The organism is Streptomyces sp. NPDC057271 (assembly GCF_042668715.1).
In the GTDB taxonomy this organism is placed as follows: domain Bacteria; phylum Actinomycetota; class Actinomycetes; order Streptomycetales; family Streptomycetaceae; genus Streptomyces.
The window spans coordinates 1-45,232 of record NZ_JBHUYJ010000030.1 but is presented as its reverse complement, the minus strand read 5'-3'; the positions used below and the strand labels follow the sequence as shown (position 1 = coordinate 45,232).

Sequence of the window (45,232 nt, the reverse complement as noted above, 5' to 3'; positions counted from 1 at the left end):
CCTGTTGCACGTGGAGCTCCTCAAACGTCTGATTTGTTTGGGAGTCAACCCTCATCGGAGAGAAGCACTGGCCCAACCTCCCCCCCCCCCCCCCCCTCCCCGGGGGGGCCCCGGGCCTCCCCTTCACCCGTACCACGACCTCTTGGACCCAGCGTGAAGAAGATCGTCAAGTCCGCCCTCCTGGCGCTCCTGGGCGGGGCCGGCCTGAGCCTGGCGGCTCTGGTGCTGTCCATGATGTACGCGATGTCCCGGGACGGTTCGGTCAGCGTGCCGGGCCTCATCGACTACGTGCAGACCGACGCCCAACTGAGCATGCAGCCCTCCGGGTACTTCCCGCTCGTCATCGTCGCGCTGGGTGTCGCCTGCTTCCCGGTGGCGTACGGCGCGCTGTCCAGGAAGCGGGGTGACGGCCATGCCGCCCGCTGACTCCGCCGTCGTCGAGAGCGTCTCCGCGCCCGCCCGCGCCGAGGACCCTCCGTACGAGATCCCGCTGGCTCTGGAGGGCCTGAGCAAGCGGTTCGGGGGTCGCCACGCCCTGCGCGACGTCACCGTGACCATGCCCGCCGGCGCCGTGTGCGGACTGGTGGGAGCCAACGGAGCCGGCAAGTCCACCCTGTTGCGCTGTGTCATCGGGCTGACCGAACCGAGCGGCGGAACCGGCCGGGTCTTCGGGGAGCAGCTCGGCACCGACTCGGCGAAGCGCCTGGTGTCGTACGCGCCCGACGAACTGCCCATGCCCGACATGCTCACCGGACACGAGTACCTGGGTCTGATCGCCGGTCTGGAGGACCGCCCGCGGGACCTGATGCGCAACGCCGAGCGGCTGGCCGAGATCTTCGGCATCGACGGCGCCCTCACCAAGCTCGTCGGGTCGTACAGCCACGGCATGAAGCGGCGGCTGCAGTTCGCCGGAGCCTTCAGCAGCGACGCCCCGCTGCTCATCCTCGACGAGCCCTTCTCGGGCCTCGACGTCGAGGGCTCCGTGCTCCTGCGGCTCGCGCTGCGCACCTGGACGCGATCCGGACGCTCCGCGCTGGTGACCATCCACGACCTGCACACGGCCGAACGCGAATGCGACTTCATCGTGGTGCTGTCCGACGGCCGGCTCGTCGCGCAGGGCGCTCCCCGATCCATCAGCGAGGCGGCCGGGACGTCCACGCTCGAAGCCGCGGTGCTGTGCCTGAGCGGTCTCGAGAACGTCTCCGAGACCGCGGACGACATCTTCGCCGAGCTCATGGGCCCGGGCTCATGACGGCCGCCCCCGTACCCGCCGGCGCGCGCGGGCCCCACCTCGCGTCCCCGCGGCCCTCGAACCGGCGCTCCCTGCGGCCCTCCCTCGCCATCGCCGGGGCGACCGCGCGGTCCCAGCGCAACACCGTGCGCCAGATGCTGCACCGTTCCCCGGTCATCACCTCGGCCGTCCTGCTGGCCCTGGTCGTGTTCGGGCTCGCCATGGTCGCCTTCCAGGTCCAGGCCCTGGCCCCGCTGGTCCACGAGCAGACCCTCACCGCCCTCCAGGACCGCCAGCTGAAGGAGGTCAACCGGGCGGCGCTCGCCGGCATGGCGGCCGCGGCGTCGGGGGCCACGCTGATCCTGGACATCCTCGGTCTCCAGCCCGCGGGCGTCCGCGTCCTCGCCGTCTCCAAGGGGGTCGGCCGCTGGAACCGGGCCCTGGGCGAGCTGATCCCCCCGTACGTCCTGGCGATGACCGTGGCCTCCTTCCTGGTCGGCCCCGTCACGGTGCTGTCCCTCACACGCGTACAGGCCACCGGCGGCACCGGCTTCTGGCTCGCGCTCGCCGTCGCCCTGCTGTTCACCGCACTCACCGCGCTGGTCGCCACCGTCACCACGCTCGCCGTCCAGGCCCTCACCGCGCTGGTCATGCGGTCCTCGAACGACGCGCTCGGAGTGAAGTCCGTCAGCGCCTCCCTCTGCGGCGTCCTCCTCATCACCGGGATCGGTCTCGTCCTCGCCGGCCGCACCTGGGGCCTGTACGTCCTGTGTCCGCCGCTGGCCGTGACCGGAGGCGTCCCCGAGACCCTCGCCGGCGTGCTCCTCGCGGTGATCGCGGGACTTCTCTGGGGCGTGCTCTGCGCGTACGTCCTCTCCTTCGCCGGCACGACCGCGCGCAACAACGAGAGCGGCGCCCCGTGGCGGCTGGGCTTCGTCCGGCTGCCGGGACGCGGCGCCCGGACGGAGGCGCGCCAGCTGCTGCGCGACCCGCTGTACATCTCCGCCACGTCCGTCTCCCTGGCCGCCGCGGCGGCCATCGCGGTCCTGTACCACCTCGGCTATCTCCAGGACGCCACGGCCTCGTTGCTCCTGCTCGCCGTCTGCGGAATCTCCTCCCTCATCACCGGTCTCGCCCCGTTCCGGCTCGCCGGGAACGCCTGGATCTACGCCATCCACCCCCGCGGCTTCTCCCGCTGGGGCCGGCAGAACGCCTTCGGGGCGATCGCCGCCGGCCTGGCCACCGTCGTCGCCGTACGCGTCGTCAGCCTGGTCCCCTTCGAGGCGGGCCGGGATCTGGTCATCCTCACCATGGCGCTCGCCGGGAGCGCGCTGAGCGTGCTGTACGGACTCGCCACGGTGACCGCCGACTTCGCGGAGAAGCGGGTGACCCTGCTGGTCAGCGGGTTGTCGAGCGGAGCGACCCTGGGGGCGCTGTTCTGGCTCGCCTCCTCGGTCGACGCGCTCTCGACGGCCGCGGCGACCGCCGCCCACTGGCTGCTCGTCAGTGCGGCCGCCCTCTGCGCGGTCCAGCAGGTGATGCGGGTCAAGGACCGTGACTTCGCCCGGACGGCGGAGCGGTGATCCTGCTGCGCCTGGTGCTGGTCGCCCTCGTCCACGGCCGCAGGCCGATGGCCTGGCTGGCGCTCGCGACCGGGCTGATGCTGGTGTGCGTCTGGCCGGCGGGCTGGACGTTCCGGCTCTTCGTGCTGGCCGGGTTCGTCGCCGTCCCCCTCAGCGTCGTCGTGCACGAGTACGGCCACGCCCGGACGGCGCTCTTCCTCGGGGCCCGTGAACTGCGGGCCGAGTGGCGGGGCGGCTCGATGGCGGTGTCGCACGACAGCCTCGGGGCGGCGCGGAACCTGGCGGTGGCGCTGGGCGGACCCGCGAGCTCGGGAGCCGTCGGCGGAGCCTTCGTGACCGTCGGTCTGCTGTACGGGTGGCAGCCCCTCGTCCTGCTCGGCGCGATCGTCGCCTTCCCCGCCAGCACCCTGATCCCGCCCGGTCACGACGGACGAACGTGCCGCCACCAGGCCCGCGAGTGGCTGGCCGCCCGGGTGCCGACCGAGCGCGAACCCGCGGCCTGAGCGGCCCCCGCGACCGGGGCGCGGCGGAGTACGCGGGTCCCACGGCGGAGTACGCGGGTCCGCACGGCGGAGTGCGCGGGTCCGCACGGCGGAGTGCGCGGAACCGCGCGGCGGAGTACGAGGGCCGCACGGCCGAGTACACGGGTCCGCTTCGGCCGACGGGCGCGGAGCCGTTTCGGCCGCGGGCGCGGTCCGGCGCCAGCACAGAGGGCCCGTACGTGTCATCCGGCACGTACGGGCCCTCGTCGGCGTTTCGAGCGCCGTGACGACAGGACTACTCGACGACGAGCTCGACCTGGATGTTGCCGCGCGTGGCCTTGGAGTAGGGGCAGAACGCGTGGGTCTTCTCCAGCAGCTCGCGGCCCGGCTCGCCCTGGAGGTGGTCCGGGAACTCGGCGCGCATCACGACCGCGAGGCCGAAGCCGCCGTCCGTCTCGTCCTTGCCGATGGAGACCTCGGCGGTGATCGAGGCGTCCGCGATGTCGATCTTCTCCTGGCGCGCCACGAGACCCATCGCGCTGGCGAAGCAGGCGGCGTAACCGGCGGCGAAGAGCTGCTCCGGGTTGGTGCCCTGGCCGTTGCCGCCGAGGGCCTGCGGGTGGGCGAGGGGGAGGTCGATGTGGCCGTCGGAGCTGACGGCGCGGCCCTCGCGGCCGTTGGCGGTGGCGACGGCGGTGTAGATCGCGTTCATGGGTCCTCGTTTCCCTGTGCGGTCGGGGTCTGGGAGAGACAGTAGCGTGCAATTCAGTTGTGCACAACTGAATCGTCCCCCATGAGGTGTCCCGTACCCTGGGAGCCATGGAGACGCTCGACACGAACCGGGACGAGGACTTCCTCCGCCTCGACCAGCAGATCTGCTTCTCGCTGCACGCCGCGACCCGCGCCTTCAACGGCGTCTACCGCGCCGCGCTCAAGGACCTCGGGCTCACCTACCCCCAGTACCTGGTCATGCTGGTGCTCTGGGAGCACGGCGAGCTGCCGGTCAAGCGGATCGGCGAGCACCTGCGCCTGGACTCCGGGACGCTGTCCCCTCTGCTCAAGCGCCTGGAGGCGGCCGGATACGTCGAGCGGCGCCGCTCCGCGGAGGACGAGCGCTCCGTGACCGCCCGCCCCACCGAGGCCGGCACCGCCCTGCGGGAGAAGGCCCTCGCCGTGCCCCGGCGGATCGCCGCCGCGACCGGAATGGAGCTGGAGGAGATGCGCGCCATGCGGGCCCGGCTCAACGAGCTGGCCCTGCGGCTCGACAACGTCGACCCGGACGACCTCGCCCCCTGCGAGTAGGGCCCTCTTCGCGCGGCACCCGCCAGTGACGTGATCCGAGGCTGTGGCGGCCGCAGGCGGTGGTGGCCGAGGGCGGTGGCGGCGGTGAGCGGTGGCGGTCGGGGACGTGGCGGCCGCAGGCGGTGGCGGCCGTGGGCGTGGCGGCCGTGGCGGGGGAGAATGTAAGGATCCGCATCCAGCCTGACTCCTATACTCCGACCATGCCCTCCCTCGCCATCCGTCGCGCCACCGCCGACGACTCACGTCGGCTCAGCCGGCTCGTCCGGAAGTCCGCCGCCTATCGCGGCGACTACGCCTCGATGGTCGACGGCTATGTCGTCGGAGGGAGCTACATCGAGCACCACCCCGTCTTCGTCGCCGTCGACGAGCACGACCGCGTCCTCGGGTTCTACGCCCTCCTCCTCGACGAGACCGAGCTCGACCTCGCCTTCGTCGCCGACGAGGCGCAGGGGCGGGGCATAGGGCGGCTCCTGATGGAGCACATGACCGCACAGGCCCGTGCCGCCGGGCTCACCTCCGTACGGGTCGTCGCGCATCCGCCCGCCGAGGACTTCTACCTGCGGACCGGAGCCCGCCGCACCGGGACCGTCGAGCCCGCGGGCCGGATCCACTGGGCCAGGCCCGAGCTCCGGTTCGACGTCGCGTGAGCACCACCGGAAAGGCCGAACAGACCGACCGCCGCCGCGTCTTCGCCGACCTCACCCCGCTCCGTACCTCCGCGCACTACCGCCGTCTCTGGTTCGGCAACACCGTCTCCTGGGTCGGCCAGGGCATGACCGCGCTCGCGGTCTCGCTCCAGGTGTACGAGATCACCCGCTCGCCGTTCTCCGTCGGGCTCGTCGGGCTGTTCTCCCTGGTCCCGCTGGTCGTCTTCGGCCTCTACGGCGGCGCCGTCGCCGACACCGTCGACCGCCGCAGGCTCGGACTCGCCAGCGCCACCGGCTCCGCCGTGCTGTCCGCCGCCCTCGCCACGGCCGCGTTCGCCGGCTTCCACCAGGTCTGGTTCCTGTACGCGATCGTGGCCCTGCAATCCGTCTGCGCCGCGCTCAACTCGCCCGCCCGGACCTCGATGATCCCGCGCCTGCTGCCGGCCGAGCAGCTGCGCGCCGCCAACGCGCTCAACTCGATGACGATGACGTTCGGCACGCTCGTCGGCCCGAGCCTCGGCGGCCTCCTCGTCGGCGTCGGCGGCTTCCAGACCGCGTACCTCATCGACGCCGTCGCCTTCTCCGCCGCCCTGTACGCGATGTGGCGGCTGCCCGCCATGCTCCCCGAACGGACCGGCACCAAGAGGGCGTCGGTCCTCGACGGCCTCCGCTTCCTCGCCACCCGGCCCAATCTGCGCATGACCTTCTTCTCCGACTTCTGCGCGATGATCCTCGCCCACCCTCGTGCACTGTTCCCCGTCGTCGCCGTCCTCTGGTACGACGGCGACGCCACCACCACCGGACTCCTCGCCGCCGCCCCGGCCGCCGGAGCGCTCCTCGGCGGCGTCCTCAGCGGCTGGCAGGGGCGCATCCACCATCACGGACAGGCGATCCTGCTCGCCGTCGCCTGCTGGGGCACCGCGATCGCCGTCTTCGGCCTCACCCGCAACCTCTGGCTCGGGCTCCTCCTGCTCGCCCTCGCCGGCTACTCCGACACCGTCTCCATGATCTTCCGCAACACGATGATGCAGGTCGCGGCACCGGACGAGATGCGGGGCCGGCTCCAGGGCGTCTTCATCGTGGTCGTCGCCGGCGGACCTCGGCTCGGAGACTTCCTCGCCGGCTCGGTCGCCGACCTGACCTCGCCCGCCGTCGCCGTCACCGGAGGCGGCATCGCCTGTGTGCTCGCCATCGGTCTACTCGCCCTGTACGGGAGGGAATTCCGCCGGTACGACGCACGTCGTCCCACGGCCTGAGCTGGCGGTTGGCCGCCACGGCACATAGCCGCCAGGCCGTACGGTATTCAACGGCCTCCGTCCGGACCAGACTCCTCGCGGCGCCCGGAACCACCCCTTCCCCCGGGTGCCGAGGAGTGCGTCGATGATCAGACCTTCCGTAGGAGGAAGGGCCGGGCTGCTCGCCGCCGGCATCTCCCTGATGCTGCTCACGGCAGGGCAGACCGCCGCTGCCGGGGGAACCTCCGCCCCCGCCGTACCCGACACCTTCACGGGCGCGGCCGGCGCGAGCGCGACCGTCACGCTCATCACGGGCGACCGCGTCACCGTGACCGAACTGGGCGGCGGCCGGAAGACCGTCACCGTCGACCGGGCGAAGGGTGCCACCGGAGCCGTACGCAGCGAGATCTCCGACGGCCGGATCTCCGTCGTCCCCGACGAGGCCCGCCCCTACCTGGACTCGGGCGTCCTCGACCGCCGGCTCTTCGACGTCAGCGGCCTCATCGAGCAGGGCGTCACCGACGAACTTCCGCTGATCGTCACCCACGGCAGGGGGGCGCGGGCCGCCGCGCCGCGCGGCACCGAGACCGTCCGCGACCTGCCCAGCATCGGCGGCTCCGCGGTGGAGGCGACCGACCCGGCCGCGTTCTGGCGGTCGTTCACCTCGCCCGCCACCCGCTCCGCGGGCGGCAAGGTCTGGCTGGACGGCAGGGTCGAGGCGGCGATGGCCGAGTCCAACGCCCAGATAGGCACCCCGAAGGCGTGGGAGGCGGGGCTCACCGGCAAGGGCGTGAAGGTCGCCGTCCTCGACACCGGCGCCGACCTCGGCCACCCCGACCTGGCCGGCCGGGTCGCCGAGTCCAAGTCCTTCATCGAGGGCCAGGAGGTCGCCGACCGCGACGGCCACGGCACCCACGTCGCCTCCACCGTCGGTGGCAGCGGCGCCGGTTCGGACGGCCTTGAGAAGGGTGTCGCGCCGGGCGCGACCCTCGCCGTCGGCAAGGTCCTCAGCGACGAGGGCTCCGGCACCGAGTCGCAGATCATCGCCGGCATGGAGTGGGCCGCCAAGGACATCGACGCGAAGATCGTCTCGATGAGCCTCGGTTCGCGTGAGGGCAGCGACGGCACCGACCCGATGGCCCAGGCCGTGAACACCCTGAGTGCCGAGACCGGCGCCCTCTTCGTCATCGCCGCAGGCAACAGCGGCGCCCCCGGCACCATCGGCTCGCCCGGCGCCGCCGACTCCGCGCTCACCGTCGGCGCCGTCGACGAGGCCGACCAGGCCGCCTACTTCACCAGCCAGGGACCGCGCTTCGGCGACCAGGCGCTCAAGCCCGACCTCTCCGCGCCCGGCGTGGACATCCTGGCCGCCCGCTCCCAACTGGCGTCCGGCACGGGCCTGTACACCTCCATGAGCGGCACGTCGATGGCGACCCCGCACGTCGCCGGCGTCGCCGCGCTGCTCGCCGAGAAGCACCCCGACTGGACCGGCGCGCAGCTCAAGAACGCCCTGATGTCCTCGTCGAAGACGCTCACCGACTCCGCCTACGCCCTCGGCGCCGGCCGGGTCGACGTGGCCGCCGCCGTCGCCGCGAACGTCACCGCCACCGGCTCCGCCGACCTCGGCTTCCTCTCCTGGCCGTACGAGGAGAACAAGCCGGTCACGAAGACCGTGACATACACCAACCACTCGGGCTCCGCTGTGGAGTTGAACCTCGCCGTCGAGGGGATGCCCGCGGGAGTCGCGACCCTCGCCGACACCACCCTCACCGTCCCGGCCCACGGCACCGCTGAGACCACGGTCACCGGCGACGGCACCAAGGCCCCCGTCGGCAACGCCTCCGGTCGGATCGTCGCCTCGGCCGGCGGTACGCCCGTCGCACACACCGCGCTCGGCCTGGTGAAGGAGGAGGAGCGCTACAACCTCACGATCCACGTCAAGGACCGTGACGGCGCCCCCGCCCCCGCCACCGTGATCGTCAAGCAGCTCGCCGAGGGCCGGTACGACCCGTTCCCGGTGGCCGTCGGCGACTCGGGCACCGTGGAGCTGCGGCTGAAGCCCGACACGTACACCGTCGACACCTTCCTCGACGTGCGTGGCTCCAGGGGCAGGGACTCCCTCGGCCTCGGCTTCCTCACCGACCCGGAGATCGTCCTCGACCGCGACCGCGAGATCACCCTCGACGGAAGGCAGTTGAGAGAGATCCGGGCCGAGGTCGAGCAGCGGACGGAGACCCGCCAGCTGCTCATGGAGTTCGACCGTGACGCCCACGGTGCCTCCTACGGCGGCGCGGTCCAGGTGCCGATGACATACGACTCGATCTTCGCCGCCCCCACCCGCGAGCCCGCCCACGGCACCTTCGAGTACCGCACGGTCTGGCGGCTCGGCAAGCCGCTCCTGGAGGCGAGCGCCGACGGCGACCGGCTGTCCGAGGCCACCGTGCAGGCCGGCTCCAACATGCTCGAAGGCCGCCACCGGCTCGGCGTCGTCGACGCGGGCACGGGCACGGCCGCCGAGTACGCGGGCAGGAACGTCAAGGGCAAGGCCGTCCTCGTCCGGGCCGGCGCGGTCCCGAACACGGAGCTGGCCCAGAACGCCCAGGACGCAGGCGCCAGGGCGCTGTTCGTCACCGACGACCGGCCCGGACGGCTGATGTCCTGGTTCGGCACCGCCGAGTTCGAGGACCGGCAGATCGCCGTCGCGACCGTCGACGCCGCCGACGCGACACGGCTCTCCCGGGCGGCGAAGCGCGGCAAGCGGATCGACCTGACCGGCACCCGGTTCACCCCGTACACCTACGACCTCTCCGAGGGGCACCCGGGCGCGATCGGCAAGGACCTCGTCTTCCGGCCCGACCGGGACGAACTGGCCACCATTCGCTCCGCGTTCCACATGCCCACGGGCCAGAAGGAGCTGGGCGGCGAGTTCCGCTACTCGATCACCGACACCTTCCCCATCGGTTTCGGCTTCAAGGAGCACATCGCCTTTCCGGCCGAGCGCACCGAGTACGTCTCCACCGGCACCGGCCAGGGCTGGCACGAGTCGGTCGACCTCGCCGACTCCCTGGAGCAGCGCGGAGGCGTCAACTCCTACCGGGGTGGCGGCACCCGGTCGCTCGACTGGTTCGAGCCGGTCTGGCACCCCTGGCTCGGTACCGGACTCGGCTGGGGCCAGCAGCGGGTCGGGAACGACCTGAGGTTCAACACCCCCGGCTGGGGCGACTCCGGCCCCGACCACACCGGCTTCGGCAACGTGTGGGGCGACGACTCGATGACCCAGTTCACCGAGGTGTACGCCAACGGGACCCGGGTCGACCGCAGGATGAGCTCCGGCGCCTACGCCTGGGACGCCCCGGCGGAGGAGGCGACCTACAAGGTCGTCACCGACACCACCCTCGACCCGGCGCGCTGGCGGCTGTCGACCAAGGGCCACGCGGAGTGGACGTTCCGCTCCGAGGAGACCCCTTCCGACCGATCGACCTTCCTCCCCCTGATCAACCTCGGCTTCGATGTCGACACCGACCTCAAGGGCGACGTACGCGGCGGGAGCCGGGTGTCCGTAGGGATCTCCGCCGAGTACGTGAAGGGCGCGATCGACACCGGCAGGCTCGGTGGCGGCACGCTGGACGTCTCGTACGACGACGGCACGACCTGGCAGAAGGTGGCGCTGAAGAAGTCGTGGGGCGGCGCGTCCTGGACGGGTGAGCTGCGGGTGCCGGACGACGCGCAGTACCTCTCGTTCCGGGCGGGTGCGTCCGACGACCGCGGTGGCTCGGTCGAGCAGGAGATCATCCGGGCGGTCGGGGTGAAGTAGCCCCGGAACCACCGGACAGGGGGAGTCCCGGCACGGCGCGGAGCCGTGCCGGGACTCCCGTCCCCCGGCGCTCACCCGCCGCGCGTCACGATCCCGCGCACGATTCCCAGCTCCACCAGGTCCTGGGGCCGCAGCCGGAGCTGGTCGGCGGTGGCCGGGGCCTGGTCCTCCGGCCTCTTGAGGATGGCCGAGGCCAGCTCGGGGGCGATGACGGAGAAGTAACTGTCGGGCGTGGCCCAGGTGTTGCCCGGCGCGGCCAGCGCGAGCGCCCCTCCCGAGCCGCCCTCGCCGACCAGGAGCGAGGTCACCGGGACCCGTGCCTCGGCGACCGCGGTGAAGGCGTCCGCGATGGCCGGTCCCGCTCCGGCCCGTTCGGCCCCGGCGTCGTTGGCGGCGCCCGGGGTGTCGATCAGGGTCAGCACGGGGATCCCGAGCCGGTCCGCGAGCCGGATCAGCCGTGCGACGGTCCGGAAGCCCGCCGGGCGCGTCGCCGACCCGTCCTGCGCGGCGTACGCGACCGGCCGCCCCTCATGGAGGCCGAAGCCGCACTCCACCCCGGGGTCCACGCCGCCCGCCCGGTCCCCGCGCAGGGCGGCCCGCGCCGTGAAGTAGGCGTCCAGATAGGCCCCGGCGCGAGGACGGTCGGCGGACCGGGCCCGTACGACGGCCTCCCAGCCGCTCCCGGGCGGCGCGGCCTCGGTGAGCGCCCGGGGCGGAGGGGCGGGTGTCGAGGCCGACCGGTGCGTGCCGTCGGGCAGGCCGACGGCCGGGGCACCGACGGTACCGCCGGCCGGTGCCCCGAGCGGCGTCCCGGACCGGTCGCCGGGCTCGGGCCCGGACGGTTCGCCGGGCTCGGCCCCGGACTCGTCGCGGGGCTCGCCGGCCGTCAGCAGACCCAGCCAGAGCGAGAGCGTCGTCCGCAGCTCCTCCGGCGCGACGAGCGCGTCCACATGCCCGTGCTCCCACTGGCTCTCGGCCGTGTACGCCGCCGGGTCCGCGTCCCTCGGACGGACCCGGGAGCCGGCGAACGCCACCTGCGCGGCGGGCAGGGCGAGGACCACGTCCGCGCCCGCGCCGACGGTCGCCCAGCCACCGCCCGTGGACGGGTCCCGCAACACCGTGACGTGGGGCACGCCGCCCTCCCGTAGCCGTACCGTCGCCTCGGCCACACGCTGGAGCTGGGCGAGGGCGATCATGCCCTCCTGCATCCGGCTGCCGCCCGTCGCCACGAGCGACACCAGCGGGGTCCGGTCGGCGAGCGCGGTCCGGTACGCGGCGACGAGCCGGTCTCCGGCCGCCTGCCCGAGCGAGCCGCCGAGGAAGCCGAACTCGAAGGCGACCAGGACCACCGGGCGACCGCCGATCGTCGCCCTGCCGTACAGGACGGACTCCTCCTCGCCGGTCCTCGCGGCCGCACGCGCGCGTGCGGCGTCGTAGCCGGCCCAGCCGATCGGTCCCTCGGGCGGCGGCGGCGCCGGGGAGGCGGGGTGCGGCAGCGGTGTGAAGTCACCGGAGACCAGCGCGACGACCTCGCGGGACGTGAGGCGCTCAGCCATGGAGGGCCTCCGGGAGGGCCTTCTTGAGCAGCTTGCCCATGTCGTTGCGGGGCAGCGCCCGCAGGAAGTGGACCGTTCGCGGGCGCTTGTGCGGGGCGAGGAGCCCGGCGACATGGTCCGCCAGCTCCCCGGCAGTCGGCGGCCTCTCCACGTCGGCCGGCACCACCCAGGCCACGATCCGCTCCCCGAGATCGGGGTCCGGCGCACCGGTCACCGCGGCCTCCAGGACCGCCGGATGGTCCAGGAGCGCGTTCTCGATCTCCCCGGCGCCGATCTTGTATCCGCCGCTCTTGATCAGGTCCGTGGCCTTGCGGCCCACGATCCGTACGTACCCGTCGGGTTCGCGGACCGCCATGTCGCCGGTGCGGAACCAGTCCCCGTCGAAGGCGGCGGCGGTCGCGTCCGGCCGGTTCAGGTACGCGGTGAACAGGTTCGGGCCCTTGACCTGGATCTCGCCGACGCTCTCCCCGTCGTACGCCCGCAGCTCCGTGCCGTCCTCCTCCACGAGCCGCAGCTCCACGCCCCTGAGGGGGAGCCCGACGGAGCCGGGGCGCGGGCGGGAACCCACGGGGACGCCGGTGTTCATCAGGGTCTCGGTCATGCCGTACCGCTCGATCACCGTCCGGCACGTCGCCGCCGTGATCCGCTCGTGGTCGTGGACCGGCAGAGCCGCCGAGCCCGAGACCAGCAGCCGCGCCCCGGCCAGCGCCCGTACCAGCTCCGGATCCTCACCGAGAGCGTCCGCGATCCGGTGGTACATCGTCGGTACGCCGAACAGCATGGTGCCGCCGCCCGCGCCCAGCTCCCGCGCCACGCCCTCGACGGAGAACGCGCCGAGGTGCCGCACCGATCCGCCGCGCCGCAGCGGCCCGAGGATCCCCAGGATCAGCCCGTGGACATGGAAGAGCGGCAGCGCGTGCACGAGCACGTCGTCCTCGGTCCACGCCCAGGCCTCCTCCAGCGCGTCGAGGGAGGAGGCGATCGCCCGGTGGGAGAGGACGACGCCCTTGGGCGGTCCGGTGGTGCCGGAGGTGTAGACGATGAGGGCGGCGGTCTCGGGGTCGTCGGGCTCCGCGCCGGAGAAGGCGAAGGCCGCGGAGATCGGGGTGTGGTGGGACACCGCCGTCTCGACGTCGATCCGGGGCAGTTCGGCCAGTCCCGCCGGGAGCACGTCGTCGGCGCCCGCGAGCACGGCACCCGGGGTGCTGTCGCCGAGGATGTGCGCCAACTCCCTCTCACCCGTACGCGGGTTGACCGGGATCGCCGGAACGCCGGCCAGCAGCGCGGCCACCACGCCGACAGCCGTCCCGGCGGTCGGCGTGGCCCACACGGCGACCCGCCCCGCGCCCAGGATCCGCGTCGCCAGGGCGCCGGCCGCCTTGCCCAGTTCCTCGTATGTGAGCGTCTCGGCGCCGAAGCGCAGTGCGGGCAGGCCCTCACGGGTCTTCAGGGCCGGGAACAGCGCGTTCAAGGGTCGTCCTCCTCGCGTAGCGGGATGCGAGAGGCATTCTTCCCCCGCCTCAGGGGCAGCGCGCCGAGACCTTGCTCACCTCCGGACTGCCGCCGCCGTCCCCGGTCGGCCGGAGCGTCCGCATCCGCCCGTACGCGTACACGCGGCCCGCGAGCGCCAGGCCCCTCTTCGCGGGCGGGAACCAGGAGTTGACCAGCGGGATCCCGATGGCGAAGGTCGTGCCGCCGAGACCGAGGAGGAAACCGGCGGCGAGCATCGCGGCGTACGAGTTCCGCGCCGGGATCAGCAGCAGCACGGGCACGATCGTCAGCGCCGACACCAGGGGGAACATCACCTTGGCGCCGTAGCGGTCGGTGAGCGTGCCTGCCGGGATCCGGCCGAGGGAACCCACCAGGACCGGGATGGCGACGAGCAGTGACTGCTGGAACGAGCTGAGGTTCAGCCGGGCCCCGTAGTCGGCGGCCAGCGGCGCGATCAGGTTCCACGCCCAGAAGGTGAGCGCGAACCCGATCGTCGCCATGACCAGATTCCGGTAGGCGGCGCCGGAGGGCTTCTCGAGGGTGTCCACGTGATCAGTCAAGTCCGCGGGGAAGGGCGGGGCGCGCCTGATTGGGCCGTACGGGGGCAGGGCCGGGGCCGCGGACGGATCCGCTACGGCCAGGCGACCGTCGTCGGCGGCCGGCCGTCGTCCGCCACCACCAGATGCGGCCCCTCCCGGGTCGCCGCCACCTCGACCGTGATCGCCGTGACGCCCGGCCGGCGGTGGGCCGCCGCGAGCGCGCCGCGCAGGGTGGAGAGGAGCCGGTCGGCATCGGCGGGCTCGACGAGGGTGTCGACCGCGCCGGAGAAGTGCACCGAGGGCTGGAAGCCGAGCAGCGCCGCCGCGCCGCCCGTCTCGCGCAGGACCCGCCCCCGGAACGTCGCCGGCGCGTCGGCGGGCGGCTGCTGGAGGGCGAAGATGGCCGTCCGTACCTCCTGGATGGTGGAGTCGAGCTCGTCCACGGCCCGTGCGAGCAGGGCGCCCTCCTCGTCCGGCACGGCCGGGTCGTCCGCTTCACGGGGGCCGGTGTCCGCCGCCCGCCGCCGGGTCGACTCCAGCATCATCTCGGTCGCGAAGAGCCGCTGGACCACGAGATCGTGCAGGTCACGGGCGATCCGGTCACGGTCCTCGTAGACCGCGAGCCGCTCCCGGTCGTGCTGTGCGTCCGCCAGGACCAGCGCGAGCGCCGCCTGGGAGGCGAACTGCGAGGCGAGCAGCCGTTCCACCGCCGTGTACGGGCGCCCGCCGCGCCGCCGGGGGAGGGCGAGGGTCCCGATGAGCCGGCCGCCGCTCTGCAGCGGCAGCATCATCGACGGCCCGAACCGCGACCGTACGTGCGTCGTCATCCGCGGATCGGTCGCCGAGTCGTCGACGAAGACCGGCTCCCCGGCCAGCAGTTGCTCCAGGACCGGCGAACCCGGCGCGATCGTCGTACCGACCAGGTCGCCCGGGTCGTCCATCGTCGACGCCGCCACGATCTCCATCCCGCCCTCCTCGGTGGGCTGGAGGACGACCCCCGCCGAGGCGTCGGCGAGCAGCCGCGCCCGCTCGGCGACCGTCATCAGCGCGTCCGCCGCCGGCTCCCCGGTGAGCAGCGCCGTCGTCACCGCCGCCGCGCCCTCGATCCAGCGCTCGCGCTGGCGCACCGTCTCGTACAGCCGGGCGTTGCCGATGGCGATCCCGGCCTGCGAGGCGAGGACGCGCAGCATGGCCAGGTCCTCGTCGGTGAACGGGCCGCCGTGCTTCTCGGTGAGGTAGAGGTTGCCGAAGACCTCGGCGTGGACGCGGATGGGGACGCCGAGGAGGGAACGCATCTCGGGATGCCCCTCCGGCACTCCTCCGGAGCGCGGATCGGTCGTCAGATCGTCGAGCCGCATCGGCCGGGGGTCCTGGACGAGCGCGCCGATGAGCCCGCTGTGCCCGTCGGGCAGCCGCGGGATCCGCTGCCGCTCGGCCTCCGTCATCCCGGCGGTGAAGAGTTCGGTGAGCCGGCCGCGCTCGGGGTCGACGACGCCGAGCGCTCCGTAGCGCGCTCCGATGAGTTCGATCGCCGAGTCCACGATGTGCTGGAGCGTGGCCCGCAGTTCGAGGTCGGTGCCGACACTCAGGACGGCCTGGAGGAGGAACGGCAGGCGGGAGGCCGGTTCGTCGTCCTTGTCCATGCGTGACATGGGATCACTGTCCTGCGGACCGGCGGATCACGACGGTCAGTGGGCCTCGGCCAGCGGGTCGAGGATCATCGGCTGGATCTTGCCCTCCAGCATCGCCCCGAGCCCGAGGATCGCGCACACGTCGGGGCGTTCGGCGATGTGCACGGGCATGCCGGTCGCCTCGCGCAGCATCTGGTCGAGGCCGGGGAGCAGCGCGCTGCCGCCCACCATCATCACGCCGCGCTCGGCCAGGTCGGCGACGAGGTCGGGCGGGCAGTCGCGCAGGATCTTGCCGATGCCGTCGAGGACGGCGGTCAGCGGGGTGTGGATCGCCTGCCGCACGGCGGCGGTGTCGACGGTCACCGAGCGGGCGAGGCCGGTGGCCACGTCGCGGCCGTGGATCTCGGTGTAGCTCGGGCCCTGGAGCGTCAGGCCGTTGCCTCTGAGGGCGAGTTGCAGGGGCCGGACCGACTGGCTGGGCAGCATCAGCTCGTGCTGGTGGCGCAGGTGCTGGATGATGGCGTGGTCGATGGCGTCACCGCCCACCGGGATCCGTTCGGCGGTCACGATGGAGCCGAGCGAGAGCACGGCGACCTGGGTGGTCGCCGCCCCGCAGACCATGATCATGGTCGCGGTGGGCTGCTCGACGGGGAGTCCGCAGCCGACGGCCGCCGCGATCAGCGTGTCGACCAGCTCGACCCGTCGGGCGCCGAGCCCGACGAGGGTCTCCACGGCGGCGCGCTGGGCGAGCGGGTCGCTGTCGTGCGGGGTGCTGGCGGCCGCGCGCAGCCGGGGCTTGCGGCGCAGCTGGCGGCGGAGCTTCTCGCCGAGGAGGTGACGGAGCATCCGCTGGGCCATCTCGATGTCGACGACGGTGCCGCCGGAGACGGGCCGCATGACGCGGATGTAGTCGGGGGTGCGGCCGGTCATCTTCTCGGCGAGGGCGCCGACGGCGATCAGGGCGCCGGTGCGGGTGTTCACGGCGGCGACACTGGGTTCGTCGACGACGAGCCCGGCGCCCTTGACGAAGACCCGGGTCCGGGCGGCTCCCAGGTCGACGGCGACATGGCAACGGCGCAGCTGCTCAAGGCTGACGGTCACGGCAGATCCTCCGGAGTGCGGTGCTGGCACGGAGCGAGGCATGAGCGCTCAGGCGCTCTTGTTCGCATCGTGCGACCGCCACACCCCCGGCGCGCGCTGGGCTGAGCCGCCCGGGGGTGCGCCTCCGCCTGACGGCGGCTCAACGGGTGCATGGGGGAGGGCGCGGCACGGGTACGCACGGTGGCGGGTGCGCACGGTGGCGGGTGCGCGCGGCGCGGCGGGTGTTCGCGGTGGCGGCCTCCGGTCAGAGGAGACGTTGGAGCAGGCCCCAGGTGAACTCCGCCGCGCGGGGCGTGCCGTCCGGCAGGGTGAAGTCGAGACGGAGGCGCGTGGGCGCGCTGCCGTCGCGGGCCCGGGCCGGTGGGAAGGCGTTGCCGACCTCGGCGAGGGTGCAGCTCCACGGCCGCAGGTCGGCCTCGCCGCGCAGCTCCGGCACCGGGGCGCCCGGCGCGCGGACCAGGCCGCTGCCCCAGACCGCCGCCCGCGCCCCCACCATCACCTGCCACCGCAGTTCCGGCCAGAGCTGAAGCTCCCACTCCAGCAGCTCCGCAGCCGGCTCCGGGACCGGACGCCGCGCCACGGGCTCACCCAGGACGGACCTGTAGCGGGCCAGTTCGCCCGGGCCCCGGCGGCCGTGCGCCCACGCCTGCCAGCGGCGGTTCGCCTCACGCGACTCGGCCCTGGTCGCCCCCAGTTCCCGGAGCGCGTCCTCGACCAGGTCCGGCTGGTGGTCGGCCATACGGCGCAGCAGGACGAGCTGGAACTCGCGTGGCCCGAAAGGCTCGGACGGTGTCATGAGCCCATCCTGCCCGAAGCGGGAGATTCACGACGACACGCCGCCGACCTGGGGTTTCCTCACAGGATCCTCACGTACTCGCCTACCTCAGGTGTCCCGCCGACACATACTCTGCGGCAGCCATGGACTACTGCCACCAGTGCCGACGGCACCTCAACGGCGCACTCGCCTGCGCCGGATGCGGGACACCCGTCGAGGAGCTGCGGTACGAGACCCCGCAACCGGCCGCACCCCGCGCGGTCGCGGCCGAGCGTGTCGAGTACGTCGAGCACGGTGCGCGTGGGGAGCACGGGGAACGGGCCGAGCACGTCTACGAACTGGACCCGCTCGAACCGCCCCGCGCGACCTCGCGGGGCGGCCGGGCCGCCGCCCGCCGTGGTGCCGCGCCGTCCGGGCGGGCCGGTGCCCGCCGCAGCCGGCGCGCGCGCAGCCGCAAAGGACGCAACGTCGTGGTGGGCACCCTCGGCATCGTCCTCGCGGCGGGCGCGCTGAGCATGGCCAGGATGGCGCTGGAACCCCCGGGCGAGGGCGGCGCCGCCACCGCCGTGCAGGAGGCGGAGGCCGTCGAGACCTCGCTCCCGCCGCTGCCCTCCGAGACCGCCCCGCCGACGGGCGGTACGACCCCGGTCCGCGTCACGACGTCCGCCGCGCCCCGGGACACGGACACGCCCGCGCCCGGCCACACAGGCATACCCACCGCCGGATCCGGATCCGGCGGGTCGGGCTCCGGCGGGTCGGGCTCCGGCGGGAGCGGGCGCGGGAGCGGGCGCGGGGCCGGGTCCGGGAGCGGGGGTGCGGGTCCGCAGGGCTCGGACGGCGGCCAAGGCGGCCCGACGAGCGCCCCGCCGACCGGTTCGCCGTCCGCGCCGCCGGCCGGCCCCTCGCCGACCGTCACGAGCAGCGGCGGCCCGACCGCGACGCCGCCGGGCGAGCCGCCGGCGCCGACCACCCCGGCACCCGAGCCCAGCCCGAGCTGCTGGTTCTGGATCTTCTGCTGAGCGATTCGGTCGCGCTACGGCCGGTCCGCGCCCAGCATCCGCTTCAGCAGGTCCCGCAGGAGTGTTCGCTCGACGTCCGTGAGCTGTCCCAGAGGCTCGCGCGCGAAGTCCAGCGACTCCCCGAGCCGGCGAGCGGTGTCCACCCCCTCCGGTGTCGGCGCGGCCAGCTTGACGCGGCGGTCGGCGGGGTCGGGGCGCCGCTCCACCAGGCCGCGCGATTCGAGGCGGTCCACGATCCCCGTGACGTTCGACGGCTCGCACTGGAGTTTCTGGGCGATTTTCCGCATCGGAACCGGCTCCAGGGAGAGGAGTCCGAGGACACGGGCCTGGGCGCCGGTGAGCGAGTGCTCCGAGGCCGCCTGCTCGTACTCCTGGTGGTACCGCGCCACGACCGCGCCGATCAGCTCGACGACTTCGAGGGTCAGGGGGTCTGTGCGTGAGGTGGCCATGGGGTTCATCGTACCCAGATACTTGACAACATGAAATATCCAGGAGCATGGTTGTTTCAGGTAGTGAAGTAATTTTCTGTTCCAGGAGGCAGTGCTGATGTCCGTTCTTCCCGCGTCCAACCGTGAGTGGCACCTCGTCGCCCGTCCGCACGGCTGGCCCACCCCCGCGGACTTCGCGCTCCGTGAGACCCCCGTCACCGAGCCCGCCGAGGGCCGGATCCTGGTCAAGAACCTGCACTTCTCCGTCGACCCGTACATGCGCGGCCGGATGAACGACGTGAAGTCGTACATCCCCCCGTTCAAGCTGGACCACCCCATGGACGGCGGCGCGGTCGGCGAGGTCGTCGCGTCGAACGCCGAGGGCTTCGCCGTCGGTGACCACGTCCTGCACGGCCTCGGCTGGCGCGAGTACGCCGACGTCCCCGCCCAGCACGCCACCAAGGTCGACCCCGGCCTCGCCCCCCTCTCCACGTACCTCGGCGTCCTCGGCATGACGGGCCTCACGGCCTACGCCGGACTCTTCGAGGTCGCCTCCTTCAAGGAGGGCGACGCGGTCTTCGTCTCCGGCGCGGCCGGCGCCGTCGGCAGCCAGGTCGGCCAGATGGCGAAGCTCAAGGGCGCCTCGCGGGTCATCGGCTCCGCCGGCTCCGACGACAAGGTCAAGCTCCTCGTCGAGGAGTACGGCTTCGACGCGGCGTTCAACTACAAGAACGGCCCGGTCAAGGACCAGCTGCGCGAGGCCGCCCCGGACGGCATCGACGTCTACTTCGACAACGTCGGCGGCGACCACCTCGAAGCCGCGATCTCCTCGCTCAACGTGCACGGCCGCGCCACCATCTGCGGCATGATCGCGCAGTACAACGACACCGAGCCGGTGCCCGGTCCGCGCAACATGGCCATGATCATCGGCAAGCGGCTGCGTCTCCAGGGTGTCCTCGTCGGCGACCACTACGGCATGCAGCAGCAGTTCGTCGAGGAGGTCGGCGGCTGGCTGCGCTCCGGCGAGCTGAAGTACGGCGAGACCTTCGTCGAGGGCATCGAGAACGGTGCGGACGCCTTCCTCGGGCTGCTCCGCGGCGAGAACACCGGAAAGATGATCGTCTCGCTGACCCGTTAGTCTTCCCTCAGCCGTCGCGATCGTGGGCGCGAGTCGCGGCGAACCAGCAGAAGGAAGACCCAGATGTCCATCCAGCAGTCTGACGTCCTGTACACCGCCGTCGCGACCGCCGAGAACGGGCGGGACGGCCGTGTGGCCACCGACGACGGTCAGCTCGATGTCGTCGTGAACCCGCCGAAGGTCATGGGCGGCTCCGGCGCGGGCACCAACCCCGAGCAGCTCTTCGCCGCCGGGTACAGCGCCTGCTTCCAGGGCGCGCTGGGCGTCGTCGCCCGCAACGAGAACGCCGACATCTCGGGCTCGACGGTCACCGCCGAGGTCGGCATAGGCAAGAACGACGACGGCTTCGGCATCATCGTCAAGATCTCGGCGACCATTCCGAACGTGGATGTCGAGACGGCGAAGAGCCTGATCGAGAAGGCCCACCAGGTCTGCCCGTACTCCAAGGCGACCCGCGGGAACATCACGGTCGAGCTGGCCGTCTGATTGCGCGTAGGCTGAAGAGGACCGCACCCCGACCGACCGGGGTGCGGTCTCTTCTGTGTCCCGGCCCGCGCGGGGCGCCCGATAGGGTGATCGACATGCGCGATTTCGGGGCCGGGTTCGGATATCTGGTACAGGGGCAGAAGTGGGTGGGCCGGCACGGCCGGTGGTTCGGTTTCGGGCTGCTGCCCGGACTCGTGACCCTCCTGCTGTACGTCGGCGCGATCATCGGTCTCGGCTACGGCGCCGACGACCTGACCGCCTGGGCGACGCCGTTCGCCGACGACTGGACCTCTCCCTGGCAGGGGATCCTCCGCGGCTTCCTCACCGGCCTCGTCTTCGCCTTCGGGCTCTTCCTCGCGGTCATCACCTTCACCGCCGTGACGCTGCTGGTCGGGCAGCCCTTCTACGAGTCGCTCTCCGAGCAGGTCGACCGCACCGAGGGCGGCGACGTCCCCGAGTCCGGCCTGCCGCTCTGGCGCGAGCTGTGGATCTCGGCGCGCGACAGCCTGCGCGTCCTGCTGCGGGTCGCCCTGTACGGCATCCTGCTCTTCGCCTGCGGCTTCATCCCGGTCGTCGGCCAGACGGTCGTCCCCGTCGTGGGCTTCTGCGTCTCCGGCTTCTTCCTCGCCGAGGAGCTGACGGCCGTCGCCCTCCAGCGCCGCCGCGTCGAGCTGAAGGAGCGCCTCGGGATGCTCCGCGGCCGCCGGACGCTCACCCTGGGCTTCGGCGTCCCGCTGACCCTCGCGTTCCTGGTCCCGTTCGTCGCCGTGTTCCTGATGCCGGGCGCGGTCGCGGGCGCGACGCTGATGGCCCGCGACCTGAACGGCGAGACGGCGCCCGCGGAGGACGGCAAGCCCGCCCCCGTCCCGACGGGCGCCCCGCACCCCTACCACACGACCTAGCCAGACGGGGTGCGGCTTCTCAGCCCACCTCGGCGAGGGCGTAGCCCTCGCGGTCGGCGCCCGCGTCGGCGATCCGCTCGCCGTCCGGGCCCCAGACACCGCTGTGGCCCTCGCACGTGCCCTCCTCGCTCTCGCCGAGGACGTTGGCCATCGCGACGTACAGCCCGAAGTCCCTGGCCCGTGCCGGATAGACCGTCTCGAACGAGTCGTTGCCGGCCGTGAGCACCGAGCTCGCCAGACAGACCGTGCAGCCGTCGCCCGCCGCCCGCTCCGCGAACTCGGGGAAGCGGTTGTCGTAGCAGGTGGCGAGCGCGAAACGGGTGCCGTCGAGCGTGAAGCGGCCGTCGGCGCTACCCGCCGTGAAGACCTCGTTCTCGAACCCGTGCAGACGAGTCTTGTCGTAGCGGGTGAGGAGTCCGCCGTCCGGGCCGAGGACGAGCGAGGTGATGCCCGGCGGCAGGCCCCCTGCCGTGCGCACCGGTCCGTTGACGACGGCCGCCGTCCCGGCGGCCCGGCAGGCATCCCGTACCGGATCGAGCCGTCCGTCGTCCTCGGCGAGATGCAGGGCGGGGTTCCGGCGGATGAGGGTCGGCTCGTAGCCGGTGAGGGCCAGCTCGGGGAGGACGACGACCCGCGCGCCCTCCCCGCCCGCCCGTCGGACCAGGTCGGCCGTGGTACGGACGTTGGCCTCGATGTTCCCGGCGACCGGGGCGAACTGCGCTGCTGCGACGATCATGACCCCCATCCTTCCGCCCGCCGCCCGGCGCGGGAAACCCCGGCCGGGTACCCGTCAGGAGGCCGCCACCGCGATGATCGCCCGCACCTGGCCGATGATGTCCACCCGGTTGCGTACGAACCCGGGGTCCGTGACCGCGCCCGTCGCCGGGTCCGTGTTCCCCGCCCCGAACTGCAGCACCGGAGTGTGGACGTGGCCGCCCGGCAGCTCCCGCAGGCCGAGCCGGTCGCGCAGCAGGGTCGCGCGGTAGGCGATCTCGTTGGAGAGGTAGTCCCCGCCGCCGCCCGCGCGAGCCGTCGAGCCCGGCGTCGGCCCCTCCGGGCGGACCACCGGTCCGGTCCAGCCCGCCGGGATCTCGGTCACCGCCGTGTTGTCGCGGACCGGGAAGCGCCCGGTGTCCGCCGCGACGATCGAGGCGTACGGAAGGGGCGTCGCCGTCCACTGGGGCTGCGTGGCCGGGTCGGCGACCGGGACGGTCTCCGTGCGCGAGAGGTTCTCGTTGTCGGGGAACCCGCCCCGCCAGGCCCGGTTGAACCGCTCGATGTCGAAGCGCCCGATCCGGCCCTGGCTGACCGTGGCGAAGAGGTCCACCTTCGGCAGCTGCTCCCGCAACGTCCGCTCGACCGTGCCGTCGGCGAAGTCCTGCCAGCGGACGGGGAAGACAGCGGTCTCGATCCGGGCGAGGCCGCCGTCCGGGGTCCGGATCCACGTGCCGTCCAGAGCCAGCGCGGTGGCCCCGGACGGGTTGGAGATCCGGGCGTCCCGGTCGAGGGTGAGCGAAGCGAGATGGAGGTCCCCCCCGGCCGAAGGCTGGGGGAGGATCGAAGCCGGTCATCAGGATCCGCTTCACGCCCTTCCCGAGGGGGAAGCGGATCGCGTCCTGACCGCGAGAGGAGCGCTCCAGCCGGTCGAGCAGCCGGGCCCGGCCCTCGGCGGAGAGCCCGAACTCGGGCTGCCAGGAGCGCAGTTACCTGGTCATGGAGAGCCGTGCCCAGTACAGCGGCCGGTCGTCGTCCCGGCTCAGATCGCCGCGTACGCGACGCCCCTGCGCCCGGTCCACGGCGGCCCGCCAGAGCCCCGCGCCGTGCCGTACCGCTGCCCGCTCGGCCTCCCCGTACGACTCCGCGCCCGCGAGCGCACGGGCGAACTCCGGTGCCACGGAGGCGAATCCACCCCGGTGCAGGATCTCCTGCGGCGCGGCCCGGTCGAGCCGTGCCTCCTCGACACTGCCCGAAGCGGCGCGGCCCGAAGCAGCGCCCGAGACAGGGCCCGTCGCGGTGACCACGTCGTCGGCAGAGGCGGGTGGTGCGGCCGCGACCAGCGTCGCGGTGATCAGGGCGAGACCGAGCGAGGCGTGGCGCATCCGGGGCAGCACAGGCGAGCCCTCCGTCGGGTCGGGAACACGGGTCGGCAACCGGCTCGCGCAGAATCCCGACTCACCCGCAACTCCCGCTACGGTGCCCTCACTTGTCGCTTCCGTGCAGGAGGCGCAGAAAGTCCCGGAACGCCTGCGGCATGTCCACCGCCGACGGGTCGAGCAGCCACTGGTACTGCAGCCCGTCCATCACGGCCGTCAGGATCGGCGCCGCCTGCTCCGGAGTCAGCCCGCTCGGCAGCCGCTCGCCGAACTCCAGACGCAGGACGTTCGCCATCTCCTCGCGGACCTGGGTGTAGCGCTCGGTGAAGAAGCTCCGCGCCGGATGGTCGTCGGTCACGCTCTCGCCGAGCAGGGCCGAGAAGGTCTGCACGATCCCCGGCCGCATCGCGTTGTACTCGACGAGCGAGTCGATCAGGTCGAGCCGCCAGCCCTCGCGCGAGCCCGCCCCGCTGGTGTCCCACTTGTCGCGCTCCGCGAGGACCGCGACGAGCAGGGCCTCCTTCGTGGGGAAGTAGTGCAGCAGCCCCTGCTGGGTCAGCCCGACGCGCTCGGCGACGGCGCCGAGCGACGCCCCCCGGTAGCCGCGCTCGGCGATCACTTCGAGGGCCGCGCGCACGATGTCCGAGCGCCGCTCCTCGCTCCTGGCCCGCACCATCGCCGTGGCCCCCCTCTCCCTGTAGCCGTCCGCCGGAACGCTCCGTCCCAGAGGACCGTACGACATCTCGATGTTACGAAGCGATAACGAAACCTACCGATCTACAGGTATCCGGTCCACCATGGGCGCCACAAGGACGCCAACAAGGAGGTACGGCCGTGTCGGAGATCAGTGCGGAGTCCGTTCGGGAGCAGGCCGTCGAGACGGCGCTCGCCAAGCTCGACCTGGACGCCAGGACACGGCTCCTCGCCGGCCAGGACATGTGGTCGCTGCCGGCCGTGCCCGAGATCGGGCTGCGGTCGGTCGTGATGTCGGACGGCCCGATCGGCGTCCGCGGCGTCCGCTGGACCGCCGACGACCCCTCGGTCGCCCTGCCGTCCCCGACGGCGCTCGCCGCCGCCTGGGACCCCGCCCTCGCCCGCCGTGCCGGCCGGCTGCTCGCCCAGGAGGCCCGCCGCAAGGGCGTCCACGTCCTCCTCGCGCCCACCGTCAACCTGCACCGCTCACCGCTCGGCGGCCGCCACTTCGAGGCCTACAGCGAGGACCCGTACCTCACCGGCGCCATCGGCACCGGTTACGTCCAGGGCGTCCAGGACGGCGGCGTCGGCACGACGGTCAAGCACTTCGTGGCCAACGACGCCGAGACCGACCGCTTCACCGTCGACAACAAGGTCGCCCCGCGCCCGCTGCGCGAGCTCTACCTCGCCCCCTTCGAGGCCATCGTCAAGAACGCTCACCCCTGGGGCATCATGACCGCCTACAACCAGGTCAACGGCGTGACCATGAGCGAGCACCACGAACTCGTCAACGAGGTCCTGCGCGGCGAGTGGGGCTTCGACGGGGCCAACGTCTCCGACTGGATGGCCGCCCGGTCCACCAAGGGCGACATCGAGGGCGGCCTCGACATCGCCATGCCCGGCCCGCAGACCGTCTACGGCGAGGCGCTCGCCGCCGCCGTCCGCGCCGGCGAGGTCGAGGAGTCGACCGTCGACACGGCCGTACGGAACGTGCTGCGGCTCGCCGCCCGCGTCGGCGCCCTCGAAGGCGCCCCGCCGGTCGTCACCGAGGCCCCGGACACCATCGACGGCGACGCGCTGGCCCGCGAGATCGCCCACCGCGGCTTCGTCCTCGTACGGAACGAGAACGCCGCCCTTCCGCTGGCCGCGAGCGGCACCGTCGCCCTCTCCGGCGCCGCCGCCCGCGACGCCCGCATCCTCGGAGGCGGCTCCGCCCAGGTCTTCCCCGACCACACCGTCTCCCCGCTGGCCGGCCTCACAGCCGCGCTGCCCGACGGCGCGCTCACCTTCTCCGTCGGCGCCGACCCCAGCGACGAGCTCACCCCCGCCGGCTCCGTCAGGTCGGGCTTCACCCTCCGCGCGGTCTGCCGCGACGCCGACGGCACCGTCCTCGGCGAGGGCGCCCTGCCGGGCGGCCAGGTCCAGTGGATCGGAGACGACCTCCCGGCCGGCGTCACCCACGAGACCCTGCACTCCATCGAGGTCACCGGCACGTTCACCCCGCGCGAGTCCGGCGAGCACTCCTTCGGCACCCGCGGCCTCGGCGCCTTCACCCTCCGCGTCGCGGGCGAGACCGTCTTCGACGGTGTCCAGAGGATGGGTGCGGAGAGCGACCCCTTCGAGGCGTTCTTCGGCGCCCCCGTGGAGCGCGCCAAGGTCGCCCTCACGGCGGGCGAGACCGTCGAGGTGTCCCTGCTCCACCCGCTCGACAAGGAGTTCGCGGCCCCACTCCCGGCGGTCATGTTCTCGTTCGTCCACCTCGGGCCGCGCCGCGACCCCGACGAACTGATCGCCGAAGCCGTCGATGCCGCCCGTGCCGCCGACACCGCCGTCGTGGTCGTCGCCACCACCGAGCGCGTCGAGTCCGAGGGCTTCGACCGCAAGGACCTCGCCCTGCCGGGCCGTCAGGACGACCTCGTCCGGGCCGTGGCCGCCGCCAACCCGAACACGGTGGTCGTCGTCAACGCCGGCTCCCCGGTCGAGATGCCCTGGCGCGAGGACGTCGCCGCGGTGCTGCTCAGCTGGTTCCCCGGCCAGGAGGGCGGCGCCGCGCTCGCCGACGTCCTCACCGGCGCCGCCGAGCCCGGCGGCCGGCTCCCCACCACCTGGCCCGTCGCCCTCGCCGACGTCCCCGTCGCCGACGTCACCCCGAACGACGGCGAACTCGTCTACACCGAGGGCGTGTTCATCGGCTACCGCGCCTGGGACAAGGCCGGCGCCACCCCCGCGTACCCCTTCGGGCACGGCCTCGGCTACACCACGTGGGGGTACGACTCCCTCGAAGCCACCCCGACGACGGCGAAGGTCCGCGTCACCAACACCGGCACCCGCACCGGCCGTGAGGTCGTCCAGATCTACCTGGCGCCGACGGCGGACCGCGTGGAGCGGCCGGAGCGCTGGCTGGCGGGCTTCGCCTCCGTCGAGGCGGGCGCCGGCGAGTCCGTCGAGGTCGAGATCCCGCTGCCGCGCAGGACCTTCGAGATCTGGGACGAGGAGAACAACGACTGGACCTTCGTCCCCGGCACATACGAGGTCAGGGCCGCGCACGCGCTCGGCGACACGCGCCTCACGGCCATCCTGGAACTGGAGGTCTGACCTCCCCATGACCGCCCCGGGGCGGAACCTGACAACCGCCCCGGGGCTCCCCCTCCGGTCGCTCCCGGCCTCCTTCAGCGCGCTCCGAAGCGGAAGACGGTGGTCGAGGCGTACACATCCCCGGGCCGCAGCACCGTGGACGGGAACTCCGGCCGGTTCGGCGAGTCCGGGAAGTGCTGGGCCTCCAGGGCGACCCCGCCGAGGTCCTCACCGGCGTACACCTGAAGCCCCGGCTCGGAGGTCTCCACCGTCACCGTCCGGCCGGTCGCCGGCGCGTACAGCTCCGCGGCGGCCGCGGGACCGCCGCCGTCCAGCACGAAGTTGTGGTCCAGCGGGATCGTGAGCGGCCGGCCGGTACGGAAGTCCAGCTCCGTCTCCGCGACCTCGGCGAACTCCCCGGTCGGGACGCCCGTGGCGTCGGCCGGCGTGTACCGGGCGGCGGCGATGCGCAGCTCGTGCGCCCCGCCGCCCAGGTTCCAGTACGAGTGGTTCGTCAGCGCCACCACCGTCGGCGCGTCGGTCTCCGCCCGGTAGGCGATCCGCAGCGCGCCCTCGGCGTCGAGCGTGTACGTCGCCGAGACCTCCAGGCGCCCCGGGAAGCCCTCCTCGCCGTCCGGGCTCACCTGGGAGAGCCGTACCCCGCCCTCGACCTCCCGCGCCTCCCACACCCGCTTGTCGAAGCCCCGCTCCCCGCCGTGCAGGGAGTTCGGACCGGCGTTGCGCGCGAGGCGGTACGTCGTGCCGTCCAGGGTGAAGGACCCGCCCGCGATCCGGTTCGCGTAACGGCCCACCAGCGCGCCGAAGTACGGCTCCGGATGCTTCAGGTACCCCTCCAGACCGGGGAAGCCGAGGACCACGCGGTCCGGGACACCGTCCCGGTCGGGGGTCTCGACCGACTGCACGATGCCGCCGTACGTCAGCACCCGTACCCGTACCGCGCCGTGCTGGAGCGTCCAGCGCGTGACGTCCGTACCATCGACCGAACCGAAGGGTTCACCCGTGATCCTCATGATCCGGAACCCTACGCGGGCGGCTCCGGCGCCGTCACCTGCCGGTGGGCGATCTCCGCGAGCCGCGCCTGCCCGTTCTTGCTGGGGTGGAACCAGTCCCACGGGCTGAGCTGCCTGCCGTCGAAGCGGAAGCCGAACACGGCGCCGCCGTCGTACCGGCAGCGCCGGTCCTTCGCGCAGACCTCCTCCAGGACCGTGTTGTACGCCACCACCCGGTCCCGCACGAGGGACCGGCGCCGCTCGGCCGACGCGCTCAGGTCCTCCGCGTCGGCCAGCATCGAGGCACAGATCCCCAGCTTCCAGACCTGGCGGCCCATCGGGCTGTCCTTGCCCTGCGACCAGAGCCGCTTCAGGTCCGGCACGCTCGACACGTACACCTGCGCCCTGGGCGCGGTCCTCCGCAGCGCGGTGAGCGCCGCCTCGAAGTCCGCGCGGAACTCGTCGACCGGCGTCATCAGTTCCACCCGGTCACGGCAGGCGTCGTTGGCGCCCATCATCACCGTCACCAGCTCTGGCTTCCGGGCGCCCGCCCGGGTCATCTGCCCGGGCAGCTCCGCCATCCGCGCCCCGGTCCGCGCCAGGTTCCAGCTGCGGTCGGTGACGCCGTCGGCGCCGAGGAGCCGCAGGGCCAGGCTGTTGACGGCGGTGTCCGTGCCGGTCGCCCAGGACACCTCGGGGCAGTCCGCCAGGACCTCGCAGGCGTCGAACGCGCGGGTGATGGAGTCGCCGACGGCGGCTACGGAGGCGGGGGTGCGGTCCCAGACGGGCGTGGGCCGCGGGGTCGGGGTCGGCTTCCGCGAGGCCGGCCCTGCGGTCTCACACCCCGTCAGGGCGCCCGCGCCCAGCAGCAGGGCGGCACCCGCGGCGGCGACGTTGGTACGGAAACGGCGTCTGCCGCGCATCTCTCGGCCCCTCCTCGGCGTCCGTTCGGCGTCCTGGCGAGTGAAAGCTTGGTGTCCACCCGGCCCCGGACCGACCGTACGTCACCCCAAGGGCGGTGCGGCACGGTAGCTTTTCCCCCGTCGAACCAGAGGCACCTTTGCCCATCGGCTCCGGTAAATTACATCACGTCACATGCTGTCCCCTTTTCGGGGGTTTACGGAGTTTCACTCCCGATGCTGTTTACTGAGGCCGCTGGGAAAGGCGAACCTCGTCCCACACTGGAGGTCCCGGTGACGACACGTGGAGTCCTGTACGTACACTCCGCACCGCGCGCGCTGTGCCCGCACGTCGAATGGGCGGTGGCGGGTGTCCTCGGTGCGAGGGTCCAGCTCGACTGGATCCGCCAGCCGGCGTCCCCCGGCACCTGGAGAGCCGAGTTCTCCTGGCAGGGCCAGACCGGCACCGCCTCCAAGCTCGCCTCCGCGCTGCGCGGCTGGCAGATGCTCCGGTTCGAGGTCACTGCCGAACCCTGCCCGACGGCCGAGGGCGAGCGCTACAGCGCCACGCCCGAGCTGGGCATCTTCCACGCCGTCACCGGCATGCACGGCGACATCCTGATCCCGGAGGACCGCCTGCGGGCCGCACTGGCCCGCTCGGTGCGCGGGGAGACGGAGCTGGAGTCGGAGATCGCCAAGCTCCTGGGCAAGCCCTGGGACGACGAACTGGAACCCTTCCGCTACGCCGGCGAGGGAGCCCCGGTCCGCTGGCTCCACCAGGTCGTCTGACCCCACCCCGGAAGCACCGAAGGCCCACCCCGGTCGTGGGGTGGGCCTCGGGTGTGCGGGTGGGTCAGACCGTGCGGAAGGCGAGGACCACGTTGTGGCCGCCGAAGCCGAAAGAGTTGTTGATCGCGGCGATCGTGCCCTGCGGGAGCTCGCGGGGCTCGTCGCGGACGATGTCCGCGTCGACCGCCGGGTCCAGCTCGTCGACGTTGATCGTCGGCGGGGCCACGCGGTGGTGCAGCGCCAGGACCGTCGCGACGGTCTCGATGCCGCCCGCGCCGCCCAGCAGGTGACCCGTCATCGACTTCGTCGCCGAGATCGCGACATGGTCCAGGTCGTCGCCCAGCACCTTGCGCAGCGCCTTGATCTCCGCCACGTCACCCTGCGGCGTCGACGTCGCGTGCGCGTTGAGGTGGACGACCTCCGACGGCTTCAGGTCCGTCGAGTCCAGCAGGTTCTGCATCGCCGCGGCGATGCCCCGGCCGGTCGGCTCGGGCTGCGCGATGTGGTGGCTGTCGGCCGACAGGCCCTGCCCCAGCACCTCGCAGTAGATCCGCGCGCCACGGGCCTTCGCGTGCTCCTCGGACTCGAGGATCACCACGCCCGCGCCCTCGCCGAGCACGAAGCCGTCACGGCCCATGTCGTACGGACGCGAGGCCTTCGTCGGCTCGTCGTTGTTCTTGGACATCGCCATCATGTTGGCGAAGGCCGCGATCGGCAGCGGGTGGATCGCCGCCTCCGTGCCGCCGGCCACGACCACGTCGGCCCGGCCGGTACGGATCATCTCGACGGCGTAACCGATCGCCTCCGCACCCGACGCACACGCCGAGACCGGGGTGTGCACGCCCGCCCGGGCGTTCACCTCCAGACCGACGTTGGCGGAGGGGCTGTTCGGCATCAGCATCGGCACGGTGTGCGGGGACACGCGGCGTACGCCCTTGTCCTTCAGCACGTCGTACTGGTCGAGCAGAGTCGTGACACCGCCGATACCGGAGGCGATGACGGAGCCGAGCCGCTCGGGCGCGATGCTCTCGTCCTCACCGGCCGGGGCGGTGTAGCCCGCGTCGGCCCACGCCTCACGGGCCGCGATCAGCGCGAACTGCGCCGAACGGTCCAGCTTGCGGGCCAGCGGGCGGGGCAGAACGTCACCCGGGTCGACCGCGGCGAGCGCCGCGATCTGGACGGGCAGTTCGGCGAATCGTTCGCCCTCGAGGGGCCTGACGCCGGAGCGTCCCGCCATCAGACCTTCCCAGGTCGATGCGGAGTCGCCACCCAGCGGTGTGGTTGCGCCGAGACCGGTGACGACCACGGTGCGATTGGTCGAGCTCACAGGAATTCTTTCTCCACGTGTGTGTTGGTCGAAATACGGCGCCACCGCCGGGTGGCGGACCGAGTCAGCAGAGGCCGAATCAGGCCTGGTGCTTCAGGATGTAGTCGGCAGCGTCGCCGACCGTCTTGAGGTTCTTGACGTCCTCGTCCGGGATCTTGACGTCGAAGCGCTCTTCGGCGGCGACGACGACCTCGACCATGGACAGCGAGTCGACGTCCAGGTCGTCGGTGAAGGACTTGTCCAGCTGGACGTCCTCGACCGGGATGCCGGCGATCTCGTTGACGATGTCGGCGAGACCGGCGACGATCTCTTCCTGGGTGGCGGCCATGGTGGCGCTCCTTCTGTGATGTGCTGTGGAAAAGGGCTTCCGGAAGGTCCGGAGTGCCTAGGGGAGAGTAACGACCGTCGCGGCGAAGACGAGACCCGCCCCGAAGCCGATGATGAGCGCCGTGTCGCCGCTCTTCGCCTTTCCGGTCGCCAGGAGCCGCTCCATCGCGAGCGGGATCGAGGCGGCCGAGGTGTTGCCGGTGGTCTCGACGTCACGCGCGACCGTGACGTGCTCCGGCAGCTTCAGCGTCTTCACCATCGAGTCGATGATCCGCATGTTGGCCTGGTGCGGGATGAAGACGTCAAGGTCGTCCGCCGAGATTCCGGCGGCGTCCAGCGCCTGCTGGGCGACCTTCGCCATCTCGAAGACGGCCCAGCGGAAGACCGCCTGGCCTTCCTGCGTGATGGCGGGGAACTTGATCTCGCCCTGCTCGTTGAGGGGGAGCTTCGAGACGTCGCCGGTGGGGGTCCCCCCTGCTCGAGCGAAGTCCAGAGCGTGGGGGAGGAACTCGTTCCACGGCACGGTCTGCTTGATCGTCTCGGACTTGTCGCCCTCCGAACCCCACACGGTGGGTCCGATGTGCGGCACGTCGGAGGGGCCGACCACGACCGCGCCGGCGCCGTCACCGAACAGGAAGGCCGTCGCGCGGTCCTCCAGGTCGGTCAGGTCGCTCAGCCGCTCGACGCCGATCACCAGCACGTACTCGGCCGAGCCCTCGACGATCATGCCCTTGGCGAGCGTCAGGCCGTAGCCGAAGCCCGCGCAGCCGGCGGAGATGTCGAACGCGGCCGGCTTGCCGGAGCCGATCTTGTCGGCGATCTCGGTGGCGACGGCCGGGGTCTGCTTGAAGTGCGAGACCGTGGAGACGATCACGGCGCCGATCTGCTCCGGGGTGATCCCGGCGTCGGCGATGGCCTTCCCGGAGGCCTCGACCGACATGGCGGTCACGGTCTCCTCCGGGGAGGCCCAGTGGCGGGTGGCGATGCCGGAGCGCGAGCGGATCCACTCGTCGGACGAGTCGATCTTCTCGAGGATCACCTCGTTCGGCACGACCCGGGTGGGGCGGTAGCCGCCGACACCCAGGATCCGCGCGTACGGGGCGCCCTTGCTGGGCTTGATCTTCGACATGCTCTACGGCTCCTTACTCAGGCTGCAGTGTGCTCGGCGACGAGCGTGCGGGCCGCGTCGAGGTCGTCGGGGGTCTTCAGGGCGACGGTCGCCACGCCCGGAAGCGCGCGCTTGGCCAGACCGGTCAGCGTGCCGCCGGGACACACCTCGATCAGGGCCGTCGCGCCCAGGGCCTTGAAGGTGTCCATGCACAGGTCCCAGCGGACCGGGTTGGCGACCTGGCCGACGAGGCGCGCGATGACGTCCGCGCCCTCGGTGACGACCTGGCCGTCCTTGTTCGAGACGTAGCGCACGCGCGGGGCGGCGACCGCCAGATCCTTCGCGGCCGTCTCCAGCTTCGCCACCGCCGGTGCCATGTGGTGCGTGTGGAACGCGCCGGCCACCTTCAGCGGAACGACCCGGCGTACACCCTCGGGCTTGTCCGCCTCCAGAGCGGCCAGCTGCTCCAGGGTGCCGGCGGCCACGATCTGGCCGGCGCCGTTGACGTTGGCCGGGGTCAGACCGAGCTTCTCCAGGTGCTGAACCGTCACATCGGGTTCGCCGCCCAGCAGCGCGGACATACCGGTCTCGGTGATCGCGGCGGCCTCGGCCATCGCCAGACCACGCGCCCGTACGAGACGCAGGGCGGCGGTGTCGTCGAGGACGCCGGCGAACGCGGCGGCGGTGATCTCACCGACGCTGTGGCCCGCGACGGCCCCGGGGCTCACCTCGCCGAGCGCCGCGGCCGAGAGCAGGCCGGCGGCGACGAGCAGGGGCTGGGCCACGGCGGTGTCGCGGATCTCGTCCGCGTCCGCGTTCGTGCCGTAGTGGACGAGATCGAGCCCGATGACCTCGGACCAGGCCGCCAAGCGGTCGGCGGCACCGGGGAGTTCGAGCCAGGGAGTCAGAAAGCCGGGCGTCTGGGCGCCTTGGCCGGGAGCGACGAGTACGAGCACCCTCACACTCTCTCTTGGGGACGGCTCCACGCGCCCGTGGGGACTAGGACGAAGAACCGTCGGGGGAATTGTTGGTTTTCGACAAAAGTCTAGGGCTGTGAATCGTCGTCGGCCAAGCGCCCGAGAATGAGCGCGATTCGCAGCGTAAACGCGGAACGCACATCGGAGGGTGACCATCCGGTGACGTCTGTCACACGTCGAAGCCGGTAGCGCACGGTGTTGGGGTGGACGAAGAGCATGCGCGCCGCGCCTTCGAGGCTGCTCGCCTGTTCCAGATAGACACTCAGTGTTTCCAGCAGCGCCGAGCCCGCTTCCTCCAGCGGTCTGTAGATCTCCTCCACCAGCTGCTCACGGGCCGAAGGGTCGGAGGCGATCGCGCGCTCCGGCAGCAGATCGTCCGCGAGGACCGGCCGTGGGGCGTCCTGCCAGGCCGAACACGCCTTGAGTCCGGCGGCGGCGGCCTGCGCGGACCGGGTCGCGGCGAGCAGGTCGGGGACGACGGGGCCCGCGACGACCGGCCCGGCGGCATACGGTCCGATCAGGGCCTTCGCCACGGCGAGCGGGTTGTCGTTGCCGCCGGCGATGACGACGAGCCGGTTGCCGAGAACACCGGTGAGGACCTGGAGCTTGGCGTGCCGGGCGGCGCGGCGGATGGCCTCCACGGTCAGCTCGCTGTCGCCGTCGGGGGCGGTGCCGAGGACGACGCAGACGTGCTCGGGGGAGTTCCAGCCGAGGGCGGCGGCCCGGGAGACGGCGCCCTCGTCGGCCTCCCCGGAGAGGACCGCGTTGACGACGAGCGACTCGAGACGCGCGTCCCAGGCGCCGCGGGCCTCGGCGGCCTGGGCGTAGACCTGGGCGGTCGCGAAGGCGATCTCCCGGGCGTAGACGAGGAGCGCCTCGCGGAGGATCGACTCGTCGCCGGGGGCGGCGACCTCCTCGATCGCCGCCTCCATGACCTCGATGGTGGTGCGCACCATCTCGACGGTCTGCCGCAGCGTGATGGCGCGGGTCAGCTCGCGGGGTGCGGTACCGAAGACGTCGGTGGAGATGGCCTGCGGTGCCTCCGGGTGCCGGAACCACTCGGTGAACGCGGCGATACCGGCCTGGGCGACCAGACCGATCCACGACCGGTTCTCGGGCGGCATCGCCCGGTACCACGGCAGCGTCTCGTCCATGCGGGCGATGGCGTTGGCGGCCAGCCGCCCGGAGGCCTGTTCGAGGCGCTTCAGGGTCGCGGAGTGCGGATGGGAGGCGTTCATCGGTTCAGACACGGACTAAGGGTGCCTCATCGGGCCACGGACATGTGGCCGGGGTGCCGTGGGCGTTCCCTCCGCGCGGACGCCGGGACCGGCGCGGGCCGGGGATACCGTGGCTCCGTGATTCGTATCCAGCGTGCCGGTGACCGCTACCCCGGGGGTGATCCGGAGGCCGGGATCGAGACCCGCCACGCCCTCTCCTTCGGCGCTCACTACGACCCCGACAACGTCCGCTTCGGCGCGATCCTCGCCTGCAACGAGGAACGGCTCGCGCCCGGCGCCGGGTTCGACGAGCATCCGCACAGCCACACCGAGATCGTCACCTGGGTGGTGGAGGGCGAACTGACCCACCACGACACGGCTGCCGGGCACAGCACGGTCGTCCGGCCCGGAGACGTCCAGCGGCTCAGCTCCGCGGGCGGCGTACGGCACGAGGAGCGCAACGACGCCGACGTGCCCCTGGTCTTCGTCCAGATGTGGCTCGCCCCGACGGAGGCGGGGGGCGACCCCGCGTACGAGATCGTCCGCGGCATCGCCGACTCGACGCCGTACGCCCTGCCGGAGGCGGCCGCGATGCTCCACGTCCGCCGTCTGGACGCGGGCGAGCGCACGGCGGTCCCGGACGCGGACTTCGTCTACGCCCATGTGGTGCGGGGCACGGTCCGCCTGGACGGCGAGGAACTCGCCCCCGGCGACGCGGCCCGCGTCACCGACGCGCGTGCCCTCGCCCTCCTGGCCACCGCCGACGCGGAGGTGCTCCTCTGGGAGATGCGCCGCGTCTGAGCGGCGCCGCCGCGGCGAGGCGGCGGCACCTCTCGCACGGCGTCAGCGGCCCACCGCGCTCTTCGCCTGCCACTGCTCCCAGCTCAGGTTCCACGCCCCGTAGCCGTTGCCCTCCGCGACCGTGCCCTTCGTGTCCGCGCCGCGGATCTCGAAGGGGTCGCCCGCACGGACCTGCCCGTAGAACCACGCCGCGTCGGCGTCGCTCATGCCGATGCAGCCCGAGCTCCTGTTGGCGCGCCCGAAGTGCGCGGCGTTCCACGGCGCCGCGTGCGCGTACATCCCCGACCAGGTCAGGCGCATCGAGTAGTCGACCATCTTGTCGTAGGCGTCGCCGAGCCCGACCGTCTCCGAGTTCATGTTGATCGTGCCCTCCTTCGCCATCAGCACCGCCGTACCCCGCCACGACCGCTTGTCACCGCCCGGCGTCCCGCCCGACACGGGGATCGTGCGCACCGCGCGTCCGTCCCGCTCCAGCACGAGCTTCTTGCGGTCCAGGTCGACCTTCACCACCTGCGCCGCGCCGCCGACCGTGAATCCCGTCCGGTAGTCCCGTACGAACCAGCCCCCGCCCGAGTCCGTGCCGTTCAGCGTCGCGTCGAGCGTGATCTTCGTGCCCGGCTTCCAGTACTCCTTCGGCCGCCAGTCCACCCGGTCCCTGCCCGAGTAGTCCTTCAGCCAGCCCCACGACCCGACCGTGCCGTTCGAGGTGGTGACCTTGAGCTGCTTCTCCACCTCGGCCTTCTGGGACACCGGCCGGTCGAAGACGATCGACAGCGGCTGCCCCACCCCGACCGTCGTGTTCTTCCCCGGCGCCAGCGTCAGCTTGTTGACCTGTGACGCCTTCGCCGTCGCGAACGTGGAGCGGGTCGTCGCCTCCTTCCCGCCGGCCGTACGGGTCGTCGCCTCCACCCGGTACGAGGTGCCCGGTACCGCCTTCCGGTCCGAGACCCAGGACGTCCCGCCCGCCCCGGTACGGCCCGTCAGCGCCGCGCCGTCCGCGTCGACGACCTTCACCTCCGTCAGCTTGCCGCCCGTCGCGGAGACCGTGACGGTCCGTCCCGCCGCGGGGCTCGCGACGGTCACCTTCGCCGGCGCCTCCATGGACTCCGCGCTTCCCTCGTCACGGGGCGCGCCCACCGCCCCCGACGAACACGCGGCGAGAGAGCCGCAGAGGGCGAGGGCCGCCAGCGCGGGGCGTATTCGGGCGCGGGCCCGGGTGCGTACGGACATCACGGAAGCCTCCGGAAAACGTGTGGGATGCCCGGACTGTAGGCCGCGCCGAGCACCTCCGACGCCGTGTGACAAGGGCTGGTGAGGAACGGTCATCGTCCGGTCACACACGACGCGCGGCACGGTCAAGGACGGCTGTGAGCATCCTGTGCGCCCCACGACCGAGGGGCGGAACAAGGAGGCTCCCGTTGTGTCAGCTCTGCTCGTGACGGCCGCACCCCGGCACGCCACCCGCGTGCAGCCCCTCACCTCGGAGGAGTACCGCGCCCACCTCGCCCGCAGCGGGGCCGGCGCCGGCTTTCTCCAGCTCCCCTCCTGGGCCGGGGTGAAGGACGGCTGGACCCATCAGCTCCTCGGCTGGGGGCCCGAGAACGGCGGGCTCACCGGCGTCGCCCTCGTCCTGCTGCGTGCCTTCCCCGGCACCCGCAAGTACTTCGCCTACCTCCCCGAAGGGCCCGTCGCCGACTGGTCCGACCCCGACATCGACGGCTGGCTCACCCCGCTGCTCCGGCACCTGCGCGCCTCCGGTGCCTTCGCCGTACGCGTCGGACCCTCGCCCGCCTTCCGCCGCTGGAACGCCGCCACCCTCAAGGCGAACGCCGGGCCGGGCCGGCGCCTCGCCGACGTCCTCGCCGACGAGGTCGACCCGCTCGGCACCGCCGTCGCCGAGAGGCTCCGCTCCCGTGGCTGGCGCCGCTGCGGAGGCGACTCGACCAGCGCCTCCGACGGCGCCGACGCCCAGCCTCGCCACGTCTACCAGGTCCCCCTCGCCGGCCGCAGCACCGACGACCTGTGGAAGGGCCTCAACCAGGAGTGGCGGCGCAACGTCCGCAAGGCCCGCACGTCGGGTGTCGAGATCGTCGTCGGATCGGCGGCCGACCTGCCCGAGTTCTTCCGGCTCCTGCGGATCACCGAGGAGCGCGACGGCTTCCGGCTCGGCCGCTCCCTCGCGTACTACGAACGCCAGTACGCGGTCCTCAACGCCGAGGAACCGGGCCGGATGAAGCTCTACCTCGCCCGCCACGAGGGCGAGACGCTCGCCGCCCACACCATGATCACGGTGGGCAGGCGGGTCTGGTACCAGACCGGCGCGTCCGCCGACCACCGCCGCGAGGTCCGTCCCTCCAACGCCCTGCAGTGGCGGATGCTGACCGACGCCCACGCGCTCGGCGCGGACGTGTACGACATGCGCGGGATACCCTCCACCCTTGATCCGGACGACCGCGCCCACGGTCTGCTGCGCTGGAAGCTCGGCACGGGCGGTCAGGCCGTCGAGACGCTGGGGGAGTGGGAGAAACCGTTGGACGGCACGACCAACCACACGCTGTACCGGGCCTTCCAGGCCTACCTGGCCCGTCGATGACGGCGACCGTGGCGGAGGCGCCGGCGCGGCGCGCGCCCTCCGTACTGCGCAGCGGCGCGCTGATGGCCGCCGGGTCGCTGGTCTCGCGCGCCAGCGGCTTCGTACGGTCCGCGGTCGTCGCCGCGGCGCTGGGCGTCGGGGGGATCGCCGACGGTTACGCGGTCGCCAACTCCATCCCCACCATCGTCTACATGCTGCTCGTCGGCGGGGCCCTCAACGCGGTCTTCGTGCCCGAGCTGGTCAAGGCGGCCAAGGAGCACGAGGACGGTGGCGTCGCCTACACCGACCGCCTCCTCACGGTCTGCGTCGGCGCGCTGCTCGCGCTGACGGCCGGCGCTGTGCTCGCGGCGCCCGCGATCATCGACGCGTACACCGACTACAGCGGCGCGCGGGAGTCCATGACGGTCGCCTTCGCCCGCTACTGCCTGCCGCAGATCTTCTTCCTCGGGCTCTTCACCCTGCTCGGGCAGGTCCTGAACGCCCGGGGCCGGTTCGGCGCGATGATGTGGACGCCCGTCCTCAACAACCTCGTCGTCATCGGGGTGTTCGCGCTCTACCTGGCGACCGCGGCGGGCGGCGGCCTGACGGCGGGGGAGACCGCGCTGCTCGGCTGGGGCACGACGGCGGGCATCGCGCTGCAGGCGCTGGCACTGGTGCCGTCACTGCGGTCGGCCGGATTCCGCTGGCGTCCGCGCTTCGACCTGCGGGGCAGCGGGCTGACGGCGCCCCTGCGGTCGGCGGGATGGCTGGTGCTGTTGGTCCTCACCAACCAGGCCGCGTACTGGGTGACGACGAAGCTGGCGACGGCGGCGGGCACGAGGGCGGAGGAGCTGGGCGCGGGCGGGGGCTTCGGCTTCGCCGCGTACAACAACGCCTATCTGCTGTGGGCGGTACCGCACGGCATCGTCACCGTCTCGCTGGTGACGGCGCTGCTGCCGCGGATGAGCGGGGCGGCGGCGGACGGCGACCTGGCGGGGGTGCGGCGGGACGTCTCGTACGGACTCCGCACGAGCACCGCGGCCGTCGTCCCGGCGGCCTGCGCGCTGTTCGCCCTCGCGGTGCCGCTGATGGGACTGGTCTTCCAGTACGGAAGGACCGACGCGGACGACATCCGGGCGATGGCCTGGATCCTGATGGCGTTCGCGCCGGGACTGATCGCCTTCTCGGGCCAGTACGTCTGCACCCGCGCCTTCTACGCGCTGCGGGACACCAGGACCCCCTTCCTCCTCAACCTGGTGATCGCGGCGGTCAACGCGGGCCTGTCCCTGACCGCGTACGCGCTCCTTCCGCCGACCTGGGCGGTGGCGGGCATGGCGGCCGGCTACTCGCTCGCGCTGTGGTCGGGCTGGGCCCTGACGGCGTACGCGCTCCGACGCCGCCTGAGCCGCCTGAGCCTGCCTCGGCCCGACACGTCCGTGTCCGGTGCGACGGGCGGGGCCGGGTCCGGGTCCGGGGCAGAGTCCATGTCCGGTGTCGGCTCTTCCGGTTCTGCCTCCGCGCTCGCCCGACTGCTCGTGGCCGCCGCGCCCGCGGCCGGGTTCGGGCTGCTCGTCGCCGACACGACCGCTCCGGCCGGCGCGCTCGCCTCCGGGGCGGCGGGGTGCCTCACCGTCCTCGCCGTCTTCGTCCTGCTCGCCCGGCCGCTCCGGCTCACGGAGGTACAGGCCGTGTCGGCGGGCGTCGGACACCGCCTGAGCGGCCTGACCCGCCGCACCTGACCCGCCGCACCCGCCGCGAGCGACCACCGCTCCGACCGGCTCACCTGCTCCGAGCGGCCACCACTCCGACCGGCCCACCCGCCGTGAGCGACCACCACTCCGACCGGCCCACCTGCCCCTCTTCTCACTTTGGGATACTGCCGATATGCCTCGCGTTCTTCTGATAGAAGACGACCCCTCCGTCCGCGAAGGGGTCGAACTCGGGCTGCGCCGACGCGGGCACGACGTCCGCGGCGCCGCGACCGGAGAGGCGGGGCTCGCGCTGCTCGCGGAGTTCCGGCCTGATCTCGTCCTGCTCGACCTGATGCTCCCCGGCGTCAACGGCGTCCAGGTCTGCCGCCGGATCCGGGAGACCAGCCAGCTGCCGATCATCATGCTGACCGCGCGCGGCGACGACTTCGACATCGTCGTCGGCCTGGAGGCCGGAGCCGACGACTACATCGTCAAACCGGCCCGTACCGAAGTCATCGAAGCCCGCATACGCGCCGTCCTGCGCCGTATCGAGGAGCCCGGCGCCGGTCGCCCCGCCATCGAGTTCCACGGCGAGATGGCCATCGACCGCGCCGGACTCACCGTCGCCAAGTCCGGTGAGCGCATCGCCCTCGCCCCGTCCGAACTCAAGCTCCTGCTGCATCTGACCGCCCACCCCGAGCAGGTCTTCAGCCGCCAGCAACTTCTCGAACACGTCTGGGAGCACAGCTACCACGGTGACGCCCGCCTCGTGGACGCCTGCGTCCGCCGGCTGCGCACCAAGATCGAGGACCCCGCCGGCGCTCCCCGCTACATCCAGACCCTCCGCGGTTTCGGCTACCGCTTCGGACCGCTGTGAAGGGGCGCCGCGCTCCGCGACGCCGCCACCGCCCCTTCGGGCTCCGTACCCGGCTCGTCCTCGCCTTCCTCCTCGTCGCCGCCGTCGGCTGCGGCACCACCGCCGCCCTGACCTACCGCGCCGCGCGCAACGCCGTCCTCGAACAGGCCCAGGACACCGCCGTCTCCGCGTTCCGCGAGAGCGTCCAGGTCCTCGACGTGACGCTGCCGATCCAGAAGGACTCGCTGCGCTTCGACCTCCAGCGGATCGCCCGTCAGGGCAAGCCGCGACCCTGGCGGGTCTACGCCGAGTACGGCTCCCTCCGCGTCTCGTCCGCCGACCGCCCCACCTCCACCGTCATCACCTCCGAACTCCGCTCCCGCGCCAAGGCCTCCGCCCACGGCAGCTTCCAGCGGGTGATCAAGAACGACCGGCCCTACCTGACCGTCGCCGTCCCCGCCGTCTTCCGGGCCCACACCCCGGCCAAGGCCGTCCACCGCACCGGCCTCGTGCTGTACGCGGTCATGGAACTCGACGCCGAGGAGGCCAACGTCGAGGCCATGGTCCTCGCCGCCCGCGACGGCGCCCTGCCCGCGCTCGCCGTCGCCCTGATCCCGGCCCTGCTGGCCGCCCGCAGCGTGCTCCGTCCGGTACGGGAGCTGCGACGGGCGGCCGACTCCATGGGGCGCGGCGAGCTGGACGCCCGGATCCAGGTCAAGGGAAGCGACGAACTCGCCGACCTCGCACGGACGTTCAACGAGTCGGCCGCCGCGCTCGAACGCTCCGTCGTCGAGCTGCGGCACGCCGAGGCACGCGCCCGGCGCTTCGCCTCCGACGTCTCCCACGAACTGCGCACTCCGCTTGCCGGGATGCTCGCCGTGACCGAGGTCCTCGACGAGGACGCGGACACACTCGACAGCGACACGGCCCGGGCGGTACGGCTCATCAGCGCGGAGACCGGCAAACTCGCGGTGCTCGTGGAGGACCTCATGGAGATCTCCCGCTTCGACGCGCGCGCCGCCGAACTCCACGTGGACGAGGTGGACGTGGCCGACTGCGTCCGCAAGACCCTTCAGCACCGCCGCTGGACCGACCCGGAACTCGTCCGGACCGAGCTGCCCGACGGAGTACGCGTCCGGCTCGACCCGCGCCGCTTCGACCTCGTCGTCGCCAACCTCGTCGGCAACGCCCTGCGGCACGGTGAGGCGCCGGTGACGGTGAGCCTGCGCACCGACGGCGACCGGCTGGTCACCGAGGTCTCCGACCGGGGGCCCGGCATCGCCGACGAGGTCCTGCCCCACGTCTTCGACCGCTTCTTCAAGGCGGACCAGGCCCGGACCCGTTCCGCGGGCAGCGGACTCGGACTCGCCATCACCCTGGAGAACGTCCGGCTGCACGGTGGCACCGTCACAGCTGCGAACCACCCCGACGGCGGCGCCGTCTTCACCGTGCGGATCCCGCGATGAGGCGCGGGACCGGGCTGGGTACGGCCCTCCTGGCGGGCGCCCTCGCGCTCACCGGCTGCGGCATCCGGCAGAGCGACGTCGTGGAGGCCGGCGGGCCGGCGACGATCGCCGTCGCCCCCGGCGAGGTCGGCCGGGTGCTGCTGTTCTTCGTCGACGTGGACGGCAGACTGACCCCGGCGGCCCGCGCGCTTGACACGCACCAGCTGATGCAGGAGCAGGTCGTGGCCACGTATCCACGGGGACTCGGGGTCGCAGCGCCCCCGGCGCTCTCCGCGCTGCTCCGCGGTCCGACCGCCGAGGAGCGCGCCGCGGGCCTCTCGACCCGGCTCCCGGAACCGGCGTGGGCGACCGGCAAGGGGGGTCCCCTGGTGAACGTGGAGACCGACGAGGACGGGGAGCACCGGCTGCGGGTCAGTCTCGACTTCCCGCTGGGAGACCTGGACGGGGCTGCCGCCCGTCAGCTGGTGTGCACGGCCGCCTACGCGGAGGAGACCGACGGACGGATCGCGGTCGTCCTGTCGGGGCCGGGCGGAGCGCGCCCCGCCGAGCGCTGCGACGAGTTCGAGGTCGCCCCGGCCGCTTCGGGGACGGGCGCCCCGCCGGAGACGGACGCCCCGACGGAGGGTGGTCCGTCCACCACCCCGAGCGACCTCTTGGGCACGGGCGGCGGCGGCCGCGCCCCGGGGCCGACGGGCACGGCGGGCCCGGAGCCGTCCCCGACCCGCACGAGCACTCCCTGACGGAGCCCGCGCACCCCGCGCGCATCCACCGGCGGGACGGCGCCCGCCCCGCCTGGGGCTTCAGCCGCGCAGCTCCGCGAGAACCGCGTCCGTGAACGGCGGCCACGCCTCCACCGCCCACGCCCCGAAGGCCCGGTCCGTCAGCGCCACGCACGCGGCGCGCGCGTCCGGGTCGATCCACAGGAACGTGCCCGACTGCCCGAAGTGCCCGAACGTCCGTGGCGAGGACGAGGCCCCCGTCCAGTGCGGCGTCTTGCCGTCCCGGATCTCGAAGCCGAGCCCCCAGTCGTTCGGCCGCTGATGGCCGTAGCCCGGCAGGATGCCGGTGAGACCGGGGTACGACACCGTCATCGCGTCGAGCACCGTGCGCGCGTCGAGCAGCCGGGGCGCCTGCACCTCGGCCGCGAACCGCACCAGGTCGTCGACCGTCGAGACGCCGTCCTTGGCGGGCGAGCCCTCCAGCGTCGTCGAGGTCATGCCCAGCGGCTCCAGGACGGCCTGGTGGAGGTAGTCGGCGAACGGGATGTCCGTCGCCTTGGCGACATGGTCGCCGAGGACCTCGAAGCCGGTGTTGGAGTAGAGGCGGCGCGTGCCCGGTGCGGCCATGACCCGCGGCTCGTCGAAGGCGAGCCCCGAGGTGTGCGCCAGCAGATGCCGGACCGTCGCGCCCTCGGGCCCGGCTGGCTCGTCGAGGTCGATCGCCCCCTCCTCGTACGCGACGAGGACGGCGTACGCCGCGAGCGGCTTGGTGACGGAGGCGAGCGGGAACCGCTGTCCGGTGGGGCCGTGCGCCCCGGCCAGGGTGCCGTCCGCACGGACGACGGCGGTGGCCGCGGTGGGGACGGGCCAGTTCTCGATCAACGCCAGGCTCTGCAGGGACATGGAGCCGAGCCTACTTGCTTGGAGTGCACTCCAGGGTTCTAGCGTGGTGGCCATGAGCGTGACCGAGAGCAGCGCCGCACACTTCACCATCAGCGAGGTGGCCGCCCTGACCGGCCTGTCCGCGCACACCCTGCGCTGGTACGAGCGGATCGGGCTGATGCCGCACGTCGACCGTTCGCACACCGGCCAGCGCCGCTTCTCCCAGCGCGATCTGGACTGGCTGGCGTTCGTCGGCAAGCTCCGGCTGACCGGGATGCCGGTCGCCGGGATGGTGCGGTACGCGGAACTGGTGCGGGAAGGCGATCACACCCGGGACGAACGGCGCGAGCTGCTGGAGAGCACCCGCCGGGACGTCCTCGCCCGCATCGGCGAACTCCAGGACGCGCTCGCCGTGCTCGACATCAAGATCGGGCACTACGGAACCATCTGCGGAGGCACGACCTCATGACCAGCAGGATCGACACGGTACGGCTCGGCGGCCAGGACGGGCCGGAGATCGGCGTCCAGGGCTTCGGCGCCATGGGCATCAGTGAGTTCTACGGCGACACGGACGAGGCCGCCGCCCGCGACACCCTCGACGCCGCGCTGGAGGCGGGCGTCACCTTCATCGACACCGCGGACATCTACGGCAGCGGTGCCAACGAGGAGTTCCTGGCGCCGTTCCTCGCCCGGCACCGCGACGAGGTCACGCTGGCCACCAAGTTCGCCATCGAGCGGCGCGCGGACGATCCGCACTACCGGGCCGTCCGCAACGACCCGGCGTACATCCGCCAGGCCGTGGAGGGGAGCCTGCGCCGCCTCGGCATCGAGACGATCGACCTCTACTACATGCACCGGCGCGACCCGGAGGTCCCCTTCGAGGAGTCGGTCGGAGCGATGGCGGAGCTCGTACAGGAGGGCAAGGTCAGGTACCTGGGCCTCAGCGAGGTGACGGGGGCGGAGCTGCGCGAGGCGCACGCGGTGCACCCGATCACGGCCCTGCAGTCGGAGTGGTCGCTCTTCTCGCGCGACGTGGAGCGCAGCGCGGTGGGCGCGGCGGCGGAGCTCGGGGTGACGTTCGTGCCGTACTCCCCGCTGGGCCGGGGCTTTCTCACCGGGGCGTTCGCGGACGCGTCGAAGGAGCTGTCGGGCGACGACTACCGTGCCCACCAGCCGCGCTTCTCGGGCGAGAACGCGGTACGGAACAGCGCGCTGCTCGCTCCGGTCCACAAGATCGCGGCCGACCACGGCGCGACGGCGGCGCAGGTGGCCCTCGCCTGGGTCCAGCAGCGCGCCTCGGTCCACCGCCTGACGGTGGTGCCGATCCCGGGCACCCGCAAGCGGACCCGGCTGGAGGAGAACGCGGCGGCGACACGCCTGAAGCTGACGGCGTCGGAACTGGCGGAACTGGAACCGATCGCCTCCCAGGTCGCGGGCGACCGCTACCCGGACATGCGCTCGACGTCGGCGGCGAGGGAGTAGCGGGTCGACGGGGCGCGGCGGGGGAGCAGCGGGTCGACGGCGGCGCGGCGGGGAGTACCGAGCCGACCGGATGGCCGGGATGCCCGGTTCGCCGGCTCAGCCGCCGCATGCCCTTCGCCCGGCCCCGGAAGGCTCCTGAGCTTCCCGGGGTGACTCACGCCGAGCACGCCGGCCGCCGGCCCGTCGGGGCTCACGCCGGGCCTCGGGCTCACGCCGGGCCTCGGGCTCACGCCGGGTCTCGGGCTCACGCCGGGTCTCGGGCTCACGCCGGGCCTCGGGCTCACGCCGGGCCTCGGGCTCACGCCGGGCCTCGGGCTCACGCCGGGCCTCGGGCTCACGCCGGGTCTCGGGCTCACGCCGGGTCTCGGGCTCACGCCGGGCCTCGGGCT

41 protein-coding genes and 2 pseudogenes are annotated in these 45,232 nt (G+C 72.8%); 22 read left to right on the top strand and 21 right to left on the bottom strand.

What is annotated here, in order from left to right; all coding sequences use genetic code 11:
- The first annotated feature begins 153 nt into the window (after positions 1 to 153).
- Genes ACFUJR_RS16625 through ACFUJR_RS16610 form a run of 4 tightly spaced genes read left to right on the top strand, consistent with a single transcriptional unit; the run spans position 154 to position 3,317 of the window.
- Positions 154 to 426, top strand: a complete 273-nt coding sequence (locus ACFUJR_RS16625; protein WP_361434901.1) for a hypothetical protein — start codon at positions 154 to 156, stop codon at positions 424 to 426.
- On the top strand, positions 413 to 1,252 hold the full coding sequence (locus ACFUJR_RS16620; protein ID WP_383170358.1) for an ABC transporter ATP-binding protein: 840 nt from the start codon (positions 413 to 415) through the stop codon (positions 1,250 to 1,252). Before ACFUJR_RS16625 ends, ACFUJR_RS16620 begins: the two co-directional genes overlap by 14 nt.
- The gene (locus ACFUJR_RS16615; RefSeq protein WP_383170360.1) at positions 1,249 to 2,814 is read left to right on the top strand and encodes a hypothetical protein; all 1,566 of its coding nucleotides are present in this window, start codon (positions 1,249 to 1,251) and stop codon (positions 2,812 to 2,814) included. The genes ACFUJR_RS16620 and ACFUJR_RS16615 overlap by 4 nt, the downstream gene beginning before the upstream one ends.
- A complete protein-coding gene (locus ACFUJR_RS16610; protein ID WP_383170362.1) occupies positions 2,811 to 3,317 on the top strand; it encodes a hypothetical protein in 507 nt (168 codons plus the stop codon). The genes ACFUJR_RS16615 and ACFUJR_RS16610 overlap by 4 nt, the downstream gene beginning before the upstream one ends.
- A 274-nt stretch (positions 3,318 to 3,591) precedes the next feature.
- Here the strand turns inward: ACFUJR_RS16610 and ACFUJR_RS16605 are convergent, their stop codons facing one another.
- Positions 3,592 to 4,008, bottom strand: coding sequence for an organic hydroperoxide resistance protein (locus ACFUJR_RS16605; protein ID WP_352190772.1), 417 nt, complete (start codon positions 4,006 to 4,008; stop codon positions 3,592 to 3,594).
- 107 nt (positions 4,009 to 4,115) lie between these two features.
- Here ACFUJR_RS16605 and ACFUJR_RS16600 point away from each other — a divergent pair, with 107 nt between their 5' ends.
- From ACFUJR_RS16600 to ACFUJR_RS16585, 4 genes are all read left to right on the top strand, one after another.
- Positions 4,116 to 4,598 carry a MarR family winged helix-turn-helix transcriptional regulator gene (locus tag ACFUJR_RS16600; protein WP_383170364.1) on the top strand — a complete coding sequence of 161 codons (483 nt, stop codon included), beginning with the start codon at positions 4,116 to 4,118 and terminating at the stop codon, positions 4,596 to 4,598.
- Between the two features lie 200 nt (positions 4,599 to 4,798).
- Complete coding sequence (locus ACFUJR_RS16595) at positions 4,799 to 5,245, top strand: GNAT family N-acetyltransferase (RefSeq protein WP_383170366.1); 447 nt, start codon at positions 4,799 to 4,801, stop codon at positions 5,243 to 5,245.
- Positions 5,209 to 6,501 (top strand): MFS transporter, encoded by a 1,293-nt coding sequence (locus ACFUJR_RS16590; RefSeq protein ID WP_383170372.1) that lies wholly within the window; start codon positions 5,209 to 5,211, stop codon positions 6,499 to 6,501. Before ACFUJR_RS16595 ends, ACFUJR_RS16590 begins: the two co-directional genes overlap by 37 nt.
- A 124-nt stretch (positions 6,502 to 6,625) precedes the next feature.
- Positions 6,626 to 10,294, top strand: a complete 3,669-nt coding sequence (locus ACFUJR_RS16585) for a S8 family serine peptidase (RefSeq protein WP_383170367.1) — start codon at positions 6,626 to 6,628, stop codon at positions 10,292 to 10,294.
- 71 nt (positions 10,295 to 10,365) lie between these two features.
- Here the strand turns inward: ACFUJR_RS16585 and ACFUJR_RS16580 are convergent, their stop codons facing one another.
- The 6 genes and pseudogenes from ACFUJR_RS16580 to ACFUJR_RS16555 all read right to left on the bottom strand — a co-directional run bounded on the left by ACFUJR_RS16580 (position 10,366) and on the right by ACFUJR_RS16555 (position 17,408).
- Entirely contained in the window at positions 10,366 to 11,850 is a 1,485-nt protein-coding gene (locus tag ACFUJR_RS16580) for a carboxyl transferase domain-containing protein (RefSeq protein ID WP_383169000.1), read from the bottom strand.
- Positions 11,843 to 13,321, bottom strand: coding sequence for an acyl-CoA synthetase (locus ACFUJR_RS16575; RefSeq protein ID WP_383169003.1), 1,479 nt, complete (start codon positions 13,319 to 13,321; stop codon positions 11,843 to 11,845). The genes ACFUJR_RS16580 and ACFUJR_RS16575 overlap by 8 nt, the downstream gene beginning before the upstream one ends.
- Positions 13,322 to 13,472: 151 nt before the next feature.
- A pseudogene (locus tag ACFUJR_RS16570) lies at positions 13,473 to 13,841 on the bottom strand (MFS transporter); the annotation flags it as partial.
- A gap of 131 nt (positions 13,842 to 13,972) precedes the next feature.
- A complete protein-coding gene (locus ACFUJR_RS16565) occupies positions 13,973 to 15,532 on the bottom strand; it encodes a GAF domain-containing protein (RefSeq protein WP_383169006.1) in 1,560 nt (519 codons plus the stop codon).
- Positions 15,533 to 15,568: 36 nt separating this feature from the next.
- The gene (locus tag ACFUJR_RS16560; protein ID WP_383169009.1) at positions 15,569 to 16,612 is read right to left on the bottom strand and encodes a rod shape-determining protein; all 1,044 of its coding nucleotides are present in this window, start codon (positions 16,610 to 16,612) and stop codon (positions 15,569 to 15,571) included.
- 244 nt (positions 16,613 to 16,856) lie between these two features.
- The gene (locus ACFUJR_RS16555) at positions 16,857 to 17,408 is read right to left on the bottom strand and encodes a hypothetical protein (RefSeq protein ID WP_383169012.1); all 552 of its coding nucleotides are present in this window, start codon (positions 17,406 to 17,408) and stop codon (positions 16,857 to 16,859) included.
- A 122-nt stretch (positions 17,409 to 17,530) separates the two neighbouring features.
- Here ACFUJR_RS16555 and ACFUJR_RS16550 point away from each other — a divergent pair, with 122 nt between their 5' ends.
- Positions 17,531 to 18,406, top strand: coding sequence for a hypothetical protein (locus tag ACFUJR_RS16550; protein ID WP_383169015.1), 876 nt, complete (start codon positions 17,531 to 17,533; stop codon positions 18,404 to 18,406).
- Positions 18,407 to 18,420: 14 nt separating this feature from the next.
- On the opposite strand, the gene ACFUJR_RS16545 is transcribed toward ACFUJR_RS16550, so the two are convergent.
- The gene (locus ACFUJR_RS16545; protein ID WP_383169018.1) at positions 18,421 to 18,855 is read right to left on the bottom strand and encodes a MarR family winged helix-turn-helix transcriptional regulator; all 435 of its coding nucleotides are present in this window, start codon (positions 18,853 to 18,855) and stop codon (positions 18,421 to 18,423) included.
- Positions 18,856 to 18,952: 97 nt separating this feature from the next.
- Between ACFUJR_RS16545 and ACFUJR_RS16540 the strand changes: the two genes are divergently transcribed.
- The 3 genes from ACFUJR_RS16540 (at position 18,953) to ACFUJR_RS16530 (ending at position 21,360) form a co-directional block, all read left to right on the top strand.
- Positions 18,953 to 19,972, top strand: a complete 1,020-nt coding sequence (locus tag ACFUJR_RS16540; RefSeq protein ID WP_383169021.1) for an NADP-dependent oxidoreductase — start codon at positions 18,953 to 18,955, stop codon at positions 19,970 to 19,972.
- A 63-nt stretch (positions 19,973 to 20,035) separates the two neighbouring features.
- Positions 20,036 to 20,458 (top strand): organic hydroperoxide resistance protein, encoded by a 423-nt coding sequence (locus ACFUJR_RS16535; RefSeq protein WP_383169024.1) that lies wholly within the window; start codon positions 20,036 to 20,038, stop codon positions 20,456 to 20,458.
- A gap of 95 nt (positions 20,459 to 20,553) precedes the next feature.
- Positions 20,554 to 21,360: an EI24 domain-containing protein gene (locus ACFUJR_RS16530; protein WP_383169027.1), complete on the top strand. Its 807-nt coding sequence runs from the start codon at positions 20,554 to 20,556 to the stop codon at positions 21,358 to 21,360.
- A 19-nt stretch (positions 21,361 to 21,379) separates the two neighbouring features.
- Here ACFUJR_RS16530 and ACFUJR_RS16525 read toward each other — a convergent pair whose 3' ends face one another.
- From ACFUJR_RS16525 to ACFUJR_RS16515, 3 genes and pseudogenes are all read right to left on the bottom strand, one after another.
- Positions 21,380 to 22,096 (bottom strand): carbon-nitrogen hydrolase family protein, encoded by a 717-nt coding sequence (locus tag ACFUJR_RS16525; RefSeq protein ID WP_383169030.1) that lies wholly within the window; start codon positions 22,094 to 22,096, stop codon positions 21,380 to 21,382.
- A 54-nt stretch (positions 22,097 to 22,150) separates the two neighbouring features.
- Positions 22,151 to 23,459, bottom strand: a pseudogene (locus ACFUJR_RS16520) (pyroglutamyl peptidase).
- Between the two features lie 100 nt (positions 23,460 to 23,559).
- Positions 23,560 to 24,129 carry a TetR/AcrR family transcriptional regulator gene (locus ACFUJR_RS16515; RefSeq protein WP_383169034.1) on the bottom strand — a complete coding sequence of 190 codons (570 nt, stop codon included), beginning with the start codon at positions 24,127 to 24,129 and terminating at the stop codon, positions 23,560 to 23,562.
- Positions 24,130 to 24,287: 158 nt separating this feature from the next.
- Between ACFUJR_RS16515 and ACFUJR_RS16510 the strand changes: the two genes are divergently transcribed.
- Entirely contained in the window at positions 24,288 to 26,741 is a 2,454-nt protein-coding gene (locus tag ACFUJR_RS16510) for a glycoside hydrolase family 3 protein (protein WP_383169037.1), read from the top strand.
- 74 nt (positions 26,742 to 26,815) lie between these two features.
- Here ACFUJR_RS16510 and ACFUJR_RS16505 read toward each other — a convergent pair whose 3' ends face one another.
- The gene (locus tag ACFUJR_RS16505) at positions 26,816 to 27,751 is read right to left on the bottom strand and encodes an aldose epimerase family protein (protein WP_383169039.1); all 936 of its coding nucleotides are present in this window, start codon (positions 27,749 to 27,751) and stop codon (positions 26,816 to 26,818) included.
- Positions 27,752 to 27,762: 11 nt separating this feature from the next.
- Positions 27,763 to 28,653 (bottom strand): SGNH/GDSL hydrolase family protein, encoded by an 891-nt coding sequence (locus ACFUJR_RS16500; RefSeq protein ID WP_383169042.1) that lies wholly within the window; start codon positions 28,651 to 28,653, stop codon positions 27,763 to 27,765.
- 270 nt (positions 28,654 to 28,923) lie between these two features.
- On the opposite strand from ACFUJR_RS16500, the gene ACFUJR_RS16495 reads away from it, so the two are divergent.
- Positions 28,924 to 29,418: a DUF3145 domain-containing protein gene (locus ACFUJR_RS16495; protein WP_383169045.1), complete on the top strand. Its 495-nt coding sequence runs from the start codon at positions 28,924 to 28,926 to the stop codon at positions 29,416 to 29,418.
- A 64-nt stretch (positions 29,419 to 29,482) separates the two neighbouring features.
- Here the strand turns inward: ACFUJR_RS16495 and fabF are convergent, their stop codons facing one another.
- From fabF to fasR, 5 genes are all read right to left on the bottom strand, one after another.
- Positions 29,483 to 30,745 carry a beta-ketoacyl-ACP synthase II gene (fabF, locus tag ACFUJR_RS16490; protein ID WP_383169047.1) on the bottom strand — a complete coding sequence of 421 codons (1,263 nt, stop codon included), beginning with the start codon at positions 30,743 to 30,745 and terminating at the stop codon, positions 29,483 to 29,485.
- 79 nt (positions 30,746 to 30,824) lie between these two features.
- Positions 30,825 to 31,073, bottom strand: coding sequence for an acyl carrier protein (locus tag ACFUJR_RS16485; protein ID WP_352189292.1), 249 nt, complete (start codon positions 31,071 to 31,073; stop codon positions 30,825 to 30,827).
- Positions 31,074 to 31,130: 57 nt separating this feature from the next.
- Positions 31,131 to 32,201: a ketoacyl-ACP synthase III gene (locus tag ACFUJR_RS16480; RefSeq protein WP_383169050.1), complete on the bottom strand. Its 1,071-nt coding sequence runs from the start codon at positions 32,199 to 32,201 to the stop codon at positions 31,131 to 31,133.
- A gap of 17 nt (positions 32,202 to 32,218) precedes the next feature.
- Positions 32,219 to 33,136, bottom strand: a complete 918-nt coding sequence (locus tag ACFUJR_RS16475) for an ACP S-malonyltransferase (RefSeq protein WP_383169053.1) — start codon at positions 33,134 to 33,136, stop codon at positions 32,219 to 32,221.
- An 89-nt stretch (positions 33,137 to 33,225) separates the two neighbouring features.
- Positions 33,226 to 34,395 (bottom strand): fatty acid biosynthesis transcriptional regulator FasR, encoded by a 1,170-nt coding sequence (gene fasR / locus ACFUJR_RS16470; protein ID WP_383169114.1) that lies wholly within the window; start codon positions 34,393 to 34,395, stop codon positions 33,226 to 33,228.
- A 120-nt stretch (positions 34,396 to 34,515) separates the two neighbouring features.
- On the opposite strand from fasR, the gene ACFUJR_RS16465 reads away from it, so the two are divergent.
- Positions 34,516 to 35,175 carry a pirin family protein gene (locus tag ACFUJR_RS16465; protein WP_383169117.1) on the top strand — a complete coding sequence of 220 codons (660 nt, stop codon included), beginning with the start codon at positions 34,516 to 34,518 and terminating at the stop codon, positions 35,173 to 35,175.
- Between the two features lie 42 nt (positions 35,176 to 35,217).
- Here the strand turns inward: ACFUJR_RS16465 and ACFUJR_RS16460 are convergent, their stop codons facing one another.
- Positions 35,218 to 36,405, bottom strand: coding sequence for an Ig-like domain-containing protein (locus tag ACFUJR_RS16460; protein ID WP_383169057.1), 1,188 nt, complete (start codon positions 36,403 to 36,405; stop codon positions 35,218 to 35,220).
- Between the two features lie 190 nt (positions 36,406 to 36,595).
- On the opposite strand from ACFUJR_RS16460, the gene ACFUJR_RS16455 reads away from it, so the two are divergent.
- From ACFUJR_RS16455 to ACFUJR_RS16435, 5 genes are all read left to right on the top strand, one after another.
- A complete protein-coding gene (locus tag ACFUJR_RS16455; RefSeq protein ID WP_383169060.1) occupies positions 36,596 to 37,768 on the top strand; it encodes a lipid II:glycine glycyltransferase FemX in 1,173 nt (390 codons plus the stop codon).
- Positions 37,765 to 39,486, top strand: a complete 1,722-nt coding sequence (gene murJ, locus ACFUJR_RS16450; protein WP_383169064.1) for a murein biosynthesis integral membrane protein MurJ — start codon at positions 37,765 to 37,767, stop codon at positions 39,484 to 39,486. Before ACFUJR_RS16455 ends, murJ begins: the two co-directional genes overlap by 4 nt.
- A 145-nt stretch (positions 39,487 to 39,631) precedes the next feature.
- The gene (locus ACFUJR_RS16445; protein WP_383169067.1) at positions 39,632 to 40,315 is read left to right on the top strand and encodes a response regulator; all 684 of its coding nucleotides are present in this window, start codon (positions 39,632 to 39,634) and stop codon (positions 40,313 to 40,315) included.
- Positions 40,312 to 41,760: an ATP-binding protein gene (locus ACFUJR_RS16440; protein ID WP_383169070.1), complete on the top strand. Its 1,449-nt coding sequence runs from the start codon at positions 40,312 to 40,314 to the stop codon at positions 41,758 to 41,760. The genes ACFUJR_RS16445 and ACFUJR_RS16440 overlap by 4 nt, the downstream gene beginning before the upstream one ends.
- On the top strand, positions 41,757 to 42,500 hold the full coding sequence (locus ACFUJR_RS16435) for a hypothetical protein (RefSeq protein ID WP_383169074.1): 744 nt from the start codon (positions 41,757 to 41,759) through the stop codon (positions 42,498 to 42,500). The genes ACFUJR_RS16440 and ACFUJR_RS16435 overlap by 4 nt, the downstream gene beginning before the upstream one ends.
- A gap of 60 nt (positions 42,501 to 42,560) precedes the next feature.
- Here ACFUJR_RS16435 and ACFUJR_RS16430 read toward each other — a convergent pair whose 3' ends face one another.
- Positions 42,561 to 43,382, bottom strand: coding sequence for a serine hydrolase domain-containing protein (locus ACFUJR_RS16430; RefSeq protein WP_383169078.1), 822 nt, complete (start codon positions 43,380 to 43,382; stop codon positions 42,561 to 42,563).
- A gap of 52 nt (positions 43,383 to 43,434) precedes the next feature.
- Here ACFUJR_RS16430 and ACFUJR_RS16425 point away from each other — a divergent pair, with 52 nt between their 5' ends.
- Positions 43,435 to 43,830, top strand: coding sequence for a MerR family transcriptional regulator (locus tag ACFUJR_RS16425; RefSeq protein WP_383169081.1), 396 nt, complete (start codon positions 43,435 to 43,437; stop codon positions 43,828 to 43,830).
- Positions 43,827 to 44,843, top strand: coding sequence for an aldo/keto reductase (locus ACFUJR_RS16420; RefSeq protein ID WP_383169084.1), 1,017 nt, complete (start codon positions 43,827 to 43,829; stop codon positions 44,841 to 44,843). Before ACFUJR_RS16425 ends, ACFUJR_RS16420 begins: the two co-directional genes overlap by 4 nt.
- Before the next feature lie 96 nt (positions 44,844 to 44,939).
- Here the strand turns inward: ACFUJR_RS16420 and ACFUJR_RS16415 are convergent.
- Positions 44,940 to 45,232: hypothetical protein (locus ACFUJR_RS16415; RefSeq protein ID WP_383450481.1), on the bottom strand; the 293-nt coding region annotated here is incomplete at its 5' end.

Coding starts and splice junctions, on each gene's coding strand:
- ACFUJR_RS16595 (WP_383170366.1), top strand. CDS start 4,799: ATGCCCTCCCTCGCCATCCGTCGCGCCACCGCCGACGACTCACGTCGG.
- fasR (WP_383169114.1), bottom strand. CDS start 34,395: ATGAACGCCTCCCATCCGCACTCCGCGACCCTGAAGCGCCTCGAACAG.
- ACFUJR_RS16600 (WP_383170364.1), top strand. CDS start 4,116: ATGGAGACGCTCGACACGAACCGGGACGAGGACTTCCTCCGCCTCGAC.
- ACFUJR_RS16420 (WP_383169084.1), top strand. CDS start 43,827: ATGACCAGCAGGATCGACACGGTACGGCTCGGCGGCCAGGACGGGCCG.
- murJ (WP_383169064.1), top strand. CDS start 37,765: ATGACGGCGACCGTGGCGGAGGCGCCGGCGCGGCGCGCGCCCTCCGTA.
- ACFUJR_RS16505 (WP_383169039.1), bottom strand. CDS start 27,751: ATGAGGATCACGGGTGAACCCTTCGGTTCGGTCGATGGTACGGACGTC.
- ACFUJR_RS16515 (WP_383169034.1), bottom strand. CDS start 24,129: ATGGTGCGGGCCAGGAGCGAGGAGCGGCGCTCGGACATCGTGCGCGCG.
- ACFUJR_RS16540 (WP_383169021.1), top strand. CDS start 18,953: ATGTCCGTTCTTCCCGCGTCCAACCGTGAGTGGCACCTCGTCGCCCGT.
- ACFUJR_RS16605 (WP_352190772.1), bottom strand. CDS start 4,008: ATGAACGCGATCTACACCGCCGTCGCCACCGCCAACGGCCGCGAGGGC.
- ACFUJR_RS16585 (WP_383170367.1), top strand. CDS start 6,626: ATGATCAGACCTTCCGTAGGAGGAAGGGCCGGGCTGCTCGCCGCCGGC.
- ACFUJR_RS16545 (WP_383169018.1), bottom strand. CDS start 18,855: ATGGCCACCTCACGCACAGACCCCCTGACCCTCGAAGTCGTCGAGCTG.
- ACFUJR_RS16430 (WP_383169078.1), bottom strand. CDS start 43,382: ATGTCCCTGCAGAGCCTGGCGTTGATCGAGAACTGGCCCGTCCCCACC.
- ACFUJR_RS16435 (WP_383169074.1), top strand. CDS start 41,757: ATGAGGCGCGGGACCGGGCTGGGTACGGCCCTCCTGGCGGGCGCCCTC.
- ACFUJR_RS16525 (WP_383169030.1), bottom strand. CDS start 22,096: ATGATCGTCGCAGCAGCGCAGTTCGCCCCGGTCGCCGGGAACATCGAG.
- ACFUJR_RS16620 (WP_383170358.1), top strand. CDS start 413: ATGCCGCCCGCTGACTCCGCCGTCGTCGAGAGCGTCTCCGCGCCCGCC.
- ACFUJR_RS16500 (WP_383169042.1), bottom strand. CDS start 28,653: ATGCGCGGCAGACGCCGTTTCCGTACCAACGTCGCCGCCGCGGGTGCC.
- ACFUJR_RS16425 (WP_383169081.1), top strand. CDS start 43,435: ATGAGCGTGACCGAGAGCAGCGCCGCACACTTCACCATCAGCGAGGTG.
- ACFUJR_RS16485 (WP_352189292.1), bottom strand. CDS start 31,073: ATGGCCGCCACCCAGGAAGAGATCGTCGCCGGTCTCGCCGACATCGTC.
- ACFUJR_RS16460 (WP_383169057.1), bottom strand. CDS start 36,405: ATGTCCGTACGCACCCGGGCCCGCGCCCGAATACGCCCCGCGCTGGCG.
- ACFUJR_RS16535 (WP_383169024.1), top strand. CDS start 20,036: ATGTCCATCCAGCAGTCTGACGTCCTGTACACCGCCGTCGCGACCGCC.
- ACFUJR_RS16565 (WP_383169006.1), bottom strand. CDS start 15,532: ATGTCACGCATGGACAAGGACGACGAACCGGCCTCCCGCCTGCCGTTC.
- ACFUJR_RS16480 (WP_383169050.1), bottom strand. CDS start 32,201: ATGTCGAAGATCAAGCCCAGCAAGGGCGCCCCGTACGCGCGGATCCTG.
- ACFUJR_RS16555 (WP_383169012.1), bottom strand. CDS start 17,408: ATGACACCGTCCGAGCCTTTCGGGCCACGCGAGTTCCAGCTCGTCCTG.
- ACFUJR_RS16530 (WP_383169027.1), top strand. CDS start 20,554: ATGCGCGATTTCGGGGCCGGGTTCGGATATCTGGTACAGGGGCAGAAG.
- ACFUJR_RS16445 (WP_383169067.1), top strand. CDS start 39,632: ATGCCTCGCGTTCTTCTGATAGAAGACGACCCCTCCGTCCGCGAAGGG.
- ACFUJR_RS16615 (WP_383170360.1), top strand. CDS start 1,249: ATGACGGCCGCCCCCGTACCCGCCGGCGCGCGCGGGCCCCACCTCGCG.
- ACFUJR_RS16580 (WP_383169000.1), bottom strand. CDS start 11,850: ATGGCTGAGCGCCTCACGTCCCGCGAGGTCGTCGCGCTGGTCTCCGGT.
- ACFUJR_RS16550 (WP_383169015.1), top strand. CDS start 17,531: ATGGACTACTGCCACCAGTGCCGACGGCACCTCAACGGCGCACTCGCC.